This is a genomic window from Bacillus sp. B25(2016b) (genome assembly GCF_001679765.1).
GTDB lineage: Bacteria > Bacillota > Bacilli > Bacillales > Bacillaceae_G > Bacillus_A > Bacillus_A thuringiensis_K.
Window position 1 is genome coordinate 3,767,615 of the sequence record NZ_CP016285.1, and the last position, 56,915, is coordinate 3,824,529.

Below are 56,915 nucleotides of genomic sequence, written 5' to 3' on the forward strand. Positions count from 1 at the left end.
TCACAATCAATGCGTTCGGTTCAATACTTTTTCTCTTGTTCCAAACGATACATTAAAACATAGCATGAGATAAAATGTTTCTATCCCATTTTCACATACTTGCTCTATGCAGATTTATTAGAGCTTGATACGAAAATTTCATCAAAATTATGTTCTTGCTCAATTGTGATTTGTTGATTTTTCATAAGTTCCAGAACTGCTAAAAATGTTACAACCATTATTTCACGTTCATCATCAACAAACAAATCATAAAAACTTTGGCGACCACCCTTTATTTTTAACTGCTTTAAAATATCAGTCATTCGTTGTTCAATTGGTATTTCTTGACGAGTAATACGTGTTGTTACAGGTTTTTTTGCCTTTTTACGGCGCATTAATTTTTGAAATGCTGCTAGCATATCATATAACGTAACATCAAGAGGTAAACTTGTCTCCTCTTCTTGTTCCAACGATGTAAAGTCAATTGGCGGACGTGTATATAGCTGTGCTCTTTCTTGTTCTCTTTCTTTTAACTCAGTAGCAACTTGCTTATATTTCTTATATTCAATTAACCTCTCCATCAATTCTTGACGAGGATCATCTATAAAATCATCACCGTTATCAAGTACATCTTCTTCATGTTTCGGCAACAACATCTTACTTTTAATTTGTAATAACGTTGCGGCCATTACTAAATACTCACTTGCAACATCTAATTGAAGTTCTTTCATCGTATGCACATAAGATAAATATTGCTCTGTAATATCTGCTACAGGAATATTATATATATCAATTTCATAACGATGTATTAAATGTAACAATAGATCCAAAGGCCCTTCAAAAGCCTCTACTTTAAAATTATATTGCACAAAGCATCCCACCACATTTTTTCTATAACAACATAAGTATAGAGCATACTCATGTTCTATCCAACCTTTTTAAGAAATTTAATTAAAAATAGACCAATGCCTATGTCATCATGCCCACCACTTCATATGATAACAGTGTAGTAAGAACAATGTAGGAGGTCAAAAAACTATGGGTCACGTTGATTGTGGTTTTAGCGGTGGGTTCGCATTACTTGTTGTACTGTTTATTTTACTAATTATTGTAGGAGCAGCTTGCTTCTGCTAATATGAACAATAACGGCTAGGGGGAAACCTCCTAGTCGTTTATTGTTCATATTTCTATGATACACTTATATGTATAACCGTTAGATAGGGGCGAAAAAACATGTATCCTACCGAATACATACAATTTTTAATTCATTTCCATGGAGATTATGACTATTTTGAATGTCACGAAATACTAGAAGAGTACTGGAAGACAAAACCAAGAGCTAATCGAGATCATTACTTAGTTGGTCTCATTCAAATTGCAGTTTCTTTATACCACCAAAGACGTGCTAACTGGAATGGTTCCACAAAAATGATGAAAAGCGCAATCACAATTTTAGAAAAAAGCGGTGTGCCTTTACAACGTTTAGGAATTAATCAAGTACAACTTCTTTCCTTGCTCAATGAAAGATTGCAATCTATCCATAAAAAAGAACGTTTTGTACCTTTATTTTTACCCTTATCAGATCCATTGTTAGAGAAGCAGTGCATAGAGTTATGTCAAAAACAAAACCTCTCTTGGAAAGACTTGAATGCTATCCCAGGTGAATATATTATAAACAAGCACACTTTGCGTGATCGCACAGAGGTCATTACTGAACGATACGAACAATTACAAAAAAGAAAGCAGAGATAATAAACTACTTATCTCTGCTTTCACGAATGTATATTTTGTTCTAGCCCTTTACATTTTTCGCAAAAACTTGCCGTTTGCTCATTTCCGCAAATTGTAAACTCAAGAAATTTACTCTTTAACTCTTGAACCATCTTCGTCCCAATCCCCACATGACGGTGAGACGGGTTCACACTCAAATGCTGAATTTCTAATACATGATTCTCTTTTTTTACAATCCCCATTATTCCAACAAAATCTTCATTTTCTTTCCACAAATACAATTGCCAATCATCTTTTGCTTCATATTCTTTCATTGTCAATTGTAATGTTTTCACATCTTTTTCAGTTGGCATAAACGAAAGAAGCCCCATTGCAATTTTTTCATAACTTTTTTTAAAACGAATTAACATAACCCTTATCCCTTCTTACAAAAGTTACAAACTAGTAATCCCCTCAATCACTCTTTTCATATCACATTCATTTTACAATATTTTCAACAGAGTGAGAAGAGTCTAAAACAACTTGATAATCATACAAAGCGAAAAGAAGAAAGTCAAATCTATGTTTCAGCACTATTCCTTTAATAAATAGAGTTAAAAAAAGAAAATTTTATATGGAATGGAAAGAAACATATCATTCAACATCACTTCATTCATAGTTACTCTAAAGCAGCACAATTCTAGCAAAATTAATATAACAAAAAATATTTGTTGAAACATATAATGTAATGTAATGTATTCTATGTAATTTGTTAAAGGTTTGTTCTCACAAGCAATATATTTTAGCAACAACACTACTTGTATGATGAGCTGTAGAAGAAGTACTCGATTTCATTAAAAATAAAAAAGAGAGCAAAAGCTCTCTTTTTCCTTACCTTATTCTTCCCAAACTTTAACTTCTTTCATTACATCGCCTTGACGCATTTTTAATACTGTTTCAATACCGCTTGTTGCTTTACCGAATACAGTATGAACACCATCTAAATGTGGCTGTGGCTCATGAACGATAAAGAATTGGCTACCGCCTGTGTTACGGCCAGCGTGAGCCATAGAAAGTGATCCTACAAGGTGTCTATGAGGGTTTCCATCAGTTTCACATGGAATAGAGTAACCTGGGCCACCTGCACCTGTACCTGTTGGGTCTCCACCTTGGCTTACGAAGCCAGGAATAACACGGTGGAATGTAACACCGTCATAAAATCCTTGCTCTGCTAATTTTTTAAAGTTTTCTACTGTTTTTGGTGCTTCTTCTGGGAAAAATTCCAAGTCGATTTTTTCACCGTTTTCCATTAATATGTATCCTAAAGTTTTCATACGTATATGTCTCCTTTCAACTATCTCAGCACTATATTACCACATTCATGACTAGAAACAAAAAGAATCCGACAATCTAGATACTTCTTTTTTGAAATGTGGAAAAAGTCAGGTGACAAATAAGAAATATATACTATAATAACTTTGTTGCCCGAAAATTTTAGAAAGAGAAAGGGAGCGATTTTTCGTGAAAACGAAATTACTAGCTCTGCTATTAGCTGTAACGGTATTTATGATGCCAACAGCTTCGTTTGCAGACATCATCGAGGGAGAATCAATTGTTACATTAGGAGAGAACTTATCTGAACAACAAAAACAAGATCTGTTAAAAGAAATGAAAGCACCGAAAGATGCTACAATTATTACTGTATCTAATGCGGAAGAACATAAATTTCTAGAAGGCATTGTTCCAAAAGCACAAATTGGTACGAGAGCAATTTCTTCTTCTATGATTACATACACAAAACCAGGATCTGGTCTTATTGTACGATCAAAGAACATTAACTGGGTAACAGATGCAATGTACACTAACGCTTTGATTACAGCAGGTGTAAAAGATGCAGAAATTCAAATTACTGCACCTTTTAAAGTTTCAGGAACTGCAGCTTTAACTGGATTAATGAAAGCATACGAAACTGCGTCCAATAAACAAATTCCTGAAGAAGTTAAAAAAGTAGCGAATGAAGAAATGGTACAAACAGCCCAGCTTGGTGATAAAATTGGTGAAGAAAAAGCAGTTCAACTTGTTGCAAAAATTAAAGAAGAAATTGCAAAAGAACAGCCAAAAACAACAGAAGATTTACGTTCATTAATTAAAAAAATTGCTGATCAACTCGGCATTACATTGACAGATGAACAGTTAGATAACTTAGTATCGTTATTTGATAAAATGAAAAATCTTAATATTGATTGGAATCAAGTTGGTAGTCAATTAAACAAAGCAAAAGAACACGTTTCTGCCTTCTTAGGTTCTGAAGAAGGACAAAGTTTTCTAGATAAAGTGAAAGATTTCTTCTCAAGTATCATTGATTTTGTTAAATCTTTATTCAAGTAAAAAGAAGCCCGTCAGTGACGGGCTTCTTTTTTATACAAGTAACGGTAATTTCATAACAGCCTCTTCAACAGAACGCACTATATGATTTGCTTTCTCCTTTACATATGGATGGGCATGATGAAGAGTAAATGAATGCGGGGTTACTTCAAACATAGAAATATCATTGAAAGAATCTCCAATACAAGCAACTTCATTTGCTTCAATTTGCAAATGGTCCATTAGTCGCTTTAGAGCACTCCCCTTACTCACCCCTCTTGGCATAATATCAACATAGCGTTTACCTGATATAAAAACTTCCGCTTCGCCTTGAAACGTATCTCGTAGCTCTTGATCTAACGTCACAATTTTCTCTTCTTCTCCAAAAACAAACAATTTTGCAGGGTGTACAGTCTTACCAAACTCTTCTTCTAACGCTTCAATTTCAGCAATATGCACGCCCATATACGCTTCAAACTTATGGTGATGTTCATTCTTCCTTTTTGTATATCGCTGCTCATTTCCACAAACAATATCCGCTAGTCCTTTTTTATGTATATATTGATATATTTCCTGGGCAACCGTATTTTCAAAACTCGATTCATGAAATAAATTCCCATCCGGAAGTAACATTGTCGCTCCATTTAAGCCAGTTGTGTAATATGGGAATGAAAACCTTTTTACAACTTCATCAATTCTGTGTGTAAAACGGCCAGAGGCAAAACAAATATTTGTCCCTTTCTCAGCTAACCAACACAGCGCACGTTCATCTTCTTTTTGCATATGATTCACATCGTAAACGAGCGTGTCATCTAAATCACTTACAAATAATTTAATCATGTCCTCTTCCCCTTCCATACACAATATCTACTCTAAGTGTACACAAAAAATGTTTGATTTTTGTTAAAAAATAATAAATTTTTGCTAAAAAAAAATAAACGGGTGTATAATCCCGTTTATTTTTGTCTTTTTACATTTTGAGGTCTTACAATACTTGGTCGTACTTTTAAACTAGACATCGTTGGACGGAGTAAAATTTTTGTTAACGCGCCCCAATCAAATGGTAAAAATGGCCATAAATAAGGTGTTTGTAAACTTTTTATAGACGTTAAAAATAAAATTAATATCGTCATACCAATTACAAATCCCATCTCCTGGAAGAGACCTGTCAAAATAATAACAAACAATTTTCCAACCTTATTTCCGAGTCCTAATTCATAACTCGGTGTTGCATATGCACCGATCATAGAAACCGCAACATACAAAATAACTTCTGGTACAAACAAACCTACATCGATTGCTATTTGACCAATTAATATGGCGGAAATTAATCCTGCTGCAGACGATAACGGCGTTGGAGTATGAATGGCTGCCATCCTTAGAAATTCAAGTCCGACCTCTGCCATTATTACCTGTAATAAAATTGGTAAATGCGTCATCTTAGTCGGTCCGATGAAAGCAAGATTTTCTGGTAAAAGAGTTGGGTCAAATACAAACACTAACCAAAACGGTAGTAAAAATAAGGAGAATAAGACACCTAAAAAGCGTACCCAGCGTAAAAATGTCCCGACAGCCGGATTTTGTCTAAACTCTTCTGCATGCTGTAAGTGGTGGAAATATGTTGTTGGAGTAATCATAGCACTCGGTGATGTATCTACTAGTACTAACACATGTCCTTCTAATAAATGATTTGCTGCTACATCTGGTCTTTCTGTATATCGAATAAGTGGGAATGGGTTATAGCTTTGCTTTACAACAAATTCTTCCACTGTTTTATCAGCCATCGTAATTCCATCGACATCGATGTTATTTAATTCTTGTTTTATAATCTTAACTAAATCCGGATTTGCAACATCTTGTACATACGTAATACAAATATCCGTTTGCGATCTATCTCCTACTCTAATCATTTCATTTCGAAGACGTGGGTCACGTATTCTTCTACGAATTAACGCTGTATTTACAACGATATTTTCAACAAACCCATCCCTTGCACCACGTACAACCTTTTCTGTATCTGGTTCTGTCGGAGTCCGCCCTGGATAACTACGAACATCTATTGCGAACGCTTCCGTTTCACCTTCCACAAATATAACGATGAGTCCTGATAATACTTGGAGCATTACCTCATCCATCGTTTTCACTTTACTTACTTGTTGATGAATTAAACGATTCTCTAGAAGCTTCACTGTATCTTCTTCTACATCCCTTATTTCATTTGTATCCACCGCTTCTTCTAAAATAGGGATAATATAATTCGTATCACAGAGTCCATTTACAAACAACACACCAATTTCTTTATTTAAAATTTGAAATTTACGAATGCCAACATCGTATGTAACACCCAGTCCAGCTGTTTGCTTTAAGTAATTTTCATTATCACTTATGAAAGATGAAATTGGGATATCCACTTTTTTAGGCTTCGTCATAAAATCCACTCCTTTCCAAAATTAATTGAATTGCTTTTTTTGTAATTGGTGATCCTCTCTCCCATTCATCATTTCCACACATCTTACCAATATCACCAATTCCAACGATGACAGGAACATTCAAATCGTCTAAACAATAAATTGTATCTCCGCTAATTCTGCCAATTTCACCATCTGGAAGTCCAAATTTATCCACACCATATTCGGTTAAGTTCCCGTTCCGATCTACATTTACATCTACGCGTGCCCATTCCCAATGATGCGTATTAGACGCTACTGCTAAAATGCCAAGCACATCAATTTGTTTATGGGTAGCCACATATTTTAAAGCCTTTTCACCAGATCCTTCTCCAATAAATCCACTGTCATCAAACATGACAAATACAGGGTCATATGGCGTTTGCATAATAAGCTCAACAACTTTTTTCCCTGTCAATTTGGTTGGATTACTTTGTGATGCTGAAATACACCTACCCCCAAATTCCTTCGTTAAAAGCTCAATTGTCCGCTTTGCATATTCATCTCCATCTGTGACCAAAACAACCCTTCGTCTCATTTGATTTATCCTTTCGGTTTACATATAAGTGCTATAAAAAATGAAAACAATATCGCTGCGGAAATGCCCGCAGACGTTAAACTAAACATGCCAATACCAATTCCTAAATATCCATGTTTTTCTGCTGCATGCATTGCTCCGTGCAATAGTGAATGTCCAAAACTTGTAATAGGGACTGTGGCTCCAGCACCTGCAAACTTTATTAGTTTATCGTACAAGCCAAATCCATCTAATATTGCTCCGATGACTACAAAAGTTGCCATTAAATGAGCTGGTGTTAACTTTGCGAAATCTAACAATAGTTGCCCAATTACACAAATAGCTCCACCTACAAGAAATGCGTATATAAAGTCCACAATTCACTCTCCTTTAACTCTCTCAAATACAACACCATGTGCAATTGTTGGAATCGTCTCTTTCTGTTGCATCATCATCGGGCTTAATAATGCACCAGTCGCAACGACAAAAATTCGTTGTAAATTCCCTTTTTGCATCTCGTGTAATAAATGACCATATGTGACAACCGCTGAACAAGCGCAACCACTACCACCTGCAAACACTTCTTCTTGACTTGATTCATAAATCATCAATCCACAATCATTGTATATATGCCCAAGATCATAACCTTCCTCAAGTAAAAGTTGTTTCGCAATCGGCGTCCCAACAGCTGATAAATCACCCGTAACAATCAAATCATAGTCATCAGCACTTCTTCTCAAATCTTCAAAATGCTGTTGAATTGTATGAGCTGCTGCTGGAGCCATCGCTGCCCCCATGTCCAAAGGATTTGTGATTCCTAAATCTTGCACTTTTCCGATTGTAGCCGCCGTAATTTTAATTGCACTTTTTTCATTACTAATTAATATAGATCCTGCACCAGTCACAGTTGAATTTGCTGTCCCTGGCTTTTGTCCACCGTACTCTGTTGGATAGCGAAATTGTCTTTCAGCCGTTGCATTATGACTACTTACTGTAGCTAAGACACGATTTGCAAATCCACCGTCTATAAAAGCTGAGCCAACTGCTAAAGTCTCCATAGACGTCGCACAAGCGCTAAACATTCCTAAAAAAGGAATACCCCACTTACGCGCAACATAATTCGCTGTCACTGTTTGATTTAATAAATCTCCCGCTAAAAAGAAATCAATTTGCGATGTTTTTATATTCCCTTTTTGCACTGCTTGTTGAATTGAGTCCGACATTAACCTTCGTTCGGCGAGCTCCCAATTTTCCTCTCCACAATGTAAGTCATCATATGAAATATCAAATTTTTTTCCAAGAGGGCCCTCAGCTTCTTTCGGACCGACAGCAGTGCCCGTTGCATTTACATATATATCATTTTGAAATACCCACGTTTGTTTTCCGGTCAACCTCATACTAGCCCCTCCTTTAAGACATAAAAATTTTAAAGGTATACCTTATTAACCCAATGATATATGCACCAACAACTCCAAATACAATCACACTTCCTGCCAATTTAAACATATTTGTAGCAATCCCTAGAACAACCCCTTCGCTCTTATGTTCTAAGGCAGCGCTCGCCATAGAATTTGCAAATCCTGTTACCGGTACCGCTGATCCTGCTCCAGCAAATTGACCGATTTTATCATATACACCACATCCTGTTAAAATCGCTGATACTAAAACAAGAGTTGCAACAGTTGGGTTTCCTGCCTCTTGTTCACTGAAGTGAAAATAATGTATATACAATTTCATCAATACTTCTCCAACTGTGCAAATGAGTCCACCTACAAGAAATGCTTTGATACAATTTAGTAAATAGTTTGGCTTTGGATGATACTTCTTCACTTTATTTATGTAATCATCCTTCAATTTCTGACTTGTCATTTATATACTGCCTCCTACCTTACGAAATAAATCCAGTGAAACAACGACCCTATTACTTTCCCAAGTACAAGAGCAACGAGTAAAACAATAATCTTCCCCTCTACCCCTACTCGTTTCGCTAAAATAGGTAGAACATTTAACACCTCTGTTAATGCCGCAGCAAGCATTCCGATGAACGTGCCACAAAATATCCCTAATATAACGAGCCAATATTGCGACGTTTGAAATGTAATATTTTTCAAACTGCACCAAGCCCCTGTTAACGTACCTGCAATGACCGCCCACTCAAAATATTGAATATGCTTTCCACTTCTCGTTAATTGAGCTAAACGGGGGATTATACCAAGTACAGCTAAAAATGCGACATATCCGCTACCTACCGCAATCCCTCCAGCTAAACCAATTAAAATAACAAATCCAGACTCAATCATCGGTAAGTTGTTTCATATTATCCTTGTTTTCATTAACGATTACATATTGATCAAGTGACTGTTGGTATTGAAACATCTCAACTTCTAGCGGACTTGGCTCTTCATTAATTCGTTTTTGAAATACATGATTAAAGAATAAAACCATTCCTAAGCCAAGGCCTAAAGAATAAGGAATTTGAAATAAAAGTGGTTGCGCATTAAATTCTCCAGTAATCATGTAATATAACCGTTGATGTACTTGTTGCATACTTACATCTTCATGGAAATAAATGATCGCAAGGGCCGCTCCAATGAAAAGTAACAACCATACAAGTCCGAAAAAAATTGGTTGTGCCTTCTTTTTTTCGTATATAATTTCAACAAGAGTTTGTCCAGAACCGAGTAAATTAATTTGTACATGAGATGCTTTCTGTTGAATAATCTCAATTACTTTCATAACATCAATTACAACATGAGTCTTATCATGCACTGTTATTTTGTAAACTATCTCATTTTGTAACAACTCAACTACGGAAGAATCTCCGGCAAGTTGAGCAACATCACCCAGCTTTACTTCATAAGTAGGAGAAACTTTTAAACGATTGCGCATTTTAATATAAATCGTTTGTTCCAACTTTCATTCACCCCTTCACTCTTCCTCGTAGTTGTAGTATGGTTATTGAATTTTTTTCTAATACAATTTTTTCATAAAAAAACATCTGCACCATTTCGGTACAGATGTTTTTACTTATGCCTTTTTCTTAAATAAGTTTGCAATACTTAATGCAAGCCCTCCCCAAATGACTACGATTCCAATAACCATCATCATAATCGCTGATCCACTCATTATGAAACACCTCGATCTTTCCATTCTTTTTCAAGCTTTGCAGAATCCGAATGTATTTGTGCATCCCATTTCTTTAGACTAATAATTAACGCAACAATAAGGAAGGCTACTGCTATCGACCAACCATACGTTACAACAAACTCAGTCGGATAATCTCCGTAGTTCTTTTTAATATTTTGGATTGTACCATCAATTAGCATATACCCTAACATAAGCGGAGTAATAACGAGTAAACTCACTCTCCAAAACGTTCCTAATTTAATGTCAGATACAAAGTTTGCATGATTTTGATAAACTGGTAAACGACGTAAAATGAGCCCTATCGTCACTACTTCCGCAAGTGCAATTGTAATTAATCCGAAATTATTAGCGAAATAGTCGACAACATCTAAGAACATAAGCCCACCACGTGTTGCAAAAGCAAGAGAAACTAACACGAGAAGGGTTCCCATAATTCCAATGGTTTTTTCCCGACTTAAACTGAATTTTTCAGACACAGCAGCAAAGCATACTTCCGCGAGTGAAATAAGTGATGTGATTCCAGCAACCGTTAACGATAAGAAAAATAATACACCAAACAACGGTGACATCGGTAATTCATTAATAATTTGCGGAAACACTACGAACGCAAGCCCAACGCCAGCACTTGCTACTTTATCAACCGGTACTCCCATATTATTTGCCATAAACCCAAGAGCTGCAAAGACCCCAATACCTGCTAATAATTCAAATCCTGAGTTTGCAAATCCAGTAATAAAGGCATTATTTGTTGTATCCGAGTTTTTCGGTAAATAACTAGAATAAGTAATCATAATTCCAAATGCTAAAGATAAACTAAAGAATATTTGACCATAAGCAGCAAGCCATACTTTCCCATCAAAAATACGACTCCAATCTGGTTTAAAGAATGCATCTAGTCCTTGCATAGCACCTTCCATCGTCACTGCACGAACCACGATAATAAGGAACATAACAACTAATAAAGGAATAAATATACGGTTAACCACTTCGATTCCTTTTTTAACTCCTTTAAATGCAACGCCAAGCACAATAATCCAAACGAGAGCTAACGGAATTAATACTTCCGGTACAAGTCCTCCAAATTGTCCTGGCTTATCTGCAACATGTAAGTACTCTTTAAATAAAAATGATTGCGTGTCTTTTCCCCATGCTCCAGTAATTGCAAAGTATGTATACGATATAGACCAAGCAATAATCACTGCATAATATGTTGAAACGATAAATGTTACGCACATTTGCCACCATCCAATAAATTCGGCACGCGGGCTAATACGGAAAAATGTAAGTGGTGCTGAACCACGATGACGATGACCAAGGGCAAACTCAAACGCTAACAATGAAATACCAGTCGTTAATAATGCAAATAAGTACGGTAAAAAGAATGCTCCTCCTCCATTTTCATACGCTGTATAAGGAAAACGCCATATGTTTCCTAATCCAACGGCAGATCCGACCGCTGCGAAAATAAATCCAGCTCTCGTTCCCCATTGTTGCCTCGTTTCCATGTTTCCTTCCCCCTTTATGACAAGTTCATACTTGGATTATATTTTAAATTGACTAAATTATCAATAAATTCTGTTAATTTTTTCGAAAATTAACATCTCTCTCCTATTAACGGCATAAAAAAATCGAATAGACAATTATTCGTCTATTCGATCTTTCATCTGTTTTAATATTTTCTTTTCAAGTCTTGAAACTTGTACTTGTGAAATGCCTATGCGCTCTGCTACTTCTGACTGTGTTTGATCTTTATAGTAACGCAAGTATACAATTAAGCGCTCTCGTTCATCTAGTTCTCTAATCGCTTCTTTTAAAGCAATTTTATCGAACCATTTCGTTTCAGATTGATCTGCAATTTGATCTAAAATAGTGATTGGATCGCCGTCGTTTTCATATACAGTTTCATGTATAGATGAAGGAGCACGGCTCGCTTCTTGCGCTAGAACAACTTCCTCTGGCGTTAGTTCTAGTGCCTCTGCCACTTCATTAATCGTTGGAGCCCTTCCGAACTCTTTCGAAAGCTCATCTCTCATCTTTCGAATTTTGTTCCCTGTTTCTTTTAAAGACCTACTAACTTTCACTGATCCATCATCACGTAAAAAACGTTGTATCTCTCCAATAATCATGGGAACTGCATATGTTGAAAATTTCACGTCGAAAGATAAATCAAATTTATCTACCGATTTTAAGAGCCCAATACATCCAATTTGAAATAGATCGTCTGGTTCGTATCCTCGATTAAGAAACCGCTGTACAACCGACCAAACAAGACGCATATTACTTTGAACGATTGTATCTCTTGCCTGTTGATCTCCATCTTGACTTTTTTGAATTAACGCTTTTAGCTCGTGGTCCTTTAACTGAGGTTTCTTCTTCTCATTTTTGACCTCTATGTCCATAGGCTATTCTCCTTAATTGCATAGAGCGTTACTATTTGATAAGTATTTTGTCAAATGGATTGTTGTCCCGAAAGATTCGTTTGAAATAACTTCTACTTCATCCATAAAATTTTCCATGATAGTAAATCCCATTCCGGAACGCTCTAATTCAGGTTTAGTTGTAAAAAGGGGTTGTCTCGCTTCATCTAAGTTAAAGATTCCAATCCCTTCATCTCGAATCGTGAGTTTCACCATTGCTTCTTCCAAAATTACAGAAATATAAACAATACCTTCTGCATTTCCTTCGTATCCATGAATAATTGCATTTGTAACCGCTTCTGACACAACTGTTTTAATCTCCGTTAATTCTTCCATCGTTGGATCTAGTTGTGCAATGAAAGCCGCCACTGTAACGCGAGCGAACGATTCATTTTGACTTAATGCTGAAAATTGAAGGTTCATTTCATTTCTCATCTATGCCACCCCCAACGTCGCGAGCGCGTGCGCTTCACTTTCTTCTAAGCGAACGATTTTGAATAAGCCCGACATTTCAAATAAACGCTTAACAGGCGGTGAAATTGCACAAACAACCATTTCTCCACCTAATCCCTTTACGTGTTTATATCGGCCTAATATAACACCTAGACCAGAACTATCCATAAACGATAAGTTCTCTAGGCTCAAAACAATATGATGAACACCATGTGTCTCAATCATATCTGTTACTTTCGTTCGCAACTCTTCAGCCGTATGATGATCTAATTCACCCTCTAGTCTCACACATAGGACGTCACGTTTCACTTCTAATTGCATGGAAAGACTCACACGATTTCCTCCTTATGCTCAAACTTTACTTTTTCACATACATAAAGATTTTCGTGATACAAAATAAGAATCCTTCCTGCTGACAAAAGAAGAACTATTTCGTCATAAAGTGAAACCTTTCAGCATTATTCACTTACATACGAATAGAAAAGCGGCAAAATATTTGCCGCTATTTTGATGTTGAAAACATCCCAAAACTTCTTTTAAATAACTCCCACCAGCTCGCTGCAGCAACATCTTCTTTTGCTACAATTGTTTGTTTTAATAAAACATCTTTATCTTTTTTAATAACAAGTGTACCAAGCGCGTCACCTTTTTTAATCGGTGCTTTTACTTTCTTTTCAGCAATTACTTCTTGTTTTACCTTGTCCATATTCTCGCCCTTCTTCATAAGAAGAGAAACATTATCTGATGCAACTAAATCTACTTTTTCTTTTTTCCCTTTCCCTACTTGAACTGTCTTAATTTTTTCGCCGCGCGTATACAATTTCTTTGTCGTATATTGTCCAAATGCATAGTCAAGAAGCTTCGTCACTTGGTTGTTCCGTTCTTTTGATGTTGGTGCTCCCATGACAACTGAAATGACACGCATGCCATTTTTTTGAGCCGATGCTGTTAAACAATATTTCGCTTCTGTCGTAAAACCTGTTTTTACTCCATCTACGCCAGGATAAAAACGTACTAGCTTATTCGTATTAACGAGCCAAAACTTTTTATCCGTATCTTCACGTAAATAATCTTCGTACTTACCTGTGTATTTACGAATAAGTGGATACTTCATCAATTCTCTCGCCATTATAGCCATATCATTTGCTGTGGAATAATGGTCTTTAGCCGGAAGACCTGTCGGGTTTTGAAAATGTGTATTTTTCAGCCCTAGATCTTTCGCCTTTTTGTTCATCATATTTACAAATCCTTCTTCTGAACCTGCGATATGCTCGGCTACTGCAACAGATGCGTCATTTCCAGATGCAATTGCAATACCCTTTAACATCTCATTTAGAGTCATCTCTTCCCCAGGTTCTAAAAAGATTTGCGATCCACCCATTGAAGCTGCATGTTCGCTCGCTCTAACTTTATCGGTCAGTTTTAGTTTTCCTTTTTCAACTTGTTCCATAATTAAAAGCATTGTCATAATCTTTGTCATACTAGCAGGTGGTAATTTTTCATTTGGGTTTTTATCAAATAAAACTTTACCTGTATCTTGCTCAATTACGATTGCTGACGACGCTTGTTCCGCTAACTTCGGTGTTGTTTCTTCTGTTTTCTCCTGCTTCGTTTTCTCAGATTGTGCGAAACTCACTGAAGTTCCAGAAAGCAATAACATGAAACAAACAAGTATTCCAAAAACTCGCTTCATGACTAACCCTCCATTCTATATCAGACCTATTTTTTCCAATTTACCCTTTTTTAATACCAAATTTTTCTAACATTTTCAGTTGACAAACACATTCATCCCCTATATTGTATTAAGTGTATTACACGAAGTAGTACACTTAATACATATGAGGAAGGAGACATTGCTCTTGCATATTCAACTTGATCCAAGAAGCAACACTCCGATATGGGAACAAATTGTTCAAAATATAAAAGAACTCGTATTGAAAAACATGTTGGCTCCAAGTGATAAACTTCCTTCTGTACGCGAACTCGCTTCTTTACTCGTTATAAATCCAAATACAGTGAGTAAAGCGTATCAAGAGTTAGAGCGACAAGGAATTATTGAAACGTTACGAGGAAAAGGAACATTTGTATCTCAATCGATTACCCCAACATTAGACGAAAGGAAAATCGCTATGGTTGAAAAGCAATTTCATCAATTACTATTAGAAGCCTCTTATCTTGGTGTTACGAAAGATAAAATTCATGATTGGATAGATTCATACTATAAAGAGATTGGAGGGAATGCGGATGTTGAAAGTGACAAACTTGAAGAAAACAATTGATAATCAAACAATTTTAGACGATGTTTCTTTCACATTGCAAAGAGGGAGTATCATCGGATTACTCGGAAGAAACGGCGCGGGAAAAACAACTTTATTGCGAACGATGGTCGGTATTTTAGACCCAGACGAGGGAACTGTTACATATGAAGATACAAACATTCATCAGTTTCCTGAAATAAAGCAAAAAATTGTATATGTTCCTGATTCTACTAATATACTGAACGGCTATACGATAAAAGAAATCTTAAAGTTTTATAAAGAAGTTTATACCGCATTTAATGAAGCATATTTCTATGAACTGTTAGAACGTTTTAACTTACCAAACAAACGAATTCGTAGTTATTCAAAAGGAATGAAAGCACTGCTTGCCATCATTTTAGCTGTTGCTGCACAGGCAGAATATATTATTTTAGATGAACCAACAAACGGGCTGGATCCTATCGTTAAAAGACAGATTTTACAGTTTCTCGTTGGAGAAGTTGCAGAAAAAGAAATTACCATTTTCATCTCCACTCACCATTTAGATGAAGTAGAACAAATTGCAGATACAATCATTATGTTAAAAGGACATACCGTATCTTCTATTACATCATTAGACGATGCAAAATCACAATTTGCTAAAATCCAAGTAGCCTATGAACGCTCATTACCTCAAAAACTAGAAAACTTAAGCAATATTAAAATATTAAACCAAACGGGAAAAGTATATACAATCTTAATTGAGGGAAATGTGGCAGCTACATTAGAAAAGTTTCATAAAGAACAGCCACTGCTCATTGAAGAATTAGCCATGTCGCTCGAAGATATTTTTATCACAACGTTTGAGGAGGATTCGCATGTTTCATAAAGCTTTATGGATAAGGCAATGGAAGCAAGGAAAATATATAATTCTATTATTTTGGTTAATTAGTTTATATCAACTACCTTATAAATATTATCAAGAAGCGCAAATGCAGCTAAAACAATCAAAAATGAAGTTTGATGACTATGCATATTACTACTCCTACTATTTTCATGCATCTGATGGTGCCGTCCTCTTTCAAGGATTTACTCTTATTGCACTTGCTTGTCTTTTAATTGGGTGGGAACGTAACAATCAATCAACTGATTTTCTCTTCTCGATGCCTTTTAAACGAAAAGATATTTTTTTAACAAAATGGTGGCTTGGTGTTTTGAATATTATTACAGTGCAAATTGTTTGCTGGCTTAGTATGTACGGAATAAAGAACATGTCGTTTCACAATGAGTATCAAATCTTTACTCCGTTCTATAGTTACTTTCTATATGCTACGGTTGTACTTATCGCTATTTATACATTCACCTTATTTATCGGAACCATTACTGGACATATATTCTCTCAAAGTAGTTTAACTATCATTCTATTATTTTTACCATACGGTTTTGGATTGTTAATTTCCGGATTCATTTATTCCCATACACAATGGTCTTTAGATGCAATGGGAGAAATAGAGCAACGTACTCATGAGTACTTACAACATATAGACATCATTTCACCATTAGAATCTTTTTCTATTACTTATGATTACCACCCGATAGAAACATTTGATAACTATGGCAATAAACTTTCTAGTGTACCACAGGACAATCCAATGGAGCATACTTTTGTACCTTCTCCTTGGACACTATTAACACCATTTGCTTACATCATTATCTTTTTATCAATGGCAACCTTTCTATACACACGTACACCAAACGAACAAAACGGAAAAATACTATTGTTTCCTAACTTGCAAAAATGGTTCATGATTTGCACTGTTCTATGCTTCGGACTGCTTGGCGGTAGAATATTAGGTGGACGAGATGCACTTCTGTCTTATTATGTTGGATTTTTCCTATTCGCTATCATAAGTTACTTCATTTTTACACGTCTATTAAAATTGAAGTTTGCTTTTGGAGGGAAATAAACATACATTAAGATGATGAATACATGTTTCAAAAAGCATTATAGATGTGAAACTATAAACACGGAACAATGGCATTAAGAGAAGCTGACAAAAGAAAGATGTTATGAATTATTTAACTCTTATATGAACTAAATAAAAAGGCATTGCACAAGAGCAATGCTTTTTATTATATATGTCCCTATCTAAATAAAGAGGTTATTTCACATTCTCTCTCCTATCCCCATACACCATCTCTTCTTTCATCCCAAATCCATCACCATTTTGCACAATTTGCTCTGTCGGTGCAACTATACTTTCGGCAATTTTCCATTCCCCACGCTCTTTCACGAATACTTGTAGAAAATAGTTCATACCATCTAGTTGATATGCATTTTGTTTTTTCACATTATAGTGAATCGCAATGTAGTACACTTGAATGTTTTCTTTTCCTATTTTTGATACGTATTGCGATAATCTCGGTATATAGAGGGCCGCTTTCTGAAAAGATAGTTGCTTCGCTTTAACAAGCGATGAACTTGTTACATTACGTAATGTGTCCTGATTACGAATATTATCGCTATGGTGGAATAATACTGCGTTTTGCATAGAACGAACCCATAATTTCGAATATAAAACTGTATTGTCGTTTTCAATATACTTCACTTCTTTTCGCACCACTTGGATAGGCGTATCTGCGTACGTGAATGTTTGAAAATAGAAAAAACCACCAAATAAAATGGTAAGTGCAGCAATATATTTCATAATCTTTCCTCCGATCTTTTAATTAAAGTATCGGATTTTCAAAATATTTTTATTCAAAAGAAAAAGGATAGGAATGCTTTCGCTTCCTATCCTCATTTATTATAATACGCGGCCAAATAGTTCTAAGACCATTTCTATTTCTTGGTCGCTCCAACCTTTAAATCTCTCTTTATAATATTCTTTACGCACAGCTTCAAGTTTTTCAGTTACTTCTCTTCCGTGCTCTGTAATTTCTAAGTACACGATTCGACGATCTGAATTAGAACGTTTTCTTTCTACTAATCCTTTTCGTACGAGACGATCTGTAACAGCTGTAATATGACTGGAGGTTACGTTTACTTCACTCGCAATTTGCGAAGCCATCTGTGGACTCTTTAAAAATAACGCACGTAATACAGAAAATTCATTATATGGCATATGTTCTGCAAAACGTGTATTAATATCATTTTGTAATAAACGTATCATTTTTCGAAATGATGCAGATAAATCTAAAATCAGCGTTTCTCTTTTTTCGTTCAATAGCCTCGTCCCTTTTTTATCATATTTACACATATTATAATCTATAAATACCTATGTTGTATATGCTTTCTTTCCTCAACATTCTCATTTATGTAACTTTTTTCATATAAATTTCTTTTTTGTTCACACATATACATATAAAAAGGATGGTGATGGAAAATGCAGGGTGGAATGAATCCTTATTTACACAACGTACGCACTGCTAATACTGGTAAAGAAGCTACTATTACTGTACAAGGCGAAGGCATTGTCAAAGCAAAACCGAATGTTGTTATATTAACGCTTGGCATTCGAACAGATGATAAAAATGTAAAACAGGCTCAAGAAGAAAATGCAGTGCAATCCAAACAATTGCTGGATGCACTTAAACAGCTTGGTATTGCCGATAAAGATATAGAAACGATTTCTTATACGATCACTCCTCAATACGAATATGTAAATGATAAAGCATTGCTACAAGGATACCGCGTGGAGCATTTGTATGAAATTACCGTTTTAAATGTACAAAAAGCTGGGGAAGTATATGATATAGCCGTTTCAAATGGCGCAAATGTAGCAAAAGGTTTACGTTTCCGAGTATCTCATCCAAATAAATATTATGAGCAAGCTCTCATTCAAGCTCTGCACCAAGCAGTAGAAAAAGCTCGTGCTATTGCGAGTACATATAATTTAAATATTAATCCTGTTCCCCTCTCATTCGTTGAAGAATCTGCCCAATTACCAAGGGAGGTTACGTCTTATGCTACTTTACATGCACAAGCAGCCCCGCCCATTCAATCGGGTGAATTAGAAATCATTTCATCCATACGGGCTATTTTTACGTATTTATAACGAATTCTCTTTATAAGTAAACGTTATCATTTTACTTGTTGTAAAAACATGATGTTCTGATATAATAAAGAACGGTGAGCTCTTACAAAAGAGATATCACGGGTGGGAGAGGGATATGAAAAAGAAGGTTTAACATGAAAGGAATACTTGAAAGAACATTTAAATTAGGTTTACACGAAACATCACCAAAACAAGAAGTTTTAGCTGGAGTTACGTCATTTTTCACAATCGTATATATTATGATTGTAAATGCGTCAATCTTATCAGATGCTGGCATTCCTCTTGAAGCTGGAATTTTAGCAACTGTTTTTAGTTCATTTGTCGGATGTCTACTCATGGCATTTTGGGCAAATGCACCTGCTATTCTTGTCCCGGGTATGGGTGTAAATGCATTCTTTACGTACACAGCTGTGCATACGCTTGGACTAACTTGGCAAGAAGCTTTGGCTGCTGTCTTTATCTCTGGTATTATTTTTGCAATTGCCGCTTTTACACCAATCGCTCGCGTGCTATCAGTATCAATTCCAAAGTCATTAAAGGAAGCGATTACTGTCGGCATCGGATTATTTTTAGCGTTTATCGGATTGCAAAAAGGTGGTTTAGTCGTTTCGAACCCAAATACTGCTGTGGCAATGGGGAAATTAAGTAATCCTGTCGTTCTTGCGACATTACTTACTCTTATCATTGCACTTGTATTATTTATTCGCAACGTACGTGGAAACTTTTTATGGACGATTGCAATAGGAACTGGTATCGCATGGCTATTTGGTCTTGTGGATACGAGTCAAGTGGGAAATAGTTCATTCTCATTCGCTAATTACGGTGATGTGTTTGGAGCTATGTCATTTGAGAAACTTTCTTCCTTACCATTTTGGATTGCAACATTCTCTTTAAGCATGGTGCTTATTTTTGAGAATATGGGACTTCTGCACGGTTTATTAGAAGATGATCGTAAATTCCCACGTGCTTACCAAGCCAATGCAATTTCAGCAATGACATGTGGTCTATTTGGCACAAGTCCTACCGTTTCAACAGTAGAAAGTGCCGCAGGTATTACTGCAGGTGGTAAGACAGGTCTGACGTCTATCGTTACTGGGTTGCTATTCTTTGCATCACTGTTTGCTCTTCCATTTGTCAAATTAATTCCTGATAGTGCCATTGCACCAATCTTAATTATTATTGGCGGTCTAATGATTACAAGCATTCAACAAATTCCTCTGAATGACTTTTCAGAAGGATTTCCAGCATTCTTAATTATCGTTATGATCCCGCTCACATATAGTATCGCTGATGGCATTGCGTTCGGATTTATTGCTTACCCTATCTTAAAAGTTGCTCTTGGAAAGCGTAAAGAAGTCGCACCATCTATGTATATCATTACATGCTTATTCTTAGCTATGTTTGTATTACATGCTATTGGTTAAGAAAAAACACCGAGGAAATCCTCGGTGTTTTTTTACTTAAACCATCCTTTTTTATAAAACCAGGCCATCATTCCCCCGCCAATTAGTGCCATGATAAGTAGACAAATAAAATAACTATATTGTCCACCAAGCTCTGGCATATGCGTAAAGTTCATTCCATATACTCCCGCAATAAATGTTAATGGCATGAAAATAGTCGAGAATACAGTTAATGTTTTCATAATGTTATTCATATGATGTGAGTTTAATGAAAAATAACTATCCCGAATATCTGCTGTTAACTCTCGGCTTGCCTCAATCATTTCTGTTAGTTTAAGCAAATGATCATGTATATCTTTAAAGTAAATTTCATGATCGCTTATACCGTAAAAACGAGTCGAATTTAAAATACGATATAATAAATCACGCATCGGAATGATTGTACGCCTTAGCTTTGATAAATCTGCACGTATATCAAATACCTCTTCTAATACACTTCCTGCTGTCTCCCCCGTTAAATTATCATCAATTGCATTTAAATGATCCTCAATGTAATATACAGGCGCAAAATAGTCATCTACAATTTGGTCGATAATTGTATGAGCTACGTGTAAAGGACTATTTTTAATACGCTTCTTTTCTCCAAGTGTTTTCCATACTCTTTCGATTGCATTGTTATGAGAAAAGTGGAAAGAAACAATATAACGATCACTAATAAATAAATCGATTTCGTGCGGTTCTAGTCCATCTTCCCCAAATGCATGAAGAACTAAAAAGTTATATCCATCATAAAAATCAACTTTTGGCCTCTGTACATATTCTATACAGTCTTCAATTGCAAGGGGATGGAACTTAAAATGGTCTTGCAGAATATATGTATACTCTTCTTTCGTTGGCTTATATAAATCTAGCCAATACCATACAATATGGTCTTTCTTTGTTTCTTCTAGAGAAACATCATATAATACTTCATCTGTTTTTGTTACTGCACAAATTCTAATCATAATTTCACCCATTATTATTATAAACAAAAAATAGTAAAAAAAGCCAAGGAGAAATCTCCTCAGCTTTTTTTATTACTTCGTTACGATACCGTGTACTAAAGTTGGTGCATCTACGTGTTCTTTAGAGATCTTCATGTTCTCATAAATTTTCGCTTTTACATCTTCAACATTTTCGCGGTTTGCGTAAATTGTAACAAGAGATTCACCTTGCTTCACGCTATCGCCTACTTTTTTGCGCAGCATTAGACCAACTGCTAAATCAATTTCAGACTCTTTCGTTGCACGTCCTGCTCCTAAAAGCATTGCTGCTGTTCCGATTTCGTCTGCAACGATTTCTGATACATATCCGTCTTCTTTCGCTTCCACTTCAATTTTAAATTGTGCTTGTGGCAATTTAGAAGGGTCATCAACAACAGATGCGTCGCCGCCTTGCGCTGATAAGAACGTTTTAAATGATTCTAGCGCTTTTCCGTTGTTCATTACTTCAATTAGCTTTTCACGTGCATCTTCTAAAGATGAAGCTTGTCCAGCAAGGTACACCATTTGACTTCCAAGTGTTAAACATAGCTCTTCTAAATCTTTCGGCCCTTTACCTTGTAATGTATCAATTGCTTCTTGAACTTCTAATGCGTTACCGATAGCTTCACCGAGTGGTTGACTCATATCAGAAATAACTGCCATCGTATTACGACCAACGTTATTACCGATGCGTACCATTGCTTCTGCTAAACGTTTTGCATCTTCATCCGTTTTCATAAATGCACCTGCCCCAGTTTTTACATCAAGAACAATTGCATCTGCACCAGCAGCAATTTTTTTACTCATAATCGAACTTGCAATAAGCGGAATTGAGTTTACTGTTGCTGTTACATCACGAAGTGCATATAGCTTTTTATCAGCAGGTGTTAAGTTACCACTTTGGCCGATAACTGCGATTTTATTTTCATTTACAAGACGCATGAATTCATCGTTTTCAATTTCCACATGGAATCCTGGAACTGCTTCTAATTTATCAATTGTACCACCAGTATGTCCTAAGCCGCGTCCAGACATTTTCGCTACTGGTACATCTAAAGCAGCTACTAATGGACCTAATACAAGTGTCGTTGTATCACCAACACCACCTGTTGAATGCTTATCTACTTTTACACCTTCAATAGCTGATAAGTCGATTGTATCACCGCTATTTACCATTGCCATCGTTAAATCCGCACGCTCTTGATCGTTCATATCTTGGAAGAAAATTGCCATTGCAAGTGAACTTACTTGATAATCAGGAATATTACCATTCGTATATCCTTCAACAATAAAGTTAATTTCTTCTGTCGTTAATGCATGTCCGTCACGTTTTTTTGCAATTAGGTCCACCATTCTCATTGTGAAGTCACCCCTTCATTTGTTTTACGATTGCTTTTACTAATGCTAAGAAGTTAGCTTTAACACGTTCTGTCGTTTCAATTACTTCATCGTGGTGAAGTGGTTGATCTAAAATACCAGCTGCCATATTTGAAATACAAGAAATACCTAATACTTTCATACCAGCATGACGCGCTACAATTACTTCAGGTACTGTTGACATACCAACTGCATCTCCGCCAAGTGTACGAAGCATACGAATTTCAGCAGGTGTTTCATATACAGGACCTGTCATTCCTACGTATACACCTTCTTGTACTTTAATATTTAAGTCTGCTGCAACTTGTTTCGCCATTTCGCGAAGTTCTACTGTATATGATGTAGACATATCAGGGAAACGTACGCCCATTTCAGAATCATTTGGTCCGATTAATGGATTCGTACCCATGAAGTTAATGTGATCTGAAATTAACATAAGATCGCCTGGCTCAAATGATGTATTTACACCACCAGCTGCGTTTGTTACAACTACTGTTTCTACACCTAGTTCTTTCATAACACGAACTGGGAATGTTACTTTTTGCATGTCGTATCCTTCATAGAAGTGGAAACGTCCTTGCATTGCTACTACTGTTACACCTTGAAGTGTACCAAATACTAGTTGACCTGCATGGCCTTCTACAGTTGATACTGGGAATTCAGGGATTTCACTGTAAGGTACTGTTACTGCGTTCTCAATTTCGTCTGCTAATACACCTAGTCCTGACCCAAGGATTAGTCCTACTTGTGGTGTCTCTTGAAATTTCTCTTTTAAGTATGAAGCTGATTTTGTAATAAGTTCACGATTCATTTGTTTATCCCCCTATTTCTTTAGCTCGTTTAAGAAGCTTGTTCCGTATTCTGGCATTTTCACACCGAAGTTTTCTGCTACTGTTGCACCAATATCAGCAAATGTTTGACGAAGTGGTAACTCTTGTCCGCCTTCTTTCATGCTTGGGCTATATGCTAATAATGGTACATATTCACGTGTATGGTCAGTACCAGGGTGAATTGGATCATTACCGTGGTCTGCTGTAATTAATAATAGATCATCTTCTTTTAGTTTTGCGAATACTTCTGGAAGACGTGCATCATATTCTTGCAGAGCTTCTCCGTATCCTTGTGGATCACGGCGGTGGCCGAATAATGCATCAAAGTCAACTAAGTTTAAGAAGCTAAGACCTGTAAAGTCCATATTTAATGTATCTACAAGCTTATCCATTCCATCCATGTTAGACTTCGTACGAAGTGATTCAGTTACCCCTTCACCATCATAGATATCAGAGATTTTACCGATAGCAATTACATCGTAGTCACTATCTTTTAATTCATTCATTACTGTACGGCCGAATGGTTTTAATGCATAGTCATGACGGTTTGGTGTACGTGTAAAGTTTCCAGGTTCACCAACGAATGGACGAGCAATAACACGACCTACCATGTATTTCTCATCTAATGTTAATTCACGTGCAATTTTACAGATTTTATATAACTCATCAAGTGGCACTACTTCTTCGTGTGCTGCAATTTGCAATACGCTATCAGCAGAAGTATAAACGATTAAAGAGCCTGTTTCCATTTGCTCTTGACCAAGTTCATCAAGAATCTCAGTTCCAGAAGCTGGCTTATTACCGATAATTTTACGGCCTGTTTTTTCTTCTAATTCATCAAGTAATTCTTTCGGGAATCCTTCCGGGAACACTTGGAATGGTGTATCAATGTAAAGGCCCATGATTTCCCAGTGACCTGTCATTGTATCTTTACCAGTAGATTTCTCTTGCATTTTTGTGTAATATCCAAGTGGTTTCTCTACTTTAGAGATACCTTTCATTTCTCGAATGTTACCAAGACCTAATTTCACCATGTTAGGCATTTGTAACCCATTCATATGTTCAGCAATGTGACCAATTGTGTCAGATCCTAGATCACCAAATTGCTCAGCATCTGGTGCTTCACCGATTCCCACAGAGTCCATTACGACTAGGAATATACGTTTATATTTATTCATAACTGCGACCTCCTATAAGTTCAGTTCTACTTCTTGTAGTATGTTCAAAACGCTATAAAGTGAAACTGTTATCCAAAAGAATTCTCATTGTCAAACAGTACTTCTTTAAATCATTTTCTAACCTATTTCGTTTACTTGAAACGATTCAAAAACATTTCTAGTTTTTTCTAAGTCAGATGTCAGACATCTGATACTGATATCATAACATGTTTACGCTTTCTTTTTAATACATTTTCGTAGAATTTCTCATTTTCTTCACACTTCTATTGTAATCCATTCTGCAACGAAGTGCTAATTTTTTTATGATTTATTTCTTCATATTAAAAATAAAAAGTAGCTCTAAAGAGCTACTTTTTATTTTACTTCTACCGTTTCTTCTTTATGTTCATGCAATTCGCCTTTTCTTACATGTACTTTCACTTTGTAAGCACCGTTCTCTTTGAAAGTATGTTTCGTTTCATACTCTCCTTTATTCCCTTCTTTCGCTGGAATAAATTCGTGTTTTTCAACACCATCTTTCCAAATCTCTAGTTGTACTTCAGCACCAGTTAATGCTTCTTCTTTTTGCTTTAAATGAACTTTCATTGTAGATTCAGCATTTGCCTTTATGTCTCCAGCCATAAGATGGATCATTGTGTCACTTTTATGATCTCCATGTCCTGCACTGTGATCACTATTTTCTTTTTTCGCATCTTCTACTTTCGCATTTCCTACAGCAACTTTTACTTCTGGCATAACGTGCATTTCACGTGCATTTGTGTGAGCGATAATATGGTATACTCCATCCGTTTCGAATGTTTTCTCGACTGCATAAACACCTTTCCCTTTATGCTTACCATCTAACATCTCGTGTTTTTCGTCGCCATCTTTCCAAATTTCAAACTTTACATCATCAGCATCCGTTACTTTTTCTTTTCCTTGTGTAACAAGTGCTTGTACTTCTGTTTTTTCACCTGGTTTAATTTCTTTCGGATTTGTTTGGACTGCTACTTTTACAGCTTCAAGTTTCTGTTCTTTTTTCGGCTCTTCTTTGTTTGTATTACAGCCAGCCAATGCTAGCATCGCGATAAATAAAGTCATAATCAGTTTTTTCATCATCATTTCCTCCTTTATACTTTATTTAGTATAGAGGAAATACATTGTAATATTCCAGTCTTCTGCTGAAAACAATATACGAAATGTTTGTGAAGTTTCTGTGAAACAGTCTTCCCCTCTTAATCTATAAAAAAAGAGCATAGTAACTATGCTCTCGGATGAAACTGTTTATATACATCTTTTAATCTAGTTTTTGAAACGTGCGTATAGATTTGAGTCGTTGAAATATCTGCATGTCCAAGCATTTCTTGTACAGCACGTAAATCTGCTCCATTTTCTAATAAGTGCGTAGCAAACGAGTGACGCAACGTATGAGGTGTAAGCTCTTTTTCAATATTTGCTTCTTTCGCTAATCGTTTTAATATTTTCCAAAATCCTTGTCTTGATAATCGATTACCATGATGGTTTAAAAAGAGTGCATCTACTACTTTTTTCCCCATTAATTCTCTTCTTCCTTTTTCAATATACTTTTGAATCGCTTCCGTTGCTAAACTTCCTAGTGGAATAATTCTTTCTTTATTCCCTTTCCCTATGCAACGAACAAATCCCATCGTTAAATGTACATCTTCTAAATTGAGTGCAATCAATTCTGAAACACGAAGTCCTGTCGCATACAGTAACTCTAGCATCGCCTTATCACGAATCCCAAAAGCACTTGTCATTTTTGGTGTTTGAAGTAACGCCTCTACTTCATCAACTGATAATACTTTTGGTAATTTCCGTTCCCCTTGTGGCGTTTCAATATGTACGGATGGGTCGTGTTCTACCGCTCGTTCACGCAGTAAAAATTGGTGGAACGAACGAATTGATGCGATATGACGCGCCAATGTTTTCGAAGATTTTCCGTTCTCTTTTAAATACTGCAAAAAGTTAACAATGTGTAAACGGGTCACTTCATGAAAAGTTTTCGTCTGTTCCACATTTTGCAAATACTTTACGTAGCTTTTTAAATCCCGTTCATAAGATACTACTGTATTCTTTGCTAATCCTTTTTCGACAACCATATAATGAATAAAATCTTTTAATTGATCTTCCACTCTACACTACTCCCCATTTTCATAGAAAAACATCATTCTATTTACGAAAGCATCCTTTGCCGGTTCTTCATTCCCTGATACTTTTTCTACAGTCTCTTCTTTAGGTTTTTCATAACGATGATAGCTTTCATATTCTTCATTTATCCATAGTATAGCGAAATAAAACAAAATCGTACAACTTGTAAATAATAAAAATACTTTTATTCCATCAAAAGTTAATTTTAAAGCTCGGCGCATTGTAAATTCCTCCAAAATATAAGTTATTACAACATATGCCAAGCTTTCACCTATTTATACCTTATTCAAATAAAAAACCTCTTCCTAGATAAATAGGAAAAGGTTATTTTTCATCCGTTTCATTTTCTTGACAATTTTTACAAATCCCATGGAATGTTAAACGATGATCTTTCACCTTAAAGCTCCAGTCTCGTTCTACTTTCCTTTCCACTTCACCAAGTAAATCTTCTTGTATTTCTTGTACAGCACCACATTGTGTACAAATCAAATGATGGTGGAAACGCTGCGCACCTTCTTGGCGTAAGTCATAGCGTGAAACACCGTCTCCGAAGTTAATCTTATCGACAACTTTTAACTCAGATAATAGTTCTAAAGTTCGATAGACGGTTGCTAATCCGATCTCTGGCGACTTTTCTTTTACAAGGAGGTAAACATCTTCTGCGCTTAAATGATCTTCTTCATTTTCTAGCAGCACACGAACTGTTGCTTCACGTTGCGGTGTTAATTTGTAGCTCGCTGCATGTAATTGCTTCTTAATTCGTTCAATTCTTTCTTCCATTCGGTACTACTCCCTCCTCGCCACTCTTACACCATTATATCAGAAGAAGGGCTTCTGTCAAAAGAAAAAACAATAAAAACAAATTGATAATTATTCTCAAAAAGTATTTATTTTTTATTAATAGCCTCAACGACTTCTTTCATTAAAACTGGTGATGCGTAAGCCTCCACACTAGAAGCAAGTGCTAACACCACTCCAATTACGAGAAAGAAGCATGTATAACGGATTAATAATGGTAATAGTGGTTCGGTTATTTTTCTAATAAATTGATGCCTAATCATCCGTAAAGAAAAACTTGCAGCAATGGTTGTCATAACGAGAAAGACTGGAATGATAATTAAATTTTGTGGCAAAACAGATACAAATGCTAATAATAGTCCATTCCATCCATGCTGACTTACTAAAAAACCAACTGTAAATCCGACGACAACTCCTTTTACAAATAATAAAATAAAAATAAGTGGTAATCCAATAATTGAAATTCCTAAAATCCAAATAAATCCGATGTATTTTAATTGCGAAAAGTAACTTTCTCGAAACATTTCGCCCGCAATGGCAAATTCTCCTTTAGAGACTTGTCCAAAAAAACGTTGTAAATAAAATGATAAATCTTGTTTTTGATTGATTTGTAAACTATTCACAAGAATGGCTCCGAATATTACTCCCATCAATAATAAAACAGCGTTAAATATATATAATGAAGAGTTTTCCTGTATGTGAGACATTACACGGTCTTGCCAATTTTTTCGCCACATTTTTCTTCCCTCCGTTCACGCTCTTATTAAAAATGTATGAAAGAAAGAAAAAAGTATGACGAATTAGCATTGAAATTCCGCTCTACTTTGCTAAACTAAAAAGTAGAGAATAGGAGGGATTTCTCTTGAAACCATTATTATTAGATTTTCCAACATTATTTCAAACTGAACGCTTGCAAGTTCGTAAACCATTTCCAGGTGATGGTGCCGAAGTATATGAAGCAATCCAAGCTTCTCTAGAAGACTTAGTACCGTGGATACCAATTAACGCTGAAACAGAAGAGAGTGCTGAAGAAATTGTTCGCGAAGCTCACGGACAGTTTTTACTTCGTGAAACACTTGATTTTCACTTATATGATAAAGTATCTGGTACATTCATCGGAGCAATTACACTAAAGCCTGAAAACTGGGATATTCCAAAGTTTTCACTTCACTTCTGGCTACATAGTGCCTATACAAAACAAGGCTATATGACCGAAGCTGTTAAAGGTGCGATTCAGTTCGCCTTTGATAAACTAGGCGCTAGAAGAATTGAAATTCGTACTGATGCAACAAATATAAATGCATGTAGCTTAGCAGAACGTCTAGAATTCATTCTAGAAGGTACAATGGAAAATGATTTCCTAGCACCAGATGGTAGCTTACGTGATGCACGTGTATATGCAAAAATCAATTAAAAAACACTCGCCTTTGGCGAGTGTTTATCTTTGTAGTTGTAAATATTGTACTGCAAACATCGTCTTCGCATCATGAATACGAAGATCTTTCATAAGAGTAATCGCTTCTTCTAACGATACTTCCATTAATTCCACAAACTCATCTTCATCTAACTCAGCTTTATTTTCTTTTTTTGTCAAACCTGTCGCTTTATATACATATAAAATTTCATCTGCGAATCCTGGAGATGTATAGAAAGAAGTAATGAGCTCCATATTTTCACATACATATCCTGTTTCCTCTTCTAATTCACGAACTGCTGTCACCTCAGGTTTTTCACCGGGTTCTAACTTGCCGGCTGGAATTTCTATAATCGCCTTTTCAAGCGCTTTACGATACTGCTCAACAAGTACCATTTTCCCCTCATCAGTAATAGCAATAATAGCAACTGCACCAGGGTGATTTACAATTTCACGTTTACTCATTGCTCCATTTGGTAATACTACATCATCAACACGAACTTTTATAACTCTACCATCAAAAATTGGCTCAGTTTTTACTGTTCTCTCTGCAAGATTACTCATACTACTTCATCTCCCTGTTCTATTTCCTATTCTTTCCTCATACATTTTACCACATTGAAAGGAGCGTGATAGAAATGAAAGTTTATATTTTACCAAATCGCGTCACTTTAGTCGGAAAAGCATGGCAAATTCGCCATAAGCTAAAACAATATGGCAAAGAGTATACAACTGTACAAGAGTGGATTACAGCAAATAAAAAGTAAACGTTTGTCAACCTCTTTTCCCTTTCGTACAATAAAGGTAAGGAGGTTGACCTATGAAAAAACGTCAATTAGGAAACTCAGATTTATTTGTGACAGAAATGGGACTTGGCTGTATGTCTCTCGGTACATCTGAAACAGAAGCCCTGCGTATTATCGATGGAGCAATCGATTTAGGAATCAATTTTTTTGATACAGCAGATTTATATGATTACGGATTAAACGAAGAATTTGTTGGAAAAGCATTAAAAGGAAAACGAAACCAAATTGTTCTTACAACAAAGGTTGGAAATCGATGGACAGAAGAAAAAAACGGCTGGTCCTGGGATCCTTCTAAGAATTACATAAAGGCTGAAGTGAAAGAAAGTTTACGTAGACTTCAAACTGATTATATTGATCTTTATCAACTTCACGGCGGAACGATTGAAGATCCTATAGATGAAACAATTGAAGCCTTTGAAGAATTAAAAAAAGAAGGTATCGTTCGCCATTACGGTATTTCTTCTATACGTCCAAATGTCATCCGTGAATATGCACAACGTTCAAATATCGTTAGTGTACTAATGGAATATAGCCTTTTAAATCGTCGTCCAGAAGAATGGTTCCCCCTTCTGAATGAACACCAAATTAGCGTCATTGCCCGCGGGCCACTTGCAAAAGGAATTTTAACTGACAACAATGCAAGAAAAATAGAAAGAGTAAAGGAAAAGGATTATCTCTCTTATTCTTACGATGAATTACATACAACTCTAGCGAGTGTAAAAGAAACGATTGGAGAGCGCTCTTTAACAGGAACAGCTATTCAATATTGCTTACATAATAAGACTGTTGCAGCTGTTATACCTGGTGCAAGCTCTATTCAACAATTACAAGAAAATGTACAGGCTAGTAAACAAACACAGTTAACAACAGAAGAATATATACAGCTTCAGCAAATCGCTAAATGTGATACCTACGCTTTACATCGTTAAAAAGACGCTACCAGTATGGTAGCGTCTTTTTATAACGTATCATATTTATCAGGATTCGTTCCTACATGTAAATTACGATTTAACGTATTAATTTGAGTCATCTCTTCTTCCGTTAGTGAAAAGTCAAAGATAGAAAAATTCTCCTGAATGCGAGATGGTGTAACAGATTTAGGAATGGTCACAATCCCGCTTTGAATATCCCACCTTAATATAACTTGCGCAGGTGTTTTTTCATATTTAGTAGCAATGGCCTGAATAATCGGGTGCTGAAATACTTCTCCGCCTCTCATTAATGGACTCCATGCTTCCATTTGAATTTGCTCACCTTGACAGAAATTACGCAACTCAAATTGCGTCAACATCGGATGAAGTTCCACTTGGTTTACCATCGGCTTTATTTTGCAATTAGGTAATAGCAGTTCTAAATGTTGTTTATGGAAATTCGAAACACCAATCGCGCGCACTTTACCTTCTTCATACAATTTCTCCAAAGCTCGGTACGTATCAACATACTTCCCTCTTACCGGCCAATGTATTAAATATAAATCTACATAGTCCATTTGTAATTTTTTCAAACTCTTTTCAAACGCCTCAAGTGTTTCCTCGTATCCTTGATCGTCGTTCCAAACTTTTGTTGTAATAAAGATGTCTTCTCTCGGAATTCCTGATTCACGAACCGCTTCTCCGACACCGCTTTCATTTTCATATACAGTTGCTGTATCAATCGAACGGTATCCAACTTCTAACGCTGTTTTTACTGCTTGTTTTACTTCGTCGCCTTCTTTCGCTTTATAAACGCCTAAACCAATCATCGGCATTTTTACGCCATTATGAAGTGTAGTTGTTGGAATGTGCACAGTCGTCTCCCTTTCATTATTACATTTTTTATAAGCCACCACTTTATTTGAACAAGATTCAACCAAAAAGTCAAAACATATGTACAGTTTACATAATAAATTTATACATATTCAAAAATAATGCGAACTCATTCATTCACGTTATTTTCTATCCATTTCTTCGCTTTTTCATCAACATTACGTACAAACTCAGTTTTCCCTTCTGAATATAACGCACCATCATATGTATACTTTTCAGCTAATTCTTTCTTTAAAGTTGCATATGCCTCAGCTTCTTCACAATGAGCCATCATATAATCACGAAATGCTAAATGCCTTACTATCTCTGGATTTCCTTTTTCAAACACGTGTAAATGATACGAGCGTTTTTCTTCAGTTCCATGAATAAAATACCGGCGTCTTGGAATACCATTTTCCCCTTTTACGATGTAACCAAGCTCTATAAATCGTTCATTCCACCTATCTACTCTATCGATACTCTCTACTTCCATAATCATATCTATAATTGGTTTAGCTGCCAGTCCTGGCACTGACGTACTTCCAATATGATGAATTTTCACTGTTTCTGGCATCGCAGATTTTAATCTTTCAGCCTCTATTTGAAACTTTTCACCCCAATGATTTTCATGCGGAACAACTACAATTTTTCTCATTCTAACTCCCCTTTTCTTACAAGCTCGTCAAAAAAATGATCAGCGTTATTTCACTGATCATTTTCGTTATTATTTAAAGTCTTTCCAAGTAAGGTTACTTTCACTTAACAGTTCTTCAAATGATTTATTCTTTTCACGTTCTTTTTGTTCTTGACGCTTTCTTTCCAGTTCTGCTGCCTCTTTTTTCTCTTCTCTCACTTGCAATTCTTTCTTCTTACTCTTTAATTGCTGCATAAGTGAATCGTTTAATTGATCACCTAATGTAAGAGATTCTTTCTTTGGTTGATTCACTTGCGATTGTCTTTGCATTTGTCTTTGTTTCTTTTTCTTCATGCTGCTCACCTTTTACTTTTTTCTCCATTATAGTAGATACACCATGAAATCGACAACAAAAAAGGGACGTTACTCTATTATTCACTTTTTGTAAATATGTTAATTTTTCGAAAAAAACTAAATTTTTATATAGATATAATCCTATGAATCTATTAAAATTATGTCGTATGATGTCAGATTATAAAAAAAGGAGAATTATATTATGTGGAAAAAAATCATTCCTGCTGTTGCCGTTTTAAGCACCATTACTTTTTCAACCGTATTCGCCGCTCCCCCATCTCAGAATCCAGCTGAACAAAACCGCTACATAGACGTACAAATGCTTGGTATTAATGATCTCCATGGACAACTAGATACTGTTAAAAAAATCAATAATAAAGAAGCTGGTGGCGCTGATTACTTAGCTACTTATTTAAAAGAACATAAAAAACAAAACCCTAATACACTTCTCGTACATGCTGGTGATATCGTCGGAGCTAGTCCACCAGTTTCAGCATTATTACAAGATGAACCGACGATTGAATTTTTAAATGACTTAAAATTTGATGTCGGTACAATCGGGAACCATGAATTTGATGAAGGCATTGATGAAATGAAACGCCTCATTTACGGTGGATATCATGAAAAAACAGGGAATTTCAAAGGTGCTAACTTCCCCTATGTAGCTGCTAACTTCTATAACAAATCAACTGGCCGCTTATTTTTACCACCATTTACTATAAAAATGGTAGATGGTGTTCCTGTAGGATTCATTGGGGTTGTTACAACTGATACACCAAATGTCGTTATGCCTACGATGCTTAAAAATGTACAAATTACTGATGAAGTAGAAGCAATTAATAAATCAACACAACAATTAAAACGCCTCGGCGTTAAATCTATCGTCGTTCTTGCTCATGTCGGTGGAACAACCGATGAGTCTGGGATAACAAATGGCGATCTTACTCGAATTGCAAATGAAACAGACTCAGAAGTTGATGTTATTTTCGGTGGACATAGTCATACGTATGTAAATGGTACAGTAAATAATAAACTAATTGTCCAAGCAAATTCATACGGAACGGCTTTCTCAGACGTGGATGTAACAATTGATCGTAAAACAAAGGATATTGTAAAGAAAAAAGCTGAAGTTGTTACAACGTATCATGAAGGTGTAGAACCTGATAAACAAGTAAAGAAAAAACTAGATCAATATAAAGAAAAAATCGCACCACTTGTAAATGAAGTAGTCGGAAAATCTACAGCACCTATCGACCGTAAACAAAATGATGCTGGTGAATCCACTCTTGGAAATTTAGTTGCCGATGCTCAGCGTCAAACGATGCAAACCCAAATCGCCCTCATGAATCCTGGTGGCATTCGTAATGACTTAGATGCTGGTGATATTACGTGGGGTGAGTTATACGGCATTCAACCTTTTGGAAATCAATTGATTAAAGTAGATTTAACAGGTCAAGACATTGGCGATATTTTAAATCAGCAATGGCAAAAAGGAACAACAAGAATGCTTCAAATTTCAGGTATTCAATATACGTGGGATGCAAATAAACCAAACGGTGAAAAAGTTACAAATATACGTTTAACAAACGGAGAAGAATTATCTCCATCTACAACGTATAGCGTAGTTGCAAATGCCTTCTTAGCTTCTGGCGGTGACGGATTTGTATCATTTAAAAATGGTAAAAATGCAGAAACTGGTCCAAACGACTTTGAAGCGTTAGTCGATTACGTAAAACAATTAAAAGAACCCATTCAGCCAGTTATTGATGGAAGAATTCAAAAAGTAAATTAAGTGTTTCTCTAATAATAAATTTCATTTTTCACACCATAAAGGATTTGTACTGATCCTCTATTTTATACGTAATATACATCATAAAAAGGATACTCGTTCTTCCAATGAACATAGTATCCTTTTCTTTAGTTATCAAAATGTGATGCTTTGTCAACTTCATATTGCTGTAAAAATTGTTGCAACGCTTCTTCTACAAGTTTAGATTTTTGAATTCCTTTCGATTCTGATATAAGGTCCAATCTTGCTAATATTTCTGTATTAATAGAAAAGGTTCGTCTCTTTTTCTCTGTACTTTTACTCACAATTGGTGCAATTACTTCTTCTCTTTTTCTTAATAACTCATAAATGCTTTGTAATTGCTCATAAATTAATAATTGATAATCTGTTTTCTCATATTGAAGGGCGGTCGCTTCTTGGAGTTGTAAGTGACGTGGTTCTTCTCCATCTCCTACAAAAATACGTTTCTTCTGCTCTCCATCATATTCATATCCAATCAATCTTAATTTCTTCGATAATGTATACGGGCTTATTTCAAGACGCTTTGCTATAATAGCGATGGATTCCCGTCTATTTAAACCATCTATAATTTCTCCAATCGTCACAATTTCCCTCCTCCCGTGTTGAAATGACACTAGTATGGTATGTTACAATGATTTTCTAACAGTATATGCAAAATGAATAGCCTGTGCGATTCATACGATTTCACAAAAGGAGGTTTTCAATATGCTTTTTCGTAGCTACACCCCTCAGTTCTATAACGAAAACAAACAACTCATTCCTAATAGTATCGCTACGATAGAAAGCGTTATGATTAATAATCGAAAACAAACTCTCCTTATGCGTGGGCAGAACGTAGAGCAGCCTATTTTATTATGCTGTCACGGCGGACCTGGGATGGCACAAATCGGATTTATTCGCCATTTTCAAAAAGAATTAGAGAAGCAATTTATTGTTATTAATTGGGATCAGCGCGGGGCTGGTAAATCCTTTTCAATGAAAGATTTCGGAGCAAATTTCACAATCGAACAATTCGTTTCCGATGCAAAAGAAGTGATTCAATATGTACTTAAAAGGTTCAACAAACAAAAACTATTTCTCGCTGGTCATTCTTGGGGAAGTATTATTGGGCTTAACATAGCACATCAATATCCAAAGTATATCCAGGCTTACATCGGTATTGGGCAAATTGTACATATGAAACAAAATGAGGAATTGCTATATCAACATTTAATTCATTCTGCCAAAAAACATGATCATAAAAAAGCATTAGCTTCCCTTTTAAAATTAGGCAAACCACCATTTTTAGATACGAGACGTCTCATTATTCAAAGAAAGTGGCTTGGCACATTTGGAGGCGCAATCCAAAACGGATCTTCCTTCTCTTTCATACGAAAAGGTTTCTTTTCTCCTGAGTATACGCTATTAGATTGGTTCAAGTTTCTCGCAGGAAATTTAAAATCTGGCGTTTTATGGGAAGAAATGCTGACAATCGATTTCTTTTCTTCTATCTCAAGTTTATCTATTCCAGTTTATTTTTGTTCTGGTCGCTATGATTATCAAACTCCTTATGCACTCGTTCAGGAATATTGCGATATTATTGAAGCGCCTATAAAAAAGATGATCTGGTTCCCAAATTCAGCACATTCTCCTGATTTAGAAGAACCAGAATTATTCGCCAATTCTTTGCAATCAATTAAACAAGAGCTAGCTTTTCAGCATTAGTAACAAAAGGCTCTTTTACATTTCATAGAAAACATTTTATAATAATATGTCGCAAGTATGTATAAACATAGCAAAATGTTTCATATTTACTTGTCTTAACAGAATAAAAATTTAGGGAGATTACATTTATTATGAACGCTGTACTCGTCGCAGTAGCAATTATGCTATTGCTTAGTTTGTTACGTGTCCAGGTCATTGTCGCCATCATTGTTGGAGCTTTAACAGGCGGAATTATCGGCGGACTCGGTATCTCAGAAACAATTAACACTTTTACAACTGGTCTTGGAAACAGTGCTCCAATCGCTTTAAGTTATGCAATGCTTGGTGGTTTCGCTATTTCCCTTTCCAAAACAGGACTTCCAGATGCTATGATTCAAACTGCATTAAAATGGATTGGCAATGAACAAGACACGAAAAAACAAATTTATTCTAAAATACTTATTTTATTCATTATTTTAACGATGGCTTGTTTCTCACAAAATGTGATTCCTGTTCACATTGCTTTCATCCCCATCTTAATTCCAGCACTTTTAAAAGTATTAAATGAGCTGAAAGTGGATCGCAGACTTGTCACATGTATTATTACATTTGGATTGATTACTCCTTATATGTGGATCCCTGCAGGGTTCGGAAAAATTTATCATGACGTATTACAAACCAACGCTGCGCAAAGCGGCCTTACATTCGATGTCACACTTATTCCAAAAGCAATGACTATTCCAGCAATCGGTATGATTATTGGATTATGTGTAGCGGTATTCATTACGTACCGAAAACCTCGTACGTATGAAACAGAACAAATTCATACTACCGAAAATGAAATCGTTCCCTATACAAAACGTAGCATTACTTTCGGGTTATTATCTATCATTGCTACATTAACTGTTCAATTAACTACAGAATCAATGATTTTCGGTGCTTTAGCAGGTATTATCGTCTTATCAGTTAGTGGCAGTCTACCACTTAAAGAAGCAGATGCGATATTAACAAGCGGAATGCGTATGATGTCCTTTATTGGCTTTGTTATGATCGCTGCCGCTGGATTCGGCGCTGTTCTTCGAAAAACAGGACATGTTGAATCTCTGGTGCAAACGAGTGCACATATAATCGGAAATAACAAACCACTCGCTGCATTTCTTATGCTCGTTATTGGACTTCTCGTCACGATGGGAATCGGTTCATCCTTTTCAACCATCCCTATCTTAACAACCATTTTTGTACCTCTTTGCATTCAGCTTGGATTTAGTCCAATGGCCACAATTGCAATTATCGGTACAGCCGGAGCGCTAGGTGACGCAGGATCTCCAGCATCGGATAGTACCCTTGGACCAACATCCGGTTTAAATGCTGATGGTCAGCACCATCATATATGGGATACATGTGTACCCACTTTTCTACATTACAATATACCGTTACTTATATTTGGCTTTATTGCCGCAATTACATTATAAAAAGGTGCGTATAAAACGCACCTTTTACTTTTTTATTTTTCCTTTTAATTGTTGAAAAGCTACTTTTCCGTTATCTTTGACACTGCTTTCAATTGTCGATAGTGATGAACCTATCCATTCACACTCTATGCTCCCATTCGGTCCAACAATTTTTAATTTATTTGGTATATGTATATTTAGAAATCTCGCTGACCGAATTAACTCAATAGCAATCTGATCACTTGAGGCTACAATTCCATCTATATACGGATTGTTTTGCAATAATGTAATAAATTGTTTATTTGTATACCCTTGTACACATTCTTCTCGATAAGAGATTCCTTCATCCCAAACAGCGTCTAAAAACCCTGCTATATGATTTTCCATTTCTTCACTTTCTTCTCCCTCACCGAAATATGCAAGAAAGTGACACCCTTTCTCTTTTAATAAAGAAACAGCTCTCTGTCCACTTTCATAATAATTTCCATGTGATTGTTGCTCATCAATCACAACAAACGGAAATGGAATTTCTCCTATACTTTTAAAAACTGCTCTTGTCAAAATAACACCTGCAATATTATTTTGCTTCAGCATATGTATGTATCTATCTTTATTCTCTATATTACAAATAATGATTTGATAGCCTTCTTTATATGCTATTTCCTCAATACAATGTAGCAAAGTGATGTTTGATGGGTTACTTAAATTATCTACAAGTAATGCAATTATCGTTGAATTCTCTTTAAATAGTGGCTTCGCTGCACTGTTTGGCCTATAACGTAATTCTTCAATTGCTTCCTTTACTTGTTTTACTGTGTCCTCATGAACGTATCCTTTTTCATTAATAACTCGTGAAACGGTTGCGACTGAAACACCTGCCAATTTTGCAACATCACGTATAGTTGCCACATCGTCACCCCTTAATATGGTAATAGATTACAATTTTACGGTAACCTAAATTACACTCACCGTCAAGATTAACGACTTATATTTCTGAAAATTGTTACATCATTTCACTAAACGATACTCCAACTGAATTTCATGTAAAATTGGGATATTATCATATCCAATACGTGGAATTTCTTTCTTTATTTTTCGTGCCTCCTCTACCGCATTCACATATAAATTAGTCATTACAAAATTACGTTTTTGGTAAAATCGTAACGCATTCATATTATCATTTGTTGTAATAAGCCAGACCTGGCTGCACCGTTCTTCTTCTGCAACTTGTAATACACAATCCACAAGTTTCGTCCCTATTCCTTTTCTTTCTTCAAAGCTATCCAGCGATACAATTTCGCACATATTTCCGCTCACTTCATACGTTACAATTCCGATTATTCTGTCATCTAAGAGCGCAACAAAACCTGGCAACTCTTCTAACTGATGTCCCTTACCACGTGAAATCATCAATGAACTTCTCCAGTTCTCACACATGAACATTCGGATTGTTTCTTTCATCGCTGACGTAATTTTTTGTATATGCAGCATTTCCTATTTCTCCCCTTTTATATCATTGTGATACAATATAAGTGTATCACATGTAACGGTATTTGGAGGATGAGGTAAAGTATGAAACGTTTTTTTGCAGCATTGTTTACTATACTAGGTGCAATAACTGCCCTTGGGATTTTCTTTACAAATAAAGTGATGTACTTAAAGAAAAAAACAGAGGAAGAAGTACTCGAAAGAGAAACGAAAAAACATTTTCGTATAGAGGATTTTGATGCTCTTCATAAAGAAGAAATTCATATCCCTTCTCAATTCGGATACGACCTTCACGGATATTACATTCCTGCTGGTCACTCCAATAAGTTTATGGTTTTTTGCCACGGTGTAACTGTAAATAAAATAAACTCTGTAAAATATGCAAACTTATTCTTAAAAAGGGGATATAACGTCCTCATTTACGATCATCGTCGTCATGGTAAAACTGGCGGAAAAACAACAAGCTATGGATACTATGAAAAACATGATTTAAAATCCGTAGTTGACTGGCTAAAAAACCGTTTTGGCACCAATATTACACTTGGTATTCATGGTGAATCTATGGGAGCTGCAACACTTCTTCAATACGCAGGACTTTTAGAAGATGGTGCTGATTTCTATATTGCAGATTGTCCTTTCTCTGATTTTCACGGACAATTACAGCACCGTTTAAAGGTTGAATTCCATTTACCAAAATGGCCTTTATTACCTTTAGCAAACGCATTTTTGAAAGTTCGTGACGGTTATACAATTCGTGAAGTTTCACCAATCGACTGTATAAAAAATATTAACAATCCCGTTCTCTTTATTCATAGTAAAGATGACGACTATATTTTAGCTGATATGACAAAAGCGTTATATGAAGCGAAAGAAAATAATAAACAACTTTATATTGCAGAACACGGTGCACACGCTTGCTCTTATAACGAAAATAAAGAAGAATACGAAGCAGCCGTCGATCAATTTTTAAACACCTATGTGAAAGAAACAAAAAACAGGCTTGCATAAGCCTGTTTTTTATTGCGCTAAAACGTCTGTAACTTGTTCCATATTTTCAGAAATCCATTGCATTGCATCATCTAACGTTGGGAATTCTGTCGTTTGAAATGTTACTTCATCTTGAAGTAACCAAACATCCTTTGCCTCTTGCCCTACACCTGCAATGGACCAATGTAACAAACTATATGGATGATTATCATTCAAAAATGATGCCCACGTGCGCTCATTTGCAATATTTCGTAATGTATGTAATTGTTTATCCATCTCTCGTCACCTTACTCTAGTCAGTTATGAAAACTATTATAACACTCTCTTCTTTCTCAAACAAAGTGCTCTTTTTTCTCCGCTATTTGCGGGCAGTAAAACTCTCACCTCAAAATTCGGCTGAAACAAAGAAGTTAGGTGGGAGATTAACTGCCCCTAAAAGCCCGATTGGTTCAACTAATAATTAGTGGGGGATGCCTTCCCCACTAATTAAAGTTTCACTTTATATTGCCAAGCACTTCCCTTGATTATATGATGAAATTAAGCGTTTGGGAAGGAGGGATAACGTTGGCAAAAGTACAAATTAAAGTAAATGATAATGGCTCTTTTCGCGTTACAGGGGACGTGGAATTAGTCGACTCACAAGGGAATGTATTCCCAGCAAAACCGGCATTTTCTTTATGCCGTTGTGGTTTATCAAAAAATATGCCTTATTGCGACGCTTCGCATAAAGGTAAATTCGAGTCTGTTGTTAGAGCACCAGAGGCAGAATAATTTTACATGTGACATGCACATTTTTTTGTGCATGTTTTTTCTTTTTAGCAACTCCGTTATATCCCTTCTCCTTACAACATTTCTAATACTTTTATTTCCATTCCAGCCTGCATATATTTTCACACAATTCTTCACATTCGAATATTTTTTACTAGCCTTTTATTTTTTTTGTGCTATAATTTGAGCAAACAGCATCCTTCGGGGTCGGGTGAAATTCCCAACCGGCGGTGATGAAGTGAAAACTTCTAAGTCCGTGACCCGTTTTCAACTCGAAAACGGTGGATCTAGTGAAACTCTAGGGCCGACAGTATAGTCTGGATGGGAGAAGGATATGTTTCTAGTTTTTTATATAGTGAATACACTTTTATTTCAGTATGCATATTTTTAAAGATTCATTTTGATTCTTTATATATGTTTAATTTTCTATACTTATTTTTTATACTGAAATAAAAAGAGACAACTAGCGTTTAAAAATTCGATATTTTGCTAGGTTTTTTCCTTATGCAGAAATATCAATTATCGTTAGGTTTCTTTCCTATGCTTTCGTATTCAAACTATATTTCTAGAAATCACGTCTCCCAAACCCCAAGGATATTAAATCCTTGGGGTTTTTTGATTTTTTTAGGAGAGGTGAAGAAAATGACAGATCAAGAATATATGAGGATTGCCCTGCAGTTAGCAGAAGGGACATCAGGACAAACAAGTCCGAATCCTATGGTTGGTGCTGTTGTTGTAAAAGATGGAAACATCGTTGGTATGGGCGCTCATTTACGAGCTGGTGAAGAACACGCAGAAGTTCATGCCCTTCAAATGGCTGGTCAGAACGCCAAAGACGCTACCGTTTATGTAACACTGGAACCGTGTAGCCACTTTGGAAAAACACCACCTTGCTGTGAATTGCTCATTGAAAAAGGAGTTAAGCGTGTTGTAATTGCTACTCTCGATTGTAATCCGCTCGTTTCTGGTAACGGAAAAAGAAGATTAGAGGAAGCTAGAATTGAAGTAACTACCGGTATTCTTGAAGCAGAAGCGCTTTTATTAAATCGCTACTTTTTTCACTACATGAAAACGAAACGCCCTTTTGTAACAATCAAAACAGCAATGAGCTTAGATGGAAAAATAGCAACTGTAACTGGTGAAAGTAAGTGGATTACAGGTGAAGAAGCACGTGCTGATGTTCACCAATATCGCCATACACATGATGCAATTCTTGTTGGAGTGAATACAGTTATAGCTGATAATCCTCATTTAACAACAAGAATTCCAAATGGTGGGAAACATCCTATTCGCGTTGTTTTAGATACCCATTTACGAACGCCACCATCTTCTCATGTTATAACAGATGGTTTAGCACCGACATGGATTATTGTCGGTAAGGATGTAAAGAAAGCGAAGATATCTTCTTATGAATCTAAAAATATAGCTATATTCCAAATGGAAACGAAGTATATAGAAATCGAGGACCTTCTTTCCTTTCTTGGAGAGAAACAAATTCTTTCTCTATTCGTTGAAGGTGGCCAATCAATTCATGCAAGTTTCTTAAAAACAAATAATTTTAATGAAATTGTAACCTATATAAGCCCGAAATTAATTGGTGGGAAAGATGCTCCTACTTTATTTGGAGGAAATGGTTTTTCAAAATTACAAGATGCGCTTTCCTTGAAAATTCAAGAGATGAAACAAATTGGTGATGATATAAAAATCGTTGCGAATGCCCGAAACGAGGTGACGAAATGTTTACAGGAATTGTAGAAGAATTAGGAACGATAGCAAACATGCAACAAAGCGGAGAAGCGATGAAATTAACGATTCATGCAAAGAAAATTTTATCAGATGTTCACTTAGGTGATAGTATCGCGGTTAACGGTATTTGCTTAACTGTAACAAGCTTTACAACTACTTCATTTACAGTTGATGCAATGCCTGAAACGATGCAGTCGACATCACTTCGCATGCTTAAACCGCACTCTAAAGTAAATTTAGAGCGAGCAATGGCTGCAAACGGACGATTCGGTGGACATTTCGTTTCAGGACATATTGATGGCATCGGAACGATTTTAAATAAAAAACAACATTACAATGCCGTCTATTACAAAATAGCAATTTCTGATGAACTGCTGCACTATTGTTTGCAGAAAGGGTCCATTGCTGTTGATGGAACGAGTTTAACGATATTTGATATAGACGAATCTTCCATAACGATTTCACTCATCCCGCACACAGTAAGCGAGTCTGTCATTGGAGAAAAAAATGCCGGAGATATCGTAAACATTGAGTGTGACATGATTGGTAAATATATCGAACGCTTTATTACTAAACCTACAAAACGAGTAGGTTCAATGACTGAAAGCTTTTTACAAGAAAACGGATTTCTATAAGGGGGAAGAACAATGTTTCATCGTATTGAAGAAGCTCTAGAAGATTTAAAACAAGGTAAAGTCGTTATCGTATGTGATGATGAAAACCGAGAAAATGAAGGCGATTTTATTGCTTTAGCAGAGTACATTACACCAGAAACAATTAATTTTATGATTACACATGGTCGTGGTCTCGTTTGTGTACCGATTACAGCAGGGTACGCAGAACGTCTACAATTAGAACCAATGGTATCTCATAATACAGATTCACATCATACTGCGTTTACAGTGAGCATTGACCATGTTTCTACAACAACAGGGATTAGCGCTCACGAACGTGCAACTACGATACAAGAATTGTTAAACCCTGCATCAAAAGGCACTGATTTCAATCGACCTGGACATATCTTTCCATTAATTGCGAAAGAAGGCGGTGTCCTGCGTCGTGCAGGTCATACAGAAGCTGCTGTTGATTTAGCAAAGCTATGCGGTGCCGAACCAGCTGGAGTTATTTGCGAGATTATAAATGAGGACGGCACGATGGCACGTGTACCTGATTTAATAGAATGCGCAAAACAATTTGATATAAAAATGATTACAATAGAAGATTTAATTGCTTACCGCCGCCATCATGAAACACTTGTGACGAGAGAAGTGGAAATTACATTACCTACAGATTTCGGTACTTTCCACGCAATTGGCTATTCTAACTCATTAGATACGAAAGAACATATCGCACTTGTAAAAGGTGATATTTCAACAGGTGAACCGGTACTTGTACGTGTTCATTCTGAATGCTTAACAGGAGATGTATTCGGTTCACATCGCTGCGATTGCGGACCACAACTCCATGCAGCACTTGCTCAAATTGAGCGTGAAGGAAAAGGTGTTCTTCTTTATATGAGACAAGAAGGAAGAGGCATTGGGCTTCTTAATAAGCTTCGTGCTTATAAATTACAAGAAGAAGGATTCGATACTGTAGAAGCAAATGAAAAACTCGGCTTCCCTGCTGATCTTCGTGATTACGGTATCGGTGCTCAAATATTAAAAGATTTAGGTTTACAAAGTTTACGATTATTAACGAATAACCCAAGAAAAATTGCTGGCTTACAAGGTTACGATTTAGAAGTAGTCGAGCGTGTACCGTTGCAAATGCCGGCAAAAGAAGAGAATAAATCGTATTTACAAACGAAAGTAAACAAATTAGGACACTTACTAAACTTATAATTAAAGGAGAGATTTATTATGGTATTCGAAGGTCATTTAGTTGGTACAGGATTAAAAGTTGGAGTTGTTGTTGGACGTTTTAACGAATTTATTACAAGTAAGTTACTTGGCGGCGCTTTAGACGGATTAAAGCGTCACGGTGTAGAAGAAAATGATATTGATGTTGCTTGGGTTCCTGGTGCATTTGAGATTCCTTTAATCGCTAAAAAGATGGCTAGTAGCGGAAAGTATGATGCTGTTATTACATTAGGTACTGTAATCCGAGGTGCTACAACTCACTACGATTACGTTTGTAATGAAGTAGCAAAAGGTGTTGCGTCATTATCACTACAAATGGACATCCCAGTTATTTTCGGCGTATTAACGACAGAAACAATTGAACAAGCGATTGAACGCGCAGGTACGAAAGCTGGTAATAAAGGATATGAATCAGCTGTTGCTGCAATTGAAATGGCTCACTTATCAAAACAATGGGCATAAAAAAAGAGGCTGCGGCCTCTTTTTATTTTTTTACCTTTTTTTGTACATCTTTTATTAATTCATTCATCGTTTTTCCTTCTGTTTTTATATGAAGAGCTTGTGCTGTTCTCCATACATTCTCTCTTTTTTTCGCTTCTTCTATAATAGTAATTTCTTTTCTAACTTCCTTTAAATCTTTTCCTTCCGTTTTCAATCCAAAATGTTCAGCTTTCGTTCGAAAGTGTTGTTCGATTCTTTGTTGCATCTCTTTTTGTTCAGGATTTTCAGCAGCCTTAACTGGATCAGAACTTATTGCTTTTATTAAAATTAAACAAGTCATAATCGCTAATATGTATTTGTACATGTAAAATCCTCCAACCCAATATAAATTACATATTTACTATGTACAACTAGGGCTTGGAAAATTCGTCCACAAAAATTCTTTTTTTCGTTCAAAAACCAATAGCATCAAGCGTTTACAACTATTTATTACATTTTATTTACAAAAAAAGCAAACCCTTTTACAAGTTTGCTTTTTCATCTATCCTATAATGCACATTCTTCAATCTCAAATCCTAAATCTGCAATCATACCCCAGTCCGCAGTCGGCTCTTGTCCAGCTGTCGTTAAGTAGTCCCCGACAAAAATAGAATTTGCTGCAAATAAACCGATTGGCTGTACAGAACGTAAATTGATTTCACGTCCTCCTGAAATACGAATTTCTTTTGTTGGGTTTACAAAACGCATCATTGCCAGTACTTTTAAACATTCTACTGGTGTTAACTCTTTTTGCCCTTCAAGAGGTGTCCCCTTTACAGCAACAAGGAAATTACAAGGGATAGAATCTGCATCTATACGTTGTAATTCAAATGCAATTTCAGCACGCTCTTCAATTGTTTCTCCCATGCCAAAAATCGCTCCAGAGCATGGTGAAATACCAGCTTGTTTTGCTTTTTGAACTGTATCAACACGATCATCGTACGTATGAGTTGAACAAATACTATCGTAATTATTTGCATGTGTATTTAAGTTGTGGTTATAACGATGCACGCCTGCTTCCGCTAAACGTCCTGCTTGATCTTCATTTAAGAAACCTAAACAACAACAAATCTTCAAGTCTGTCGTTTCACGAATTTCCTTAACTGCTCCAATTACGTGATTTACCTCTTTATCCGTCGGACGACGACCAGACGCTACAATACAATATGTACCTGCTTTACGGCGTATTGCTTCATGTGCCCCTTCTACAATCTTCTCCTGCGTTAACCATGCATATTTATCAATCGGTGCTTCTGAAATAATAGACTGTGAGCAATATCCACAATCTTCAGGACATAATCCAGATTTCGTATTAATAATCATATTCAATTTTACTTTCTTACCAAAATGATGATGGCGAATAATGTAAGCTGCATTCATAATTTCTAAAACTTCTGTATCATCAGCTTCTAATATCGCTATTGCATCTTCTTTCGTAATCATCTTCTCTTCCACTACGTCGTATGCTAGTTTTTTCCAATCCTTTTTTGTTTGCACTTGTTTCATTTCATCTCTTCCCCTCTTTTGTTATATGCATAAATAAAGCATGATACGTTGCCATTATCCCTTCATTTCCCGTGAAGTCTCTTTCGTATATGCGTAGCATCGCACGAAAGAGTGAGGGACTTTGACAATATGATCCTTCATTGCTATTAGTTGCTCCTACTTTTCGAATAGAATGCAGAAACTCCTTAACTTCTGTAAAACTCTCTATGTAACATGTTTCAGAAACATGCACCTCCCCTGTTTCTATCTTGCATATATGAAGCAACTGATCTTTTGAATAAAAACGTTGACCAATCGATGTTTCATTTTTTATATTTCTTTCTTCTTTCGCACGTTGGAACGAAGCATGCAATTCTTGAAATGTTTCATGTCCAAACGTTGAAAAGAGTAATATCCCATCTATAGACAAATGTTGAAATAAATTTCTTAACACTTGTTGTAAATTATTTAACCATTGAAATGTAGCATTTGAAATAATGACATCATATGATTCTTCTAATCGTAATCGCTCAATATCTTCACAGTGAAACGTTACATTTTTTACATTTTGTCTAGTTTGCGCAATCGCAATCATACTTTCAGCAAAATCAACTGCTGTAATATGTGCTTTCGGAAATAACTTTGATAATTGCTCTGTTACATAACCCGTCCCGCACCCCAGTTCTAAAATACGTATCGGTGCCGTTTCACTATATCGTTCCTTTAAGATTGAAAGTAATGAATGTGCCATCTTTTTTTGTACATTTGCATATCGATCGTAAGATACGGCTGCCCCATTAAACCGTTTTTGTAGTAACGTTTTGTTGATCATGTCGTATCCCCTCTACAAATTGAATTATCTCATTTGCGCAATATTCAAAATTCGTTACACATAATGCATGCCCTGCTTCACTTACTACTTTCAGCTCGCTGCTGCTATTCTCCGTCATACTACGTGCCGCAGACAATGGGCATATTACATCCTGTTCTCCGTGGATAAGTAGTATAGGTACTTTAATTTCTTTTAGTTCTTCTCTCATATCTGTTTCTATTAAATAATCCAAACCTAGTTGTAAAGACTGAATAGAATCACCTTTAAAATGTTCTACAATGTCCTCAAAGTTTTTGTTCTCTTTTAGCTCATCTTTCGTAAACATATTTTCATAAAACCGCTTGAGCGTATCTTCTTTCCTTCTCGCCAAATTCCTTTTCAGCCGTTCTACATGCAAAGCATTCCATCCATTACTATAGTCGCTCGTATTTGTAAATTTAGCGGTCCCACCAATTAATACGATACCTTTTGCCTCAATCTTTTTATAAGCTTCAACTGCTGTTAACGCTCCTAGTGACCATCCAACTAAAATTACGTTGTCGTTATGCGCTACATCTATAATTCGTTCCGTAAATTCACTTCGTTCTTTCACATTACGCCAATCTATGCATTCAACAGGATATCCTTTAAAATACGGAAGTACTAAATCCCAAATATTCTCTTCCATTCCCCATCCGGGGATAAAAATAATCTTTAGCTCGTTCATACGAAAATCTCCTCTTCTTTCGCAATGTGAATAATTCGGTCAATAGCCCATTTTAAATCAGCTATTGTATGTTGCGATGTAACTGCAAAGCGAATTCGAGAACTATGAACCGGCACAGTTGACGGACGAATTGCAATGGCCGCAATCCCTGCCTCTTGCAACCTTTTACTAAATCGTAAAGCATGTTCATTTGAACCGACTACAATCGGTACAATATGAGTTGAACTATTCCCAATATCAAAACCAGCATCCCTTAATTTAGTTCTGAAGTATTCTCCGTTTGCTATAAGGTTCTCTCTTCTTTCGTTATCTTCTTTTACAATTTCAATTGCTTTTTGCACTGCTCCTAACGTACTTGGTGGTAAAGCCGTAGTAAAAATAAAGCTTCTCATCATATTTTGTAAATACTCTATATAAATTTCATCGCCTGTCAAATACGCACCATAACACCCTAAAGCCTTGCTAAACGTCCCCATATGTATATCAATTTTTTGAGCAAGTTTTTTTTCTATATGAGATAACCCAGCTCCGCCGATTCCATATATTCCACTCGCATGTGCTTCATCGACTATAATGATTGCCCCGTATTTCTCTTTCAGCTGTACTAAATCTCTCAAATACGCAGTATCACCATCCATACTAAAAACGGTATCTGTTACGATTAATTTCCTTTTTTCAGGCGAAGCCATTTTCAACAGCTTCTCTAAATGATCCAAATCATTATGACGATACCTTTTATGCTCTGCCCCGCTTAATATGATTCCATCAACAATACTTGCGTGATTTAACTTATCACTAAAAACAATATCGTGCCGAGAGGCTAAAGAAGATATGGCACCTATATTTGCCGTATACCCACTATTTACAATTAAAGCTCTTTTAGTACCTTTCCAGTCACATATGCTTCTCTCAACCTCTTCATATAATGGATGATTTCCTACAACGAGACGAGAGGCAGTCGCTCCAGTTCCATATCTTTTTGTACAGGCAATAGCAGCTTCTTTTAACCTTTCATCTCCAGCTAACCCTAAATAATTATTTGACGCTAAATTTAACATCCTTTTTTTATCTCGAATAAGCCAAGTCTCTTCTGCCTTCTCTGTTACATGCAAATCACGATACTGCCCTTGCTCATGTAATTGTTGTAATTTAGATTGAAGGTGCGCCCGCCAATTTTGATTCATTTTGGATAAACTCCTCTAATTTTGAAATCATAATATATTCTTTTGCAGATTCTAATACTTCTTCTTTCGTAAACTCACCTTCAAAGAATGGTAATAATCCTAAAACTGGTACCCCGCTCAGCTCTTCAATCATTTCTTTATTTTCTTGCACTCTTTCCATTTCACATTCTTTGCAACCTGATAAAATGACACCCGCTACGGTTAAGCCATGCGCCTTTGCGTAAGCAATCGTTAACACTGTATGATTTACTGTTCCTAATGTAGGACGAGCTACTACAATAAGAGGCAACTGTAATTCTTTTGCAAAATCAATTACTAAAGCATCTTCTGTATATGGGACAGCAAGCCCACCTGCTCCTTCTACAAATAAGCTATTAAACTCTTTTAATAGTTCATTATAGTAATCAGTAATTTCTTTTAACTTTACTACTCTTCCAGCTCTTTTCATGGCAAGTCTCGGTGCAAGTGGTTCTTCAATAGAATAAGGGCAAATTTCATTTTCTTGTGTCGGTACACCTGATAATGCTTTTAACCTTGCTGCATCTCCCTCAGGGTTTGATGCAACATGCCCACTTTGTAACGGTTTATACACCCCTACGTTATATCCTAATTCTCTAAATACACCTGCTATAGCACCTGCAACTACTGTTTTTCCAACTTCAGTATCCGTTGCTGTTATGAAAAAACCACTCATTATTCTCCCTCCGTAACATCCGAGATTGCCTTATATAAAATGCGTAACATATCATCAATCTCTTCAAAAGTAGAAGCAAGTGGCGGCATAAATACAATCGTGTTACCTAGCGGTCGTAAAATCATACCCAGCTCTCTTGAGCGTTTACATACTTGAACACCGATCCTCTCTGTCCAGTCAAACGCTTCTTTCGTTTCCTTATTCTTCACAAGCTCAATACCAACCATTAATCCGCACTGACGAATATCACCTACATGTTTATACGCAAAGAGCTTTTCTAATTGCGCTGCCACATAATCCGTTTTACGTGCCACTTCTTCTATTAAATTTGTTTTTTCATATAGTTCTAGATTCGCGATTGCTACCGCACACCCTAACGGATTGCCTGTGTAGCTATGTCCATGAAAAAATGTTTTTTGTTCTTCATATTCTCCTAAGAAGGTATTATATATTTCATCTGTCGTTACCGTAACTGCAATTGGTAAATATCCACCTGTTAAACCTTTCCCAGCAGTTAAAATGTCTGGCGTCACATTTTCATGTTCACACGCAAACATTTTCCCTGTACGCCCAAATCCAGTCGCTACCTCATCTGTAATAAATAATACATTGTACTTAGTACATAAATCGCGCAGTCCTTTTAAATATCCTTTTGGCATTGTAATCATCCCGCCAGCACCTTGCATTAATGGCTCTACAATGATGGCAGCTACTTCTTCATGCTTTTCTTTCAACAATTCTTCCATTTCTTCTAAATGGCTTTTTACAATTTCCTCCTTATTATTTCCGTAAGGAGAACGATATGTATATGGATACGGCATTTTAATCGCATCAAATAAGAGCGAACTATACACTTGGTGAAACAAGTCTATTGCTCCTACCGAAACAGCTCCAATTGTATCACCGTGATATGCTTCTTTTAATGTAACGAATCTTTGTTTCTTTGGTTTCCCTTTATGCTGCCAATATTGGAAAGCCATCTTAATTGCAATTTCAACAGCCGTAGAACCTGAATCAGAATAGAATACCTTCTTCAATCCATCTGGTACAACCTCAATAATTTTTTCTGCTAATAAAATAGATGGAACGTTAGCAAGTCCTAACATAGTAGAATGAGCAATTTTATTTAATTGCTCACGAATTGCTTCATCTAATTCCGGTACTTGATGTCCGTGAACATTTAACCATATAGATGAAACACCATCCCAATATTCATTACCATTTACATCGTATAGCTTTCTTCCCTCTCCACGTTCAATAATGACAGGATCTTCTTCTAAATAATCTTTCATTTGTGTAAATGGGTGCCATACGTAAGCTTTATTTTTCTCTGCTAATTCTTCATATGTATAAGATGATTTTTCAATCGTTTTACTTTTTATTGTCACAATTGCCACCCCTAATGTTAACTTATTTATAAATATAGTTAACATTAAATCCGAATGACTGTCAATTATTTTAAAATCAAATAGTTCTTAAAAAAGAACAACTTATCATACGATAAGTTGTTCTACTTTCCATGCTGTATCTTTCCAATTTCTAAAATAATTTCTTCATCTTTTTTCCCCTCTGTATCAATTCCAAGTTGCTTAGCGTGCTCAATTAATAAATCATGACGCTTCTCAAACCTAGCGGTATTTACTTCTTTCGTAACCTCTTCTTTTGTTTTCCCCTCAGTAGAAACTCCTAGTTTCTCTGCTGCTTTTTCCATTGATTTCTTCTCTTCTATTTCTTTTACTTTCTTCACTTCTGACTGTTGTATTTGCTTTTGTTTCAACTGCTGTGATTCAGCCGCAAAAGCTGTGTAAATTCCAGCACTTCCGCCAACGACTAGTAAGGTGGTAAAAAGAATTATTTTTTTCTTCACTCTTTCCTCCCCTTTCAAATTCATTATAACGTACAAAATTAGAGCTTTAAAACAATTATCCTTTATTTCCCTAAAAAAACATTTAATATTTTTATTGACATGTAAGATGAAAATATGATAAAAATTTAACTAACATCATATGAATCGGCGTTGATAGGATTTAGTAGTATTTCGATTTCTGATTTCAGAGAGCTGGTGGTCGGTGCGAACCAGTACAGAGCGAATTATGAATTACCCCCTGGAGCTTCTTTTACGAAACGTGAGGAGTAGTGAAAGACGGTTATAGACCGTTATGTCTAAAGAGTGGTGAAACGACACTGTTTCACAATTTAGGGTGGTACCGCGAATTTTTCGTCCCTGCATATATTGCAGGGGCGTTTTTTATTTTATAAGCGCATATCATATGACCCTTTATTTTGTGATACATTCATTTCACAAGCTAGGGTGGTACCGCGATTTCTTCGTCCCTGCATAATTATATGCAGGGACGTTTTTTTATCCAATCATTTCCGCATCATATAGAAGAACTAACAATTACCGGTAATTTGTCACAAAATTCTAAATTTTAGAAGGAAATATACAATATTGGCGAATTTTATATAAAAAAGAGCTATTTCACATTACTTAGGAGGGGAAAACAATGGTTTCAAAAATTGAGTCTGTTCTTTTAACAATTTTTATCTTTTTCTGTATTGGTTTTAGTGTTATTCAATTAGAAGTTTCACCACACATCCCAATTTTATTTGGTATCGTTCTTTTATTAGCATTTGGATTCTTAAAGAAAATCTCTTGGTCTACTATGGAGAAAGGGATGATTAGTAGTATTTCAGCTGGTATTCCATCTATATTTATTTTCTTACTTGTAGGTGTATTAATTAGCGTTTGGATCGCAGCTGGAACTATTCCGACTTTAATGGTATACGGCTTCCAGCTCGTATCTCCAAAAATTTTCGTTCCAACTGTTTTTGTTGTTTGTGCAATTGTTGGAACGAGTATCGGTAGTGCTTTTACAACTGCTGCAACTGTAGGACTTGCCTTTATGGGAATGGGTACTGCCCTTGGATACGATCCAGCTCTTATTGCTGGTGCAATTATTTCTGGTGCATTCTTCGGAGATAAAATGTCTCCTTTATCTGATACAACAAACTTAGCGCCTGCTGTAACGGGTGTAGATTTATTTGAACATATTCGTAACATGCTTTGGACAACAGTTCCAGCTTTCATTATTGCTTTTATCGCATTTTTCATTTTAGGAAGCGGATCTGGTGGAAACGTTGATTTCTCAGCATTTATTAACACACTAGAAAAAAATGCAACGATTTCTATCGTTACACTGATTCCTATTTTATTACTGTTCCTATTCGCATTTAAAAAGGTACCCGCAGTTCCAACATTACTTGCAGGAATTGTGGTAGGGATTATTATTCTCTTTATTTTTAAACCTAGCACTTCTTTAGCTGATTTAATAAAAATTATGCAAGACGGTTACGTTTCTAAAACTGGTATCAAAGACATTGACAGCTTATTATCTCGCGGTGGCCTGCAAAGTATGATGATGTCAATTGCTCTTATTTTCCTAGCTCTTTGTATGGGAGGATTATTACAAGGAATGGGTATTATAGCGCAGCTGATGAATATTATCTCTAGCTTCGTAAAAACTAGTACACGCTTAATTATTTCTACTGCTTCAACTGCAATTGGTGTAAACTTCTTACTTGGTGAGCAGTACTTATCCATCGTTTTAACAGGACAAGCATTCGCTAATAAATACGATGAAGTCGGTTTAGAACGTCGTAATTTATCACGAGTATTAGAAGATGCTGGTACAGTAATTAACCCACTCGTACCATGGGGTGTCAGTGGCGTATTCTTAACAAACGTTCTTAGCGTTCCAACATTCGATTACCTGCCATACGCAATCTTCTGTTTAGCTTGTCCAGTCGTAACCATTATCGTCGGCTTTACTGGATTCGGTCTTTCATGGAAAAAAGAAAAAGCAGTACCAGTTTCATAATATAACAAAAAGGATTACCAAATCGGTAATCCTTTTTATATTTCTCGACTATCTATTCGCTTTCTTTCTTCTAAATAACATAAGTAATCCCGCTCCAACAAACGCAAGACCAGCTCCAATTGTAGAAGCAATACTTGCACCTGTTTTCGGTAAATCACGTTCATCTTTTTCAGCTTCTTTATTTTCACTTACAGTTGTTGTTTCTTTTGTATTTTGATCATCTGTTGTAGTTTGTCCAGATCCAGTAGTGTTTCCATCTTGCTTTGGTTCATTACCATTATTACCTTCTTCTGTTGGTGGTGTTGGGTTTTCTTCATTACCTGTTGGCGGTGTTGTTGGGTTTTCTCCATCACCTTTTGGTGGTGTTGTTGGATTTCCTTCACCAGTTTCTTTATCATCATTCTTCTTCGTTATATCAATTGCATATTTAGCAAATTCATTTTCAGATGGTCCAACATATGAAATCTTTCCATCTGCCTTTATATACTTTTGTGCATTTGGTGAAGAATCAAATGTTGTATTTAATTTATCTGCAACAATCGGTTTAAACGTCCAATTTTGATCAGCTGCTGGATTAATAACTGGTGTTTCTTGCATATACTTCACAATAATTTGACGTGTTTCATCTTGCGATTGGTAAATAACTTCTCCTTTACTTACACCAGGGAACGTTTTACTGCTACCGCGATAATTATTTGTAGCAACGATGAACTTTTGATCATCAGCTACTGGCTTACCTTCATATGTCATATTTACAATACGATTCGTATTTGCATTTACAACTTTTCCATCTTTATCGTATTTCGCCGGTTGTGTTACATCAATTTCGTATTTTAAGCCATCTAAAATATCGAAGTTATATGTAGGATAGCCTATATTTACTAACGGCTGTTCTTCTGTTTTCTTTGGATCAATTTGATTAAACTGACCTGCAGACATTTCAAGCCATTCTTTCACTTGTGCCCCATTTACTTTTACAGCATATAACGTATTTGGATATACGTATAAATCTGCAACGTTTTTAATCGCTAACGTTCCAGCTGGAATATCAGTATAATATGTTGCACCGTTTCGGCCACCTGCTTTAAATGGTGCACCTGCAGATAAAACCGGAATATCTTTAATCTTTTCATACTCTGGTTTTTTAAGTTCTTGTTCTACATACCATTTTTGCGCATTTGTCACAATTTGTACGGAAGGATCATCTTGTACTAATGAAAAATAACTATTAATTGGTGCAGTTGTTTTACCTACAGCTGTATTCACATAATCGATTGTCGCTTGATGATCATCTTTAATTTCATTAACTAGTTTTTGATCAGATTCTACTAATGGATTACCTTTACTATCAGCAATCGGACGAAGTTGCGGCTTAGACTGATCTTTTTGCACTTCCCATTTTCCGTTTACCTTTTTCAATTGCATATCAATAATACCTAAGTTACTACCAAAAACACCAGGCATTACAACTGGAACACCATTAAATACATCCTTCACTTCGGTATGTGAATGTCCCATTAATACTGCATCTACGCCAGGAACTTGTGTTGCTAAATAAAACGATGCATTTTCCATTCCTTCGTTGTATCCACTCTTATCAACACCTGAATGCGCTAGTGCAACTATAATATCCGCACCTTGCGCCTTCATTTCCGGAACTAATTTTTTCGCTGTTTGCACAATATCTTTTGCCTTTACTTTTCCTTCTAAATTCGCTTTATCCCAATTCATAATTTGTGGTGGAACAAATCCCATTACACCAATTTTCACTATTTGTTTTTGGCCTGCTTCATCCACTACTTCTTTCTCTAAAATATGATATGGTCTATCAAAGTAATGCTCGTCATTCTCATCATTACCATCATAGTCATCTATATAGACATTCGAGTTAATAACCGGGAAATCCGTTTTTTCAATCACTTTGTTTAGGTAATCTAAACCGTAGTTAAATTCATGATTCCCAAGAGAGATGACGTCATACTTCATTAAATTCATTAAACGATATAATGGATGTGTATAACTAGGATCCACACGATTCTTCGGATCTTTTATTTTATTCGCTACATAATCTCCAAGCGGTGTCCCTTGTAATGCATCCCCATCATCAAATAGGACAGAGTTTTTCGCTTCTTCACGTGCTTTATTAACAAGTGTTGCCGTTTGTACGAGACCTACTTTATTATCTGTTTTCGTTTGATAATAATCGTAATTCATTAAGTTAACGTGAATATCTGATGTTTCTAGAATTCGTAAGTTAACTGTACTCTCCCCAGTGTTCTCATCTGCATGAGCTGTTGCTGGCATTACTTGCGGTGCTATAACACCAATCGCAAGAGTTGCTCCAGCTAGCATTTTTTTTGACTTTTTCACAAAAAATCCCCCTTATACAATTACCAGAAATAATGAAATGAATCCCTATCTGTCTCTAACCACATACCTTTTTTCTTCTATTAGAGACACAATTTTCATTTCACCCTGCGCTAACGAGTAGTCCCCTTAAACGCCCGATTGATGATGACTAACAATTAATAGGAAATAAAGCTCCCACTAATTAAAGTTTCACCTTATCTGACATTATCATATATAAAGTTCTTTCCTATCGTCAATATTTTTTGACAAACTTCAACAAATTTTCTGTAAAGTTATTATAAACTTTTCATAAACATATAATATGCCCTTACATTGCTAATACTGCTGAATATGATACAATTACCAATTACAAGGAGGATGAATTTATGAAAAAAGTCATCTTAACAATTGTTTGTCTCCTCCTTCTGATCATTT

67 protein-coding genes, 1 riboswitch and 1 other annotated feature (1 of these 69 cut by a window edge) are annotated in these 56,915 nt (G+C 36.0%); of the genes, 22 read left to right on the forward strand and 45 right to left on the reverse strand.

Annotated elements, in window-relative coordinates:
- Positions 1–104 precede the first annotated feature (104 nt).
- Positions 105–848 (reverse strand): segregation/condensation protein A, encoded by a 744-nt coding sequence (scpA, locus tag BAQ53_RS19100; RefSeq protein ID WP_001199748.1) that lies wholly within the window; start codon positions 846–848, stop codon positions 105–107.
- A gap of 169 nt (positions 849–1,017) precedes the next feature.
- On the opposite strand from scpA, the gene BAQ53_RS19105 reads away from it, so the two are divergent.
- A complete protein-coding gene (locus tag BAQ53_RS19105) occupies positions 1,018–1,113 on the forward strand; it encodes a YjcZ family sporulation protein (protein WP_000510194.1) in 96 nt (31 codons plus the stop codon).
- 99 nt (positions 1,114–1,212) lie between these two features.
- A complete protein-coding gene (locus BAQ53_RS19110; protein ID WP_208906173.1) occupies positions 1,213–1,731 on the forward strand; it encodes a DUF309 domain-containing protein in 519 nt (172 codons plus the stop codon).
- Positions 1,732–1,751: 20 nt separating this feature from the next.
- Here BAQ53_RS19110 and ribT read toward each other — a convergent pair whose 3' ends face one another.
- Entirely contained in the window at positions 1,752–2,120 is a 369-nt protein-coding gene (gene ribT / locus BAQ53_RS19115) for a GNAT family N-acetyltransferase RibT (protein WP_000908399.1), read from the reverse strand.
- 465 nt (positions 2,121–2,585) lie between these two features.
- Complete coding sequence (locus BAQ53_RS19120) at positions 2,586–3,023, reverse strand: peptidylprolyl isomerase (protein ID WP_000853782.1); 438 nt, start codon at positions 3,021–3,023, stop codon at positions 2,586–2,588.
- 187 nt (positions 3,024–3,210) lie between these two features.
- Between BAQ53_RS19120 and BAQ53_RS19125 the strand changes: the two genes are divergently transcribed.
- Positions 3,211–4,077, forward strand: coding sequence for a DUF1002 domain-containing protein (locus BAQ53_RS19125; protein WP_000850515.1), 867 nt, complete (start codon positions 3,211–3,213; stop codon positions 4,075–4,077).
- 30 nt (positions 4,078–4,107) lie between these two features.
- On the opposite strand, the gene BAQ53_RS19130 is transcribed toward BAQ53_RS19125, so the two are convergent.
- From BAQ53_RS19130 to dacF, 14 genes are all read right to left on the reverse strand, one after another.
- Positions 4,108–4,911, reverse strand: a complete 804-nt coding sequence (locus tag BAQ53_RS19130) for an HAD family hydrolase (protein ID WP_061884543.1) — start codon at positions 4,909–4,911, stop codon at positions 4,108–4,110.
- 98 nt (positions 4,912–5,009) lie between these two features.
- Positions 5,010–6,482, reverse strand: coding sequence for a spore germination protein SpoVAF (gene spoVAF, locus BAQ53_RS19135; protein WP_000165589.1), 1,473 nt, complete (start codon positions 6,480–6,482; stop codon positions 5,010–5,012).
- Complete coding sequence (gene spoVAEA / locus BAQ53_RS19140) at positions 6,469–7,038, reverse strand: stage V sporulation protein SpoVABEA (protein WP_001254412.1); 570 nt, start codon at positions 7,036–7,038, stop codon at positions 6,469–6,471. The genes spoVAF and spoVAEA overlap by 14 nt, the downstream gene beginning before the upstream one ends.
- 5 nt (positions 7,039–7,043) lie before the next feature.
- A complete protein-coding gene (spoVAE, locus tag BAQ53_RS19145; protein WP_000345907.1) occupies positions 7,044–7,394 on the reverse strand; it encodes a stage V sporulation protein AE in 351 nt (116 codons plus the stop codon).
- A 3-nt stretch (positions 7,395–7,397) separates the two neighbouring features.
- A complete protein-coding gene (gene spoVAD / locus BAQ53_RS19150) occupies positions 7,398–8,414 on the reverse strand; it encodes a stage V sporulation protein AD (RefSeq protein WP_001241159.1) in 1,017 nt (338 codons plus the stop codon).
- Between the two features lie 13 nt (positions 8,415–8,427).
- Complete coding sequence (spoVAC, locus tag BAQ53_RS19155) at positions 8,428–8,886, reverse strand: stage V sporulation protein AC (protein WP_000203814.1); 459 nt, start codon at positions 8,884–8,886, stop codon at positions 8,428–8,430.
- A 14-nt stretch (positions 8,887–8,900) separates the two neighbouring features.
- Positions 8,901–9,317: a stage V sporulation protein SpoVAB gene (gene spoVAB, locus BAQ53_RS19160; protein WP_000572937.1), complete on the reverse strand. Its 417-nt coding sequence runs from the start codon at positions 9,315–9,317 to the stop codon at positions 8,901–8,903.
- Positions 9,310–9,930, reverse strand: coding sequence for a stage V sporulation protein AA (locus tag BAQ53_RS19165; RefSeq protein ID WP_000438370.1), 621 nt, complete (start codon positions 9,928–9,930; stop codon positions 9,310–9,312). The genes spoVAB and BAQ53_RS19165 overlap by 8 nt, the downstream gene beginning before the upstream one ends.
- Before the next feature lie 114 nt (positions 9,931–10,044).
- Positions 10,045–10,143, reverse strand: a complete 99-nt coding sequence (locus BAQ53_RS19170) for a methionine/alanine import family NSS transporter small subunit (RefSeq protein WP_000016826.1) — start codon at positions 10,141–10,143, stop codon at positions 10,045–10,047.
- On the reverse strand, positions 10,143–11,669 hold the full coding sequence (locus tag BAQ53_RS19175; protein ID WP_000450085.1) for a sodium-dependent transporter: 1,527 nt from the start codon (positions 11,667–11,669) through the stop codon (positions 10,143–10,145). Before BAQ53_RS19175 ends, BAQ53_RS19170 begins: the two co-directional genes overlap by 1 nt.
- Positions 11,670–11,804: 135 nt before the next feature.
- Positions 11,805–12,563, reverse strand: a complete 759-nt coding sequence (gene sigF, locus BAQ53_RS19180; RefSeq protein ID WP_000350729.1) for an RNA polymerase sporulation sigma factor SigF — start codon at positions 12,561–12,563, stop codon at positions 11,805–11,807.
- A gap of 12 nt (positions 12,564–12,575) precedes the next feature.
- Positions 12,576–13,016 (reverse strand): anti-sigma F factor, encoded by a 441-nt coding sequence (gene spoIIAB, locus BAQ53_RS19185; RefSeq protein ID WP_001243398.1) that lies wholly within the window; start codon positions 13,014–13,016, stop codon positions 12,576–12,578.
- Positions 13,017–13,367, reverse strand: coding sequence for an anti-sigma F factor antagonist (gene spoIIAA / locus BAQ53_RS19190; RefSeq protein WP_000059135.1), 351 nt, complete (start codon positions 13,365–13,367; stop codon positions 13,017–13,019).
- A gap of 169 nt (positions 13,368–13,536) precedes the next feature.
- A complete protein-coding gene (gene dacF / locus BAQ53_RS19195; RefSeq protein WP_000831991.1) occupies positions 13,537–14,727 on the reverse strand; it encodes a serine-type D-Ala-D-Ala carboxypeptidase DacF in 1,191 nt (396 codons plus the stop codon).
- A 166-nt stretch (positions 14,728–14,893) separates the two neighbouring features.
- Between dacF and BAQ53_RS19200 the strand changes: the two genes are divergently transcribed.
- Genes BAQ53_RS19200 through BAQ53_RS19210 form a run of 3 tightly spaced genes read left to right on the forward strand, consistent with a single transcriptional unit; the run spans position 14,894 to position 17,238 of the window.
- A complete protein-coding gene (locus BAQ53_RS19200) occupies positions 14,894–15,313 on the forward strand; it encodes a GntR family transcriptional regulator (RefSeq protein ID WP_000548037.1) in 420 nt (139 codons plus the stop codon).
- Entirely contained in the window at positions 15,279–16,160 is an 882-nt protein-coding gene (locus BAQ53_RS19205) for an ABC transporter ATP-binding protein (protein WP_208906174.1), read from the forward strand. The genes BAQ53_RS19200 and BAQ53_RS19205 overlap by 35 nt, the downstream gene beginning before the upstream one ends.
- Positions 16,150–17,238 carry an ABC transporter permease subunit gene (locus BAQ53_RS19210; RefSeq protein WP_000468498.1) on the forward strand — a complete coding sequence of 363 codons (1,089 nt, stop codon included), beginning with the start codon at positions 16,150–16,152 and terminating at the stop codon, positions 17,236–17,238. The genes BAQ53_RS19205 and BAQ53_RS19210 overlap by 11 nt, the downstream gene beginning before the upstream one ends.
- A 195-nt stretch (positions 17,239–17,433) precedes the next feature.
- Here the strand turns inward: BAQ53_RS19210 and BAQ53_RS19215 are convergent, their stop codons facing one another.
- Positions 17,434–17,979 (reverse strand): hypothetical protein, encoded by a 546-nt coding sequence (locus tag BAQ53_RS19215; RefSeq protein ID WP_061884545.1) that lies wholly within the window; start codon positions 17,977–17,979, stop codon positions 17,434–17,436.
- Positions 17,980–18,078: 99 nt separating this feature from the next.
- Entirely contained in the window at positions 18,079–18,498 is a 420-nt protein-coding gene (locus tag BAQ53_RS19220; protein WP_001003305.1) for a MarR family winged helix-turn-helix transcriptional regulator, read from the reverse strand.
- A 159-nt stretch (positions 18,499–18,657) separates the two neighbouring features.
- On the opposite strand from BAQ53_RS19220, the gene BAQ53_RS19225 reads away from it, so the two are divergent.
- Positions 18,658–19,329 (forward strand): SIMPL domain-containing protein, encoded by a 672-nt coding sequence (locus BAQ53_RS19225; RefSeq protein WP_001161437.1) that lies wholly within the window; start codon positions 18,658–18,660, stop codon positions 19,327–19,329.
- Between the two features lie 134 nt (positions 19,330–19,463).
- Positions 19,464–20,753, forward strand: coding sequence for an NCS2 family permease (locus BAQ53_RS19230; RefSeq protein ID WP_000676239.1), 1,290 nt, complete (start codon positions 19,464–19,466; stop codon positions 20,751–20,753).
- Between the two features lie 32 nt (positions 20,754–20,785).
- Here BAQ53_RS19230 and corA read toward each other — a convergent pair whose 3' ends face one another.
- The 9 genes from corA to spoIIM all read right to left on the reverse strand — a co-directional run bounded on the left by corA (position 20,786) and on the right by spoIIM (position 28,792).
- The gene (gene corA, locus BAQ53_RS19235; RefSeq protein ID WP_002000765.1) at positions 20,786–21,748 is read right to left on the reverse strand and encodes a magnesium/cobalt transporter CorA; all 963 of its coding nucleotides are present in this window, start codon (positions 21,746–21,748) and stop codon (positions 20,786–20,788) included.
- 60 nt (positions 21,749–21,808) lie between these two features.
- Positions 21,809–23,113 carry a pyrimidine-nucleoside phosphorylase gene (locus tag BAQ53_RS19240; protein ID WP_001243086.1) on the reverse strand — a complete coding sequence of 435 codons (1,305 nt, stop codon included), beginning with the start codon at positions 23,111–23,113 and terminating at the stop codon, positions 21,809–21,811.
- A 7-nt stretch (positions 23,114–23,120) separates the two neighbouring features.
- Positions 23,121–23,942, reverse strand: a complete 822-nt coding sequence (locus tag BAQ53_RS19245) for a purine-nucleoside phosphorylase (RefSeq protein ID WP_001078446.1) — start codon at positions 23,940–23,942, stop codon at positions 23,121–23,123.
- Between the two features lie 12 nt (positions 23,943–23,954).
- Positions 23,955–25,139 (reverse strand): phosphopentomutase, encoded by a 1,185-nt coding sequence (deoB, locus tag BAQ53_RS19250; RefSeq protein WP_001046079.1) that lies wholly within the window; start codon positions 25,137–25,139, stop codon positions 23,955–23,957.
- Positions 25,140–25,493: 354 nt separating this feature from the next.
- Positions 25,494–26,234, reverse strand: a complete 741-nt coding sequence (locus BAQ53_RS19255) for a FixH family protein (RefSeq protein ID WP_000733670.1) — start codon at positions 26,232–26,234, stop codon at positions 25,494–25,496.
- 146 nt (positions 26,235–26,380) lie between these two features.
- Positions 26,381–27,271 (reverse strand): site-specific tyrosine recombinase XerD, encoded by an 891-nt coding sequence (gene xerD / locus BAQ53_RS19260; RefSeq protein WP_000390088.1) that lies wholly within the window; start codon positions 27,269–27,271, stop codon positions 26,381–26,383.
- 6 nt (positions 27,272–27,277) lie between these two features.
- A complete protein-coding gene (locus tag BAQ53_RS19265; RefSeq protein ID WP_001250432.1) occupies positions 27,278–27,508 on the reverse strand; it encodes a YqzK family protein in 231 nt (76 codons plus the stop codon).
- 103 nt (positions 27,509–27,611) lie between these two features.
- Positions 27,612–28,067: a ferric iron uptake transcriptional regulator gene (gene fur, locus BAQ53_RS19270; protein ID WP_000392657.1), complete on the reverse strand. Its 456-nt coding sequence runs from the start codon at positions 28,065–28,067 to the stop codon at positions 27,612–27,614.
- Between the two features lie 107 nt (positions 28,068–28,174).
- A complete protein-coding gene (gene spoIIM / locus BAQ53_RS19275; RefSeq protein ID WP_013142149.1) occupies positions 28,175–28,792 on the reverse strand; it encodes a stage II sporulation protein M in 618 nt (205 codons plus the stop codon).
- A gap of 155 nt (positions 28,793–28,947) precedes the next feature.
- Here spoIIM and BAQ53_RS19280 point away from each other — a divergent pair, with 155 nt between their 5' ends.
- The gene (locus tag BAQ53_RS19280; protein WP_000803479.1) at positions 28,948–29,499 is read left to right on the forward strand and encodes a GNAT family N-acetyltransferase; all 552 of its coding nucleotides are present in this window, start codon (positions 28,948–28,950) and stop codon (positions 29,497–29,499) included.
- Between the two features lie 24 nt (positions 29,500–29,523).
- Here BAQ53_RS19280 and BAQ53_RS19285 read toward each other — a convergent pair whose 3' ends face one another.
- On the reverse strand, positions 29,524–30,063 hold the full coding sequence (locus BAQ53_RS19285; RefSeq protein ID WP_000067044.1) for an NUDIX hydrolase: 540 nt from the start codon (positions 30,061–30,063) through the stop codon (positions 29,524–29,526).
- Positions 30,064–30,137: 74 nt separating this feature from the next.
- Between BAQ53_RS19285 and mciZ the strand changes: the two genes are divergently transcribed.
- Positions 30,138–30,266, forward strand: coding sequence for a Z-ring formation inhibitor MciZ (mciZ, locus tag BAQ53_RS19290; RefSeq protein ID WP_000870295.1), 129 nt, complete (start codon positions 30,138–30,140; stop codon positions 30,264–30,266).
- 53 nt (positions 30,267–30,319) lie between these two features.
- Complete coding sequence (lolS, locus tag BAQ53_RS19295) at positions 30,320–31,234, forward strand: aldo/keto reductase (RefSeq protein WP_000747201.1); 915 nt, start codon at positions 30,320–30,322, stop codon at positions 31,232–31,234.
- Between the two features lie 29 nt (positions 31,235–31,263).
- On the opposite strand, the gene BAQ53_RS19300 is transcribed toward lolS, so the two are convergent.
- From BAQ53_RS19300 to BAQ53_RS19310, 3 genes are all read right to left on the reverse strand, one after another.
- The gene (locus tag BAQ53_RS19300) at positions 31,264–32,091 is read right to left on the reverse strand and encodes an aldo/keto reductase (protein WP_000548006.1); all 828 of its coding nucleotides are present in this window, start codon (positions 32,089–32,091) and stop codon (positions 31,264–31,266) included.
- Between the two features lie 128 nt (positions 32,092–32,219).
- Positions 32,220–32,744, reverse strand: coding sequence for a GrpB family protein (locus tag BAQ53_RS19305; RefSeq protein WP_001227167.1), 525 nt, complete (start codon positions 32,742–32,744; stop codon positions 32,220–32,222).
- Between the two features lie 69 nt (positions 32,745–32,813).
- On the reverse strand, positions 32,814–33,077 hold the full coding sequence (locus BAQ53_RS19310; protein WP_000727559.1) for a YqkE family protein: 264 nt from the start codon (positions 33,075–33,077) through the stop codon (positions 32,814–32,816).
- A gap of 202 nt (positions 33,078–33,279) precedes the next feature.
- Between BAQ53_RS19310 and BAQ53_RS19315 the strand changes: the two genes are divergently transcribed.
- Positions 33,280–34,869: a bifunctional metallophosphatase/5'-nucleotidase gene (locus tag BAQ53_RS19315; protein WP_074593471.1), complete on the forward strand. Its 1,590-nt coding sequence runs from the start codon at positions 33,280–33,282 to the stop codon at positions 34,867–34,869.
- Between the two features lie 125 nt (positions 34,870–34,994).
- On the opposite strand, the gene BAQ53_RS19320 is transcribed toward BAQ53_RS19315, so the two are convergent.
- On the reverse strand, positions 34,995–35,471 hold the full coding sequence (locus BAQ53_RS19320) for a ribbon-helix-helix domain-containing protein (protein WP_000151930.1): 477 nt from the start codon (positions 35,469–35,471) through the stop codon (positions 34,995–34,997).
- Between the two features lie 121 nt (positions 35,472–35,592).
- Between BAQ53_RS19320 and BAQ53_RS19325 the strand changes: the two genes are divergently transcribed.
- Both BAQ53_RS19325 and BAQ53_RS19330 read left to right on the forward strand, forming a co-directional pair.
- Positions 35,593–36,591 carry an alpha/beta fold hydrolase gene (locus tag BAQ53_RS19325; protein WP_000898976.1) on the forward strand — a complete coding sequence of 333 codons (999 nt, stop codon included), beginning with the start codon at positions 35,593–35,595 and terminating at the stop codon, positions 36,589–36,591.
- Positions 36,592–36,722: 131 nt separating this feature from the next.
- Positions 36,723–38,042: a Na+/H+ antiporter family protein gene (locus BAQ53_RS19330; protein ID WP_074593470.1), complete on the forward strand. Its 1,320-nt coding sequence runs from the start codon at positions 36,723–36,725 to the stop codon at positions 38,040–38,042.
- A 24-nt stretch (positions 38,043–38,066) separates the two neighbouring features.
- Here BAQ53_RS19330 and BAQ53_RS19335 read toward each other — a convergent pair whose 3' ends face one another.
- Together BAQ53_RS19335 and BAQ53_RS19340 are read right to left on the reverse strand one after the other, a co-directional pair.
- A complete protein-coding gene (locus BAQ53_RS19335) occupies positions 38,067–38,930 on the reverse strand; it encodes a LacI family DNA-binding transcriptional regulator (protein WP_000201352.1) in 864 nt (287 codons plus the stop codon).
- 99 nt (positions 38,931–39,029) lie between these two features.
- Positions 39,030–39,512, reverse strand: a complete 483-nt coding sequence (locus BAQ53_RS19340) for a GNAT family N-acetyltransferase (RefSeq protein ID WP_208906175.1) — start codon at positions 39,510–39,512, stop codon at positions 39,030–39,032.
- 81 nt (positions 39,513–39,593) lie between these two features.
- On the opposite strand from BAQ53_RS19340, the gene BAQ53_RS19345 reads away from it, so the two are divergent.
- Positions 39,594–40,517: an alpha/beta hydrolase gene (locus tag BAQ53_RS19345; protein ID WP_000819229.1), complete on the forward strand. Its 924-nt coding sequence runs from the start codon at positions 39,594–39,596 to the stop codon at positions 40,515–40,517.
- Positions 40,518–40,526: 9 nt separating this feature from the next.
- Here BAQ53_RS19345 and BAQ53_RS19350 read toward each other — a convergent pair whose 3' ends face one another.
- Positions 40,527–40,772: a DUF2552 family protein gene (locus BAQ53_RS19350; protein ID WP_000360793.1), complete on the reverse strand. Its 246-nt coding sequence runs from the start codon at positions 40,770–40,772 to the stop codon at positions 40,527–40,529.
- Between the two features lie 288 nt (positions 40,773–41,060).
- Here BAQ53_RS19350 and BAQ53_RS19355 point away from each other — a divergent pair, with 288 nt between their 5' ends.
- From BAQ53_RS19355 to ribH, 5 genes are all read left to right on the forward strand, one after another.
- Positions 41,061–41,267, forward strand: coding sequence for a CDGSH iron-sulfur domain-containing protein (locus BAQ53_RS19355; RefSeq protein WP_001151582.1), 207 nt, complete (start codon positions 41,061–41,063; stop codon positions 41,265–41,267).
- 190 nt (positions 41,268–41,457) lie between these two features.
- Positions 41,458–41,601: riboswitch (FMN riboswitch) on the forward strand.
- A gap of 305 nt (positions 41,602–41,906) precedes the next feature.
- Positions 41,907–43,019 (forward strand): bifunctional diaminohydroxyphosphoribosylaminopyrimidine deaminase/5-amino-6-(5-phosphoribosylamino)uracil reductase RibD, encoded by a 1,113-nt coding sequence (gene ribD, locus BAQ53_RS19360; protein WP_000131982.1) that lies wholly within the window; start codon positions 41,907–41,909, stop codon positions 43,017–43,019.
- Entirely contained in the window at positions 43,001–43,645 is a 645-nt protein-coding gene (gene ribE, locus BAQ53_RS19365; RefSeq protein ID WP_000493906.1) for a riboflavin synthase subunit alpha, read from the forward strand. Before ribD ends, ribE begins: the two co-directional genes overlap by 19 nt.
- Before the next feature lie 12 nt (positions 43,646–43,657).
- Positions 43,658–44,851 (forward strand): bifunctional 3,4-dihydroxy-2-butanone 4-phosphate synthase/GTP cyclohydrolase II, encoded by a 1,194-nt coding sequence (gene ribBA / locus BAQ53_RS19370; RefSeq protein ID WP_000468985.1) that lies wholly within the window; start codon positions 43,658–43,660, stop codon positions 44,849–44,851.
- An 18-nt stretch (positions 44,852–44,869) separates the two neighbouring features.
- A complete protein-coding gene (gene ribH / locus BAQ53_RS19375) occupies positions 44,870–45,331 on the forward strand; it encodes a 6,7-dimethyl-8-ribityllumazine synthase (RefSeq protein WP_000230895.1) in 462 nt (153 codons plus the stop codon).
- Positions 45,332–45,353: 22 nt separating this feature from the next.
- Here the strand turns inward: ribH and BAQ53_RS19380 are convergent, their stop codons facing one another.
- The 8 genes from BAQ53_RS19380 to BAQ53_RS19415 all read right to left on the reverse strand — a co-directional run bounded on the left by BAQ53_RS19380 (position 45,354) and on the right by BAQ53_RS19415 (position 52,117).
- A complete protein-coding gene (locus BAQ53_RS19380; RefSeq protein WP_000280032.1) occupies positions 45,354–45,674 on the reverse strand; it encodes a hypothetical protein in 321 nt (106 codons plus the stop codon).
- A gap of 182 nt (positions 45,675–45,856) precedes the next feature.
- Entirely contained in the window at positions 45,857–46,855 is a 999-nt protein-coding gene (bioB, locus tag BAQ53_RS19385) for a biotin synthase (RefSeq protein WP_000815836.1), read from the reverse strand.
- A gap of 1 nt (position 46,856) precedes the next feature.
- On the reverse strand, positions 46,857–47,666 hold the full coding sequence (gene bioC, locus BAQ53_RS19390; RefSeq protein WP_000608901.1) for a malonyl-ACP O-methyltransferase BioC: 810 nt from the start codon (positions 47,664–47,666) through the stop codon (positions 46,857–46,859).
- Positions 47,632–48,372: an alpha/beta fold hydrolase gene (locus BAQ53_RS19395; protein WP_001004162.1), complete on the reverse strand. Its 741-nt coding sequence runs from the start codon at positions 48,370–48,372 to the stop codon at positions 47,632–47,634. The genes bioC and BAQ53_RS19395 overlap by 35 nt, the downstream gene beginning before the upstream one ends.
- Positions 48,369–49,556: an 8-amino-7-oxononanoate synthase gene (gene bioF / locus BAQ53_RS19400; protein ID WP_208906176.1), complete on the reverse strand. Its 1,188-nt coding sequence runs from the start codon at positions 49,554–49,556 to the stop codon at positions 48,369–48,371. The genes BAQ53_RS19395 and bioF overlap by 4 nt, the downstream gene beginning before the upstream one ends.
- Entirely contained in the window at positions 49,522–50,250 is a 729-nt protein-coding gene (gene bioD, locus BAQ53_RS19405; protein ID WP_000012472.1) for a dethiobiotin synthase, read from the reverse strand. Before bioD ends, bioF begins: the two co-directional genes overlap by 35 nt.
- A complete protein-coding gene (gene bioA, locus BAQ53_RS19410; RefSeq protein ID WP_002164169.1) occupies positions 50,250–51,683 on the reverse strand; it encodes an adenosylmethionine--8-amino-7-oxononanoate transaminase in 1,434 nt (477 codons plus the stop codon). The genes bioD and bioA overlap by 1 nt, the downstream gene beginning before the upstream one ends.
- A gap of 77 nt (positions 51,684–51,760) precedes the next feature.
- Complete coding sequence (locus tag BAQ53_RS19415; RefSeq protein ID WP_000726909.1) at positions 51,761–52,117, reverse strand: hypothetical protein; 357 nt, start codon at positions 52,115–52,117, stop codon at positions 51,761–51,763.
- Positions 52,118–52,258: 141 nt separating this feature from the next.
- Positions 52,259–52,479 (forward strand) — a binding site (T-box leader).
- A 278-nt stretch (positions 52,480–52,757) separates the two neighbouring features.
- Here BAQ53_RS19415 and nhaC point away from each other — a divergent pair.
- Complete coding sequence (nhaC, locus tag BAQ53_RS19420) at positions 52,758–54,131, forward strand: Na+/H+ antiporter NhaC (RefSeq protein WP_000253730.1); 1,374 nt, start codon at positions 52,758–52,760, stop codon at positions 54,129–54,131.
- Positions 54,132–54,179: 48 nt separating this feature from the next.
- On the opposite strand, the gene cpdB is transcribed toward nhaC, so the two are convergent.
- Positions 54,180–56,501: a bifunctional 2',3'-cyclic-nucleotide 2'-phosphodiesterase/3'-nucleotidase gene (gene cpdB, locus BAQ53_RS19425; protein WP_208906177.1), complete on the reverse strand. Its 2,322-nt coding sequence runs from the start codon at positions 56,499–56,501 to the stop codon at positions 54,180–54,182.
- 365 nt (positions 56,502–56,866) lie between these two features.
- Between cpdB and BAQ53_RS19430 the strand changes: the two genes are divergently transcribed.
- A protein-coding gene (locus BAQ53_RS19430) for a GDSL-type esterase/lipase family protein (RefSeq protein ID WP_208906178.1) crosses the window boundary here: on the forward strand, positions 56,867–56,915 show its start. 731 nt of this gene lie beyond the right edge of the window; only the first 49 of its 780 coding nucleotides appear in the window; its start codon is at positions 56,867–56,869; its stop codon lies off the right edge, out of view.

What these genes read in the sequence shown, in the direction of transcription:
- BAQ53_RS19105 (WP_000510194.1), top strand. Translation starts at nt 1,018, where the DNA reads ATGGGTCACGTTGATTGTGGTTTTAGCGGTGGGTTCGCATTACTTGTT.
- BAQ53_RS19110 (WP_208906173.1), top strand. Translation starts at nt 1,213, where the DNA reads ATGTATCCTACCGAATACATACAATTTTTAATTCATTTCCATGGAGAT.
- ribT (WP_000908399.1), bottom strand. Translation starts at nt 2,120, where the DNA reads ATGTTAATTCGTTTTAAAAAAAGTTATGAAAAAATTGCAATGGGGCTT.
- BAQ53_RS19120 (WP_000853782.1), bottom strand. Translation starts at nt 3,023, where the DNA reads ATGAAAACTTTAGGATACATATTAATGGAAAACGGTGAAAAAATCGAC.
- BAQ53_RS19130 (WP_061884543.1), bottom strand. Translation starts at nt 4,911, where the DNA reads ATGGAAGGGGAAGAGGACATGATTAAATTATTTGTAAGTGATTTAGAT.
- spoVAF (WP_000165589.1), bottom strand. Translation starts at nt 6,482, where the DNA reads ATGACGAAGCCTAAAAAAGTGGATATCCCAATTTCATCTTTCATAAGT.
- spoVAEA (WP_001254412.1), bottom strand. Translation starts at nt 7,038, where the DNA reads ATGAGACGAAGGGTTGTTTTGGTCACAGATGGAGATGAATATGCAAAG.
- spoVAD (WP_001241159.1), bottom strand. Translation starts at nt 8,414, where the DNA reads ATGAGGTTGACCGGAAAACAAACGTGGGTATTTCAAAATGATATATAT.
- spoVAC (WP_000203814.1), bottom strand. Translation starts at nt 8,886, where the DNA reads ATGACAAGTCAGAAATTGAAGGATGATTACATAAATAAAGTGAAGAAG.
- spoVAB (WP_000572937.1), bottom strand. Translation starts at nt 9,317, where the DNA reads ATGATTGAGTCTGGATTTGTTATTTTAATTGGTTTAGCTGGAGGGATT.
- BAQ53_RS19170 (WP_000016826.1), bottom strand. Translation starts at nt 10,143, where the DNA reads ATGAGTGGATCAGCGATTATGATGATGGTTATTGGAATCGTAGTCATT.
- BAQ53_RS19175 (WP_000450085.1), bottom strand. Translation starts at nt 11,669, where the DNA reads ATGGAAACGAGGCAACAATGGGGAACGAGAGCTGGATTTATTTTCGCA.
- sigF (WP_000350729.1), bottom strand. Translation starts at nt 12,563, where the DNA reads ATGGACATAGAGGTCAAAAATGAGAAGAAGAAACCTCAGTTAAAGGAC.
- spoIIAB (WP_001243398.1), bottom strand. Translation starts at nt 13,016, where the DNA reads ATGAGAAATGAAATGAACCTTCAATTTTCAGCATTAAGTCAAAATGAA.
- dacF (WP_000831991.1), bottom strand. Translation starts at nt 14,727, where the DNA reads ATGAAGCGAGTTTTTGGAATACTTGTTTGTTTCATGTTATTGCTTTCT.
- BAQ53_RS19205 (WP_208906174.1), top strand. Translation starts at nt 15,279, where the DNA reads ATGTTGAAAGTGACAAACTTGAAGAAAACAATTGATAATCAAACAATT.
- BAQ53_RS19210 (WP_000468498.1), top strand. Translation starts at nt 16,150, where the DNA reads ATGTTTCATAAAGCTTTATGGATAAGGCAATGGAAGCAAGGAAAATAT.
- BAQ53_RS19215 (WP_061884545.1), bottom strand. Translation starts at nt 17,979, where the DNA reads ATGAAATATATTGCTGCACTTACCATTTTATTTGGTGGTTTTTTCTAT.
- BAQ53_RS19225 (WP_001161437.1), top strand. Translation starts at nt 18,658, where the DNA reads ATGCAGGGTGGAATGAATCCTTATTTACACAACGTACGCACTGCTAAT.
- BAQ53_RS19230 (WP_000676239.1), top strand. Translation starts at nt 19,464, where the DNA reads ATGAAAGGAATACTTGAAAGAACATTTAAATTAGGTTTACACGAAACA.
- corA (WP_002000765.1), bottom strand. Translation starts at nt 21,748, where the DNA reads ATGGGTGAAATTATGATTAGAATTTGTGCAGTAACAAAAACAGATGAA.
- BAQ53_RS19240 (WP_001243086.1), bottom strand. Translation starts at nt 23,113, where the DNA reads ATGAGAATGGTGGACCTAATTGCAAAAAAACGTGACGGACATGCATTA.
- BAQ53_RS19245 (WP_001078446.1), bottom strand. Translation starts at nt 23,942, where the DNA reads ATGAATCGTGAACTTATTACAAAATCAGCTTCATACTTAAAAGAGAAA.
- deoB (WP_001046079.1), bottom strand. Translation starts at nt 25,139, where the DNA reads ATGAATAAATATAAACGTATATTCCTAGTCGTAATGGACTCTGTGGGA.
- BAQ53_RS19255 (WP_000733670.1), bottom strand. Translation starts at nt 26,234, where the DNA reads ATGAAAAAACTGATTATGACTTTATTTATCGCGATGCTAGCATTGGCT.
- BAQ53_RS19265 (WP_001250432.1), bottom strand. Translation starts at nt 27,508, where the DNA reads ATGCGCCGAGCTTTAAAATTAACTTTTGATGGAATAAAAGTATTTTTA.
- fur (WP_000392657.1), bottom strand. Translation starts at nt 28,067, where the DNA reads ATGGAAGAAAGAATTGAACGAATTAAGAAGCAATTACATGCAGCGAGC.
- spoIIM (WP_013142149.1), bottom strand. Translation starts at nt 28,792, where the DNA reads ATGTCTCACATACAGGAAAACTCTTCATTATATATATTTAACGCTGTT.
- BAQ53_RS19285 (WP_000067044.1), bottom strand. Translation starts at nt 30,063, where the DNA reads ATGAGTAATCTTGCAGAGAGAACAGTAAAAACTGAGCCAATTTTTGAT.
- mciZ (WP_000870295.1), top strand. Translation starts at nt 30,138, where the DNA reads ATGAAAGTTTATATTTTACCAAATCGCGTCACTTTAGTCGGAAAAGCA.
- lolS (WP_000747201.1), top strand. Translation starts at nt 30,320, where the DNA reads ATGAAAAAACGTCAATTAGGAAACTCAGATTTATTTGTGACAGAAATG.
- BAQ53_RS19305 (WP_001227167.1), bottom strand. Translation starts at nt 32,744, where the DNA reads ATGAGAAAAATTGTAGTTGTTCCGCATGAAAATCATTGGGGTGAAAAG.
- BAQ53_RS19310 (WP_000727559.1), bottom strand. Translation starts at nt 33,077, where the DNA reads ATGAAGAAAAAGAAACAAAGACAAATGCAAAGACAATCGCAAGTGAAT.
- BAQ53_RS19315 (WP_074593471.1), top strand. Translation starts at nt 33,280, where the DNA reads ATGTGGAAAAAAATCATTCCTGCTGTTGCCGTTTTAAGCACCATTACT.
- BAQ53_RS19325 (WP_000898976.1), top strand. Translation starts at nt 35,593, where the DNA reads ATGCTTTTTCGTAGCTACACCCCTCAGTTCTATAACGAAAACAAACAA.
- BAQ53_RS19330 (WP_074593470.1), top strand. Translation starts at nt 36,723, where the DNA reads ATGAACGCTGTACTCGTCGCAGTAGCAATTATGCTATTGCTTAGTTTG.
- BAQ53_RS19340 (WP_208906175.1), bottom strand. Translation starts at nt 39,512, where the DNA reads ATGCTGCATATACAAAAAATTACGTCAGCGATGAAAGAAACAATCCGA.
- BAQ53_RS19345 (WP_000819229.1), top strand. Translation starts at nt 39,594, where the DNA reads ATGAAACGTTTTTTTGCAGCATTGTTTACTATACTAGGTGCAATAACT.
- BAQ53_RS19350 (WP_000360793.1), bottom strand. Translation starts at nt 40,772, where the DNA reads ATGGATAAACAATTACATACATTACGAAATATTGCAAATGAGCGCACG.
- ribD (WP_000131982.1), top strand. Translation starts at nt 41,907, where the DNA reads ATGACAGATCAAGAATATATGAGGATTGCCCTGCAGTTAGCAGAAGGG.
- ribE (WP_000493906.1), top strand. Translation starts at nt 43,001, where the DNA reads ATGTTTACAGGAATTGTAGAAGAATTAGGAACGATAGCAAACATGCAA.
- ribBA (WP_000468985.1), top strand. Translation starts at nt 43,658, where the DNA reads ATGTTTCATCGTATTGAAGAAGCTCTAGAAGATTTAAAACAAGGTAAA.
- ribH (WP_000230895.1), top strand. Translation starts at nt 44,870, where the DNA reads ATGGTATTCGAAGGTCATTTAGTTGGTACAGGATTAAAAGTTGGAGTT.
- BAQ53_RS19380 (WP_000280032.1), bottom strand. Translation starts at nt 45,674, where the DNA reads ATGTACAAATACATATTAGCGATTATGACTTGTTTAATTTTAATAAAA.
- bioB (WP_000815836.1), bottom strand. Translation starts at nt 46,855, where the DNA reads ATGAAACAAGTGCAAACAAAAAAGGATTGGAAAAAACTAGCATACGAC.
- bioC (WP_000608901.1), bottom strand. Translation starts at nt 47,666, where the DNA reads ATGATCAACAAAACGTTACTACAAAAACGGTTTAATGGGGCAGCCGTA.
- BAQ53_RS19395 (WP_001004162.1), bottom strand. Translation starts at nt 48,372, where the DNA reads ATGAACGAGCTAAAGATTATTTTTATCCCCGGATGGGGAATGGAAGAG.
- bioF (WP_208906176.1), bottom strand. Translation starts at nt 49,556, where the DNA reads ATGAATCAAAATTGGCGGGCGCACCTTCAATCTAAATTACAACAATTA.
- bioD (WP_000012472.1), bottom strand. Translation starts at nt 50,250, where the DNA reads ATGAGTGGTTTTTTCATAACAGCAACGGATACTGAAGTTGGAAAAACA.
- bioA (WP_002164169.1), bottom strand. Translation starts at nt 51,683, where the DNA reads ATGTTAACTATATTTATAAATAAGTTAACATTAGGGGTGGCAATTGTG.
- nhaC (WP_000253730.1), top strand. Translation starts at nt 52,758, where the DNA reads ATGGTTTCAAAAATTGAGTCTGTTCTTTTAACAATTTTTATCTTTTTC.